Here is a 54662-nt window from a genome sequence, read left to right on the forward strand (position 1 = left end):
GGTCGGCAGGTTCGTCGCCGCGCTGGGAGCCCAGGACGCCGCCGCGCTGGCCGACCTCTTCACCGACGACGCGGTGCACGACGACCCGACCGGGGAGGGCCAGGACGTCGGGCCGGAGCGGATCCGGGAGTTCTACGCCCAGCGCTTCCACGTGCCGGTGACGGCCGCCTCCCTCGAGGGGCCGACCGCCATCCACGGTCCGCTGGCGGCGTTCCGCGTCGTCGTCGAGATCCCGGCTGGGCGTACGCCGTTCCGGCTGCTCACCTGCTACCTCGCCGACGTCGGTCCGACCGGGCAGTTCCGCTCGCTGCGTGCCGTGCCCGACCCGGTCGCCCTGAACGGCTAGGTGGGCGGGGGTCTCGTCGTCCTCGCTCGCAGAGCTCGCGTCGGGCTCGACCGCCCGGGTGGGCGGACGTCGAAACCGCTTCCCCGAGGGGAGGTGTCAGCTCGGGTGCTCGGTGGGGATCACCGGGTCGCCGGGCTGGAGCTGGCGCGCGATGATCGGCAGCTCGGCGCGCGCGCGGGCGTGCCGCTCGCGGGAGGCGTCGAGCGACTCGCGGCCGACGACCTCGCCGGCGCTGACCAGCGGGACCACCAGGTCGCGGCCGTCGGAGGGCGAGCCGTCCAGCGTCACCACCTCCGCGGTGGCGGACCCCGACGCGTCCAGGCGCCGGTGGGCCGTCTTGCGCCCGCCGACGGAGGCCTTGTCGGCGCTCTTCTTCGCCACCGGCACCATCGTGCCCGCGTCGTCGGCCCGCGCCACCAGCTTGTAGACCAGGCCGCAGGTCGGCTTGCCCGACCCGGTGACCAGGCGGGTGCCGACGCCGTAGCCGTCGACCGGTGCCGAGGCCAGTCCCGCGATCGCCCACTCGTCGAGGTCGGAGGTGACGATGATGCGCGTGTCCTTGGCGCCCAGGTCGTCGAGCTGGGCCCGCACCCGGTGCGCGAGGTCGGCGAGGTCGCCTGAGTCGATCCGTACGGCACCGAGCCCCGGGCCGGCCACCTCGACGCCGGTACGCACCGCCTCGGCGATGTCGTAGGTGTCGACCAGCAGCGTCGTCCCCGCACCGAGCGACTCCACCTGGGAGACGAACGCGTCGCGCTCGGTGTCGTGCAGCAGCGTGAAGGAGTGCGCGCTGGTGCCGCCGGTGGGGACGCCGTACCGGCGGCGCGCCTCGAGGTTGGAGGTGCTCGCGAAGCCGGCGACGTACGCCGCTCGCGCGGCCGCGACCGCCGCCTCCTCGTGGGTGCGCCGCGACCCCATCTCGATGCACGGCCGCTCACCGGCGGCCCACGTCATGCGGGAGGCCGCCGAGGCGATCGCCGCGTCGTGGTTGTAGATCGACAGCAGCACCGTCTCCAGCACCACCGCCTCGGCGAACGTGCCCTCGACGACCAGCAGCGGCGAGTGCTCGAAGTAGATCTCACCCTCGGGGTAGCCGCGGACGTCGCCGCCGAAGCGGTACGACGCCAGCCAGTCCGCCGTGCGGTCGTCGACGATCTGCTCGCTACGCAGGAAGTCCACCTGCTCGTCGGTGAAGCGGAAGGCCTCGATCGCGTCGAGCGCGCGCTGCACGCCCGCGACGACGCCGTACCTGCGCCCCGACGGCAGCCGGCGGCCGAACAGCTCGAAGACCGACGCCCGGTCACCGGTCCCGTCGGCCAGCGCGGCCTGCAGCATGGTCAGCTCGTAGTGGTCGGTCAGCAGCGCGGTGCTCCCGCTCGGGACCGGGTCTCGGCTCATGCCCGGCAGCATGGCAGGCACAATGGCGACCGTGTCCACCAGCCCGGCCCAGCTCGACGAACCCCGCCTCGACGAGACCGCTCAGGTCGCGCGGCCGTGGGTCACGGTGGTGTGGAACGACCCGATCAACCTGATGTCGTACGTCAGCTACGTCTTCCAGAGCTACTTCGGCTACTCCAAGGCGAAGTCCGAGAAGCTGATGATGCAGGTGCACGAGGAGGGGCGCTCCGCGGTCTCGACCGGCTCCCGTGAGGAGATGGAGCGCGACGTGCAGGCGATGCACGAGTACGGCCTGTGGGCGACGATGCGCAAGGACGACTAGATGACGACGGGCTTCACGCGGCACCGCCGCAGCAAGGCGATGGTGGCCTCGTTCAGCGCCTTCGAGGCGGATCTGCTCCGCTCGCTGGCCGGCCAGCTCGTCGAGCTGCTGCGCAACGAGGCCGCGATGCCGCCCGACGAGCACGAGGATCCCAGCAGCCCCGACGCGCTGGAGGCGATGCTGGCCGGGATCGACGGGAGCGGCCCCACGGCGGCGCCCGAGGACCCGGTCCTGGCGCGGTTATTCCCGACGGCGTACGACGAGCCGCAGGACGAGGAGGCCGCCGGCGACTTCCGGCGCTTCACCGAGCAGTCCCTGCGCGATGGCAAGGCGCGGGCGGCCGCCGCGGTGATCGACACCCTCGAGGAGTCGGGGCTGCCCGACAACCCTCCCGACGGGATGTTCATCGACGTCGAGCTCGACGCGCCGCAGGCCCAGACCTGGCTGCGCGCCTTCAACGACATGCGGCTGGCCATCGGCACCCGGCTCGAGGTCACGGACGGTGACGAGGACGTCTGGGAGTCGCTGCCCGAGGACGACCCCCGCGCCCCCGTGCACGAGATCTACGACTGGCTCGGGTTCGTGCAGGAGACGCTGGTCCGCGCACTGATGCGCTGAACAGCCGCGCTCAGCGCTCCGGCTTGACCGCCAGCACGGGGCACTCCGCGTCGAGGATCAGCCGCTGGGCGACGCTGCCGAGCAGCGCCTTCCCGACCGGAGAGCGACGTCGTACGCCCACGACGACCAGGCGCGCGCCGGTCTCCTCGGCCGCGTCGAGCACCGCCTCGGCGACGTCGGCGACCAGGTCGCGGCGTACGTCGATGCGCACCCCCGCCGCCTGCCAGCGCCCGACCAGCTCGGCGACCTCGTCCTCGTGGGCGTAGCGACGGTCGACCAGGCTCTCGCCCCGCGTGGCGTTGACGAGGACCAGCTGCTCGTCGTCGGCCTGCGCCAGGCGGGCGCCGTGCTCGAGCGCGGCGCGGCCGTAGACGTCGGGGGAGTACGCCACCACGATGCTCATGCGGAAAGCCTCTCGCGGTCGGTCGAGGCGTCGGACCCCGCCTCCGGGTCGCCGCCCGGACCGCTCGGCCCGTTGCCGCCGCGCAGCCGCGAGGCCACCATCCCCACCAGGATCAGCACGATCACGAGGTAGACCACGACCGCCACCGGCTCGCCCCACAGCGTGCTGACGTCGCCCTGGGAGATGGCCAGCGCCTGGGAGAGCTGCTCCTCCAGCCGCGGACCGAGGATGACGCCGATGATCAGCGGCAGCACGGGCAGCCCGAAGCGTCGCATGGCCAGCCCGAGCAGCCCGAAGACGAGCAGCAGGCCGAGGTCGAAGGCGGCGAAGTTCACGCTGTAGGCCCCGAGCGAGGCGAAGAACAGGATGCCGGCGTAGAGGTACGGCCGGGGGATCTGCAGCAGCTTGGCCCACATCGGCGCCATCGGCAGGTTGAGCACCAGCAGCAGCGTGTTGGCCACGAACAGGCTGGCCAGGAGTCCCCACACCAGCTCCGGCTCGGCCGAGAACAGCTGCGGCCCGGGCTGGATGCCGTACGACTGCAGCGCCAGGAGGATCACCGCCGCCGTCGCCGTGGTGGGCAGCCCGATCGCCAGGAGCGGCACCAGGGTGCCGGCGGCCGAGGCGTTGTTGGCCGCCTCCGGCCCGGCCACGCCCTCGATCGCGCCCTTGCCGAACTCCTCAGGCCGCTTGGAGAGCTTCCGCTCGGTGATGTAGCTGAGGAAGGTCGGCACCTCGGCGCCGCCGGCGGGCAGGGCGCCGAAGGGGAACCCGTACGCCGTCCCGCGCAGCCAGGGCTTCCAGGACCGGCCCCAGTCCTCGCGGCTCATCCACGGCTGCCCGACGGGGATGATCTCGAGCGGCTTGCGCCGCAGGTGCGCCGCGACCCACAGCGCCTCGCCGATCGCGAAGATCGCGACCGCGACGACGACGATGTCGATCCCGTCGGCCAGCTGCGGGCGGCCGAAGGTCAGCCGCGCCTGCCCGGTCGTGGTCCCGACCAGGCCGATCGCGAGACCCAGGAACAGGGAGACGAAGCCGCGCAGCTTCGAGGAGCCGAGCACCGCGGTGACGGCGAAGAGCGCGAGCAGCATGATCGCGAAGTACGACGGTGCCCCGAGCTTGACGACCACGTCGGCCACGGTCGGCGCGAGCAGCACCAGCAGTACGGTGCCGATCGTGCCGGCGACGAAGGACCCGATCGCGGCCGTGGCCAGCGCCTGCGAGGCCCGACCCACCTTGGCCATCTTGTTGCCCTCGATGGCCGTCACCACCGAGGACGACTCCCCGGGGGTGTTCAGCAGGATCGAGGTCGTGGAGCCGCCGTACATCCCGCCGTAGTAGATGCCGGCGAACATGATGACGGCGCTGCTCGGCGAGACGTTGTACGTGATCGGCAGCAGCAGCGCCACGGTCATCGCCGGACCGATGCCGGGCAGCACGCCGACCATCGTGCCCAGCAGGACGCCGATGACGGCGAAGAGCAGGTTCGTGGGGGTCAGGGCGGTCTGGAAGCCCTCGAGCAGCAGGTCCATCAGAGCACTCCGTCCAGGATGCCGGCGGGCATCGGGAGGCCCAGGCCGACGTAGAAGCCGTAGAAGGTGCCGACCGACAGCGCGGCACCGACGGCGAGGTCGCGCACCGGCGTACGGCTGCCGAGGACGTACGCCGTCCCGGCGAACAGCACGGCGCCGGTGATCGCCCAGCCCAGCCAGTCGATCAGCGCGATGTTGAGCACGAAGAGCGCCGCGAGCTTGGCCACGGTCGCCCAGTCGCTGCCGGTGGTCAGGTCGACGTCCTCGCCGTCCTCGGCCTCGGCCACGTCCCCGCGCCGGGTCGCGATCGCGAGGAGCACGCCCAGGACGACGAGCACGGCGCCGACGACGTACGGGAAGGCGTACGGCTGGACGGGCTGGTCGGAGAAGCCGTCCTCCAGCCCGGTGGCGTCGTAGACGACGTAGGCGCCGACGACGACGAGGAAGCCCGCGAGGACGTACTGCGCGGTGTCGACGACCGGTCGCCGGTGCGGCTCGCCGGCGTGCGGCTCCCGGTCCGTCTGCGTGGTGGTGCTCATGTCAGGCCCAGCTCCTTCAGCGTGGTCTCGACGCGGGTGTCCTGCTCCTGGAGGTAGTCGCCGAACTCGTCGCCGGTGAGGAAGTTGTCGGTCCACCCGTTGCGCCGCAGCTCCTCGCGCCACTCCTCGGTGTCGTGCATCGTCGTGAAGAGGTCGACGAGGTAGCGGCGCTGCTCGGCCGAGATCCCGGGCGGCGCGAGCACGCCGCGCCAGTTGCTGAAGACCAGGTCGACGCCGCCCTCGGTCAGCGTGGGGGCGTCGACCATCTCCGTGCGCTCCTTCCCGGAGACGGCGAGCACGCGCAGCGAGCCGTCGGCGATCTGGCCCTCGAACTCGCCGAGCCCGGACATCCCGACGTCGATCTTGGAGCCCAGCAGCGCCGTCGTGAGCGGGCCGCCGCCGTCGTAGGAGATGAAGGTGACGTCGCGAGGGTCGATGCCGATGGTCTTGGCCATCTGCATCGGGAACAGGAAGTCGGGTCCACCGGCCGTCGACCCGCCGCCGACGGTCACCGCGCCCGGATCCTTCTTCCACGTGGCGACGAGGTCGTCGACGGACTCGAAGGGGGAGTCCTTGGGCACGAGGATCCCCTCCTGGTCCTCGATCAGGCGGGCGACCGGCGTCATCCGCGAGACGCGCGCCTTCGACTTGTTGGTGAAGACGGCACCGACCACGCCGAGGCCCATCGTCATGACGAGGTCGTCGGCGCCGCGCTCGTTGAGCAGCCGCTGCATGGCGACCGTGCCGCTGGCGCCGAGCACGTTGCGGATCTCGAAGCGCCCGGTGAGGTCGTTGTCCTCGATGGTCTTCGCCGCCGCCCGGCCGGTCTGGTCGTAGCCGCCGCCGGGGCTGTTCGGGATCATCATCCGCAGTCGACGATTGCTGGCGTCCTGCCGGCCTCCGGTGACGCCGCAGGCCGACGCCGAGCCGGCGACGGTGAGGGCGCCGGCCAGCGCGAGAACGCCGCGCCGGGTGTACATCATGGGTGCCTCCGCGATGGTGGGTTCCTGAGAGGATGGGGCCCGGCTGTGATGCCCGTCACCGTTGCGGTCGTAGAGGAGGTTGTGGTCCTTGTGGTCACTGGGTAGGCGCCGGACGGCCCGGCACGAGCCGAGCCTGGCCGCGCAGATCCTGCTGCTGCAGCTGGCCGTGGTCGCGGTGGTGCTGGCGATCGTCGCCGCGATCTCGCTGCACCAGTCGACGACGCGCTTCGCCGCCGACCGCGGGTCGCGGATGAGCTCCGTCGCGGAGTACGTCGCCAACCTCAGCGTCGTGCGCAGCCAGCTCGCGCGGGCGCGTACCGACGACGTCGTGGCCGACGGCCTGCGCCGCACGCTGGCGCCGTCCGCCGACCGCGCGCTCAACCTCTCCGGGGCCGGCGAGGTGATGATCGCCGCGCCGGACGGCACCGTGCTGGTCTCCTCCGACCCGGGCCTCGAGGGGTCGCCGCTGCGCCTGGGGGAGAGCCGCGTGCGCGAGGGGCGCGGCTGGACCGGCACCGTGTCGACACCCGACGGACCGGTCGTCGCCGGGCACGCGCCGGTGCTCGCCGACGACGGCAGCCTGGTCGGTCTCGTCGCGGCCGAGCAGTCCTACCCCTCGGTCTGGGACCGCGTCTCCGACGCCGCCTCCGACCTGCTGCTCTTCCTCGGCCTGGGCGCACTGCTCGGCGGGGTGGGGACCTGGGTGGTGTCTCGGGTGCTGAAGCGCCGCAGCCAGGGTCTCGGACCGCGCGAGATCGCGATGCTCGCGGACCACCGCGAGGCCCTGCTGCACAGCATCCGCGAGGGCGTCGTCGCCCTCGACGGCGATCGTCGGGTGACCACCCTCAACGACGCGGCGCGGGAGACGCTCCAGATCGCCGGCGACCCCCTCGGGCGCCGGGTCGACGAGCTGGGCCTCGACCCACGCGTGGTCGACCTCCTCGTCGGTGCGGAGGAGGTGCGCGACGCCGTCGCCGTGGTGGGCGACCGTGTGGTGGTGCTGAACCGCCGGACGCCGTCGGCGGGCGGGCGCGGGGTCGGCACCGTCACCACGCTGCGCGACCGCACCGAGCTGGTCGCCCTGCAGGGTCAGCTCTCCTCGAACCTGTCGATCACCGACACCCTGCGTGCGCAGACGCACGAGTTCAGCAACCAGCTGCACACGATCTCCGGGCTGCTCCAGCTGGGGGAGTACGACGAGCTCGGCGCGTTGGTGGGTGCGCTGACCCGTCGGCGTGCGGCGATCACCGACCAGGTCACCGAGCGGGTCCGCGACCCGGGTGTCGCGGCGCTGCTGGTGGCGAAGTGGAGCGCGTCCGCGGAGCGCGGCGTACGCCTGCGGCTGCACGAGGACTCCGCGCTCCCTCGGCTCTCGCCCGGCACGGCCGCGGACCTGACGACCGTGCTCGGCAACCTCGTCGACAACGCCGTGGACGCCTCGGTGGGGCGGGCGCACGCCGAGGGCCGACCGCTCGTCGAGGTCGAGCTCGGTGCTGAGGGCGGTCGCCTGCGCTGCGTGGTGCGCGACGACGGTCCCGGGGTCCCGGAGGACCTGCGCGAGGCGATCTTCGTGCGTGGCTTCTCCACCAAGCCCGAGGTGCTCGGCGGGCGCGGCATCGGGCTGCCGCTGGTCCAGATGATCTGCACCCGCGCCGGCGGGACCGTGAGCGTCGCTCGCGGCGTGCGGGGCGGTGCGGAGTTCACGGTCCTCCTCCCGGTCGTGGCCGAGGTGCCGGTGTGACCCGCCGGGTGCTGGTCGTCGACGACGACTTCATGGTGCTTCGGATCCACGAGCGCTTCGTCGCGCAGACCCCGGGTTTCGACGTCGTCGCCCGGGCTCGTACCGGGGCGGAGGCGCTGGCCGAGGCGGAGCGCACCCAGCCCGACGTGGTGCTCCTCGACGTCCACCTGCCGGACACCAGCGGCCTGGAGGTGCTCCGCGCACTGCGCGACCTCGCTCCGCGCGCCGTCGTCGTGATGGTGACCGCCGAGCGCGACGCCGAGGCCGTCCGGGCCGCGCTGAGGGGCGGCGCGCAGCAGTACCTGGTCAAGCCGTTCGCGTACGACGACCTCGCCGCCCGCCTCGCCGCGGTCGCCGGAGCGCTGGACTCGCTCGGCGAGGGCGAGACCGACCAGGGCGCGATCGACCGGGCCTTCGGCGCCGCGCCCACGGCGCCGGCGCCGGTGGCGCCCGCCCCGCCCAAGGGGCTCAGCGTCGAGTCGCTGGCACTCGTGCGCTCCGCACTGCCGGCGGACGGCGACCTGTCCGCCTCCGAGGTGGCGGAGGAGGTGGGGCTCTCGCGCGTCAGCGCACGCCGCTACCTCGAGCACCTCGTCACGGTGGGCGAGGCCGACGTACGCCTGAGGTACGGCGCCGGCCGCCCCGAGCGCCGCTACTCCGCGAGCCCGTAGCCGGTCAGGCCGTGGTGGGTGAGGACGGGGAGGTCGCCGCGGAGGACGCCTTCCAGCACCGCCCGCTCGTACGCCGGCACCGGTGAGGGCAGCTGTGCCAGCGGCGCCCAGCGCAGTCCGGCGCACTTCTCGGGCTCCTGCACCGCGGGGACGCCGGACCACCGCTCGCAGGAGAAGTACCAGTCCACCCGCTGCTCCACCGGGGCGTCGCCGTTGCGACGTTGCATCACGGTCAGCGGACGGAGGTCCTCCTCGGCGATCGTCACCCCGATCTCCTCGAGGGCCTCGCGCACGGCGCACCCGGCCGCTGTCTCGGCCGGCTCGACGTGGCCCGCGGCGCCGGCGACCCAGTGCCCGTCCATGTAGCCGGTGTGCTGCCGCTGCTGCAGCAGCACCTCGGTACCGTCCGCGCCCGCGCGGAACAGGTAGACGTACGCAGCGGGCACGAGTGCGAAGGGGACCGGCACGGGGCGACCCTATGCGGCCTTGACCGTGACAGTTCTACTGTCACAATGAGGGTGTCACTGACGACCACCCCCGTCATCTCCAGGAGGACCCTGTGCAGCGCAGCATCTTCGAGGCCGACCACGACGCGTTCCGCGAGAGCGTGCGGACCTTCTGCGAGAAGGAGATCGAGCCGCACCACGCCCAGTGGGAGAAGGACCAGATCGTGCCGCGCGAGGTGTGGGCGAAGGCCGGCGCCCAGGGGCTGCTCGGCTTCATGCTGCCCGAGGAGTACGGCGGCGGCGGCGTCGAGGACTTCCGCTACAACGCGGTCCTCGACGAGGAGATCACCCGGATCGGGGCGTCGGGCATCGGCTTCGTGATCGCCACCGACCTGGTCGCGGGCTACCTGCTCAGCTGGGCCACCGACGAGCAGAAGGCGCGCTGGTTCCCCGGCATGGCGTCGGGAGATATCATCAGCGCGATCGCGATGACCGAGCCGGGCACTGGCTCGGACCTGCAGTCGATCAAGACCACGGCGCGACGCGAGGGTGACCACTACGTCGTCAACGGCGCCAAGACGTTCATCACCAACGGGATCAATGCCGACCTCGTGATCGTCGCCTGCAAGACCGACCCGGACGCGGGGGCCAAGGGGGTCTCGCTGATCGCCCTGGAGCGCGGCATGGAGGGCTTCGACCGCGGCCGCAACCTCGACAAGATCGGCCTCAAGGCACAGGACACCGCCGAGCTGTTCTTCGACGACGTCAAGGTGCCGGTGGAGAACCTGATCGGCGAGGAGGGCGCGGGCTTCATCTACCTGATGACCAAGCTGCCCCAGGAGCGCCTGTCGATCTCGGTCGTCGCCCAGGCCGCAACGCGCAAGATGATCGACATGACGCTGGAGTACGTCAAGGACCGCAAGGCCTTCGGGCGTCCCGTGGGCTCGTTCCAGAACTCCCGGTTCAAGATGGCGGAGATGGAGACCGAGGCCCGCATCGGCCAGGCGTTCGTCGACCGCTCGATCATGGCGCTCAACGACTCCGACCTCACCATCGACGAGGCTGCGATGGGCAAGTGGTGGACGACCGAGCTGCAGAAGCGCGTCGCCGACACCTGCCTGCAGCTGCACGGCGGATACGGCTACATGGCGGAGTACCCGATCTCCAAGGCGTACCTCGACACCCGCATCCAGACCATCTACGGCGGCACCACCGAGATCATGAAGGAGATCGTCGGCCGCGGCATGGGCCTGTGACCTGAGGGTCTCGACAGGCTCGACCTCCGTGGTTGCGGTGGTGGCGGCGACCACCGGAGGTCGAGCTTGTCGAGACCTCGTGCACGAACCCGGCCAGGAGACAGTTCACGACCGTTGTCGTCGGCATCCATCCGGTGCGAGAGTGAGGTCTCCGATCCCGTCGCCCCCGAGGACCTCCATGTCACTGCGCGCCCGCCTGTCCGCTGTCCGTCCCACCGTCGTCATCGCCCTCGCGACGTCCGCCCTCGCCGCCGGAGTGCTCGTCACCGGCTCCGCCGACGCCGGCACGGCGCCGTCGGTCCCCGCGCCCCCGGCCGTGCCGACCAGCGCCGACCAGATCCAGAACATCGACCAGGTCAAGACCGCGATCAAGGGCTACTACGGCGACACCACGACCACCACGCCCGACCCGATCAACGGCACCACGATGCTGCACGAGCCGTCCCCGACCTCGAACTGGGTCAAGGAGACCAACGGTGTCGGCCGTGAGATGCGCTCCTACCTCGCCGCCCAGAACGCCGCGCACGACGCCAAGGCGAAGAAGAAGGTGCTGCTGCTCGACGTCGACGACACCAGCCTGGTCACCTACGACTACGAGATCTACTCGAACTTCGTCTACAACCCCACCCAGAACGCCGAGTTCGTGAACAAGGCGGTCTTCCCCGACGTGCCCGCGATGCTCCGGACGACCCAGTACGCCGCCGGTCACGGCTACACGGTGATGTTCCTGACCGGTCGCCCGGAGTCCCAGCGCGCCGGCACCCTGCTCAACCTGAGCAAGGAGGGGTTCCCGGTCACGAGCGCGAACCTCTACCTCAACGACGCCTCGGCGCCGTACCTCGCCTCGTGCCAGCCGTCGTGCACCACGACGCAGCGCAAGTCGCTGACCCGGCAGTACATCGAGTCGAAGGGGTACGACATCGTCGCCAACGTCGGTGACCAGTACTCCGACCTCAACGGCGGCTTCGCGGACAAGACCTTCAAGCTCCCGAACCCGATGTACTACCTGCCCTGACCCCGAGGTCGTGCGTCCCACGACGCGGCCCGCGTCGTCGTGGGGCACACGACCCGGATAGCCTCGACGGCGTGCTGAAGCTGGACCGGGAGATCCGCGACGCGATCGTCGCGCACGCCAAGCGGGACCACCCCGACGAGGCGTGCGGCATCGTGGCCGGCCCGGAGGGCAGCGACACCGCCGCCCGTCTGGTGGAGATGGTCAACGCGGCGGGCTCGCCGACGTTCTACGAGTTCGACTCCACCGAGCTGCTGCGCCTCTACCGCGAGATGGACGACAACGACGAGGAGCCGGTCGTCGTCTACCACTCCCACACGGCCACCGAGGCCTACCCCAGCCGCACCGACACCGACCTCGCGCAGGAGCCGAACGCCCACTACGTGCTGGTCAGCACGCGGGAGCACGGGAATAGTGCGGGGCCGGTCGAGTTCAGGTCCTACAGAATCGTCGACGGCGTCGTCACCGAAGAAGACGTCACCATCCAGGAGTAGTCATGGCCATCGAGGTCCGCATCCCCACCATCCTCCGCACCTACACCGACGGGCAGAAGTCCGTCGAGGCGTCGGGCTCCACGCTGCAGCAGATCGTGGACGACCTGGAGGCCAACCACTCCGGCATCAAGGAGCGCCTCGTCGAGGACTCCGGCGAGCTGCGTCGGTTCGTCAACGTGTACGTCAACGACGAGGACGTCCGCTTCACCGGTGGCCTGGAGACCGAGCTCTCCGACGGCGACCAGGTGGTCATCCTCCCCGCCGTCGCGGGTGGTTGCTGAGCGCCTGTCGTGGTGCGCTACGACAACCTCCTCGACTCGGTGGGGAACACCCCGCTGGTCGGGCTGCCGCGGCTCTCGCCGTCTGCTGACGTCCGCCTGTGGGCGAAGCTCGAGGACCGCAACCCCACCGGCTCGATCAAGGACCGCCCGGCCCTGAAGATGATCGAGATGGCGGAGAAGGACGGCACGCTGCGTCCCGGCTGCACGATCCTCGAGCCGACGTCCGGCAACACCGGCATCTCGCTGGCGATGGCGGCCAAGCTGAAGGGGTACCGCCTGGTCTGCGTGATGCCGGAGAACACCTCCGAGGAGCGCCGCCAGCTGCTGCGGATGTGGGGCACCGAGATCTACTCCTCGCCTGCGGCCGGTGGCTCCAACGAGGCGGTGCGCGTGGCCAAGCAGATGGCCGCGGAGCACCCGGACTGGGTGATGCTCTACCAGTACGGCAACCCCGCCAACGCGCTGTCGCACGAGGAGGGCACCGGCCCCGAGATCCTCGCCGACCTGCCCGAGGTGACCCACGTGGTCGCCGGGCTCGGCACCACCGGCACGCTGATGGGCGTGAGCCGCTTCTTCCGCGCGCATAAGCCCGAGGTGAAGGTGGTGGCCGCCGAGCCCCGGTACGGCGAGCTGGTCTACGGCCTGCGCAACCTCGACGAGGGCTTCGTGCCCGAGCTGTACGACGAGACCCTCATCGACGCGCGCTTCTCGGTCGGACCGCGCGACGCCGTCCGCCGGGTGCGGGAGCTGCTGGAGTCCGAGGGCATCTTCGCCGGGATCTCCACCGGCGCGATCCTGCACGCCGCGCTGGGCCAGGCGGCCAAGTCGGTCAAGGCCGGCGAGAAGGCCGACATCGCCTTCGTCGTGTGCGACGGCGGCTGGAAGTACCTCTCCACCGGCGCCTACGAGGGCACCGTCGACGAGGCGGAGGACCGGCTCGAGGGTCAGCTGTGGGCATGAGGTCGGGCGACGTACCGGGGCGGGACGCCCCGATCGGGATCTTCGACTCCGGGTTCGGCGGGCTGACCGTCGCCCGGGCCGTCATCGACCAGCTGCCGCACGAGTCGGTGCTCTACCTCGGTGACACCGCGCGGCAGCCGTACGGGCCCAAGCCGCTCGGCGAGGTGCGCGAGTACGCCCTCGAGTGCCTCGACCATCTGGTCGACCAGGGTGTGAAGGTGCTGGTCATCGCGTGCAACTCCGCCAGCGCCGCCGTGCTCCGCGACGCCCGCGAGCGCTACAGCGTGCCGGTGGTCGAGGTGATCTTCCCGGCCACCCGCCGCGCGGTGGCGGCCACGCGCAACCACCGGATCGGCGTGATCTGCACCCGCGCGACCGCCGACTCGATGGCGTACGAGGACGCCTTCGCCGCCGCCCCGCAGGTCACGCTGACGACCCAGGCGTGCCCGCCCTTCGTGGACTTCGTCGAGCAGGGGATCACCGCGGGCCCCGAGCTGCTGGCCGCGGCGCACGAGTACCTCGACCCGCTGCTCGACCACGACATCGACACCCTCGTGCTGGGCTGCACCCACTACCCGCTCCTGACCGGGGTCATCTCCTACGTCCTGGGAGAGGACGTCACGCTGGTCTCCAGCGCCGAGGAGACCGCCAAGGACGTCTACCGGACCCTCGTCGCGCGCGGGCTGGACCGCGACGCCGCAGCGGTTCCCGAGCACCGCTTCCTCACCACCGGCACGCCCGAGGAGTTCGAGACCATCGGTCAGCGCTTCCTCGGCCCCGAGCTCCAGCGGGTCTCGCAGTTCGCCTGGGTGCGCTCGTGAGCGCGACGGGCGTCCTGTTCCTCGCGATCAGCGCGGCCAGCCTGCTGGTCGCGGTGTGGCTGGTCGTCCGCATCCTGCGTGACCGGCCCGTCCACGACGCGCTGCTGTACGCGCTCGGTGTCCTCGAGGCGGGCCTGGTGCTCCAGCTGGTCTGGGGTGTGGTGCAGGTCGTCGGAGCGCACGGCGACCTCAACGTCGCGGCGTACCTCGGCTACCTCGTCGGCGCCCTGGTGATCCTGCCGATCGGGTTCCTGTGGGCCGCCGCGGAGCAGAACCGGTCGGGCACCGCCGTCCTCCTCGTGGCGACGATCGCCGTCCCGGTGCTCGAGCTGCGGCTGCACGACCTGTGGGTGACGCGATGAGCACCCGCACGACGGGCACCGGGTTCGGCCGCGTGCTGGTCTTCGTCTACGGCATCTTCGCCGTCGCCGCGACCGCCCGGTCGCTGGTCCAGCTGACGACGCAGTACGACCGGGCGCCCGTCGCGTACTGGCTCTCGCTGCTCTCCGGTGTCGTCTACTGCCTGGCCACCTGGGCGATAGCGAAGGACCGCCGCCAGGTGGCCCTGGCGGCGGTCCTCGTCGAGCTGGTCGGGGTGCTCGCCGTCGGCACGTGGAGCGTGCTCGACGACGGCCGGGTCTTCACCGACGCCACCGTCTGGTCGGACTTCGGCGTCGGCTACGGCTTCATCCCCGTGGTGCTGCCCTTCGTCGGCCTCTGGTGGCTGCTGCGGGGCAGCAGCCACCAGAGCGACTGAGGCGGTCAGCGGCCGGTCAGGACCCCCGCTTCTCCACCTTGACCGTCATCGAGGTGCCCTTCTGGGTCACCACGGTGATCTTCGTCTTGGTGCTCGGCACCTTCACGCTCGACCCCGGCTGCGAGGCGTCCCAGTAGGAGTTGTCGTCCCGGAACACCGGGACCCCGTCCTGGCCGCGGACGTAGCTCGGGTTGCCGTTGTAGTGCAGCGTGAACGAGTCGGCCTTGCGCCGGCTGAACGTCGCGTCGTAGCCGGAGACCCGCGAGCGCCACAGCGTCCCGTCGAGTCGTACGACCGGGCGCGGGTGCGCGTCGACCGGCAGGATCAGCCCCTGACCCGGGTGGACGCTGGTGTTGTTGTCGCTCTGGGAGGTGTCCCAGTAGCTGATCAGCAGCCCGTCCTGGTAGGGGAAGTGCTCGACCTTGTCGGTGTCGGTGAAGCCGAAGTTGTACGGCCCCGACTGCAGGTACTTGTCGAACGCGGTGTACGTGCGGTTCGACGCGACGTAGTAGTTGTCGTAGTCCTGCGTGGTCGAGGAGCCGACCGCGCTGAAGCCGGACAGCGTCCAGCCGTTCGGGCTGGTCTCGGCACCGTCGTCGAGCAGCGTGGTGCCGCCCGCCGTGACCTTGATCGCGTCGAGGAACAGGCCCGGGGCGTACGCCGGGTCGTTGCCCTGCACGCCGCCGTCGGTGGAGTAGCGCACCCGCAGCTGCACCTGCTTGCCGGCGTACGGCGTCAGGTCGAAGGTGACGGGGACGTACTTCCCGGCGGTGTCACCGGTCAGCCCGTTGTTGACGGCCGGGTCGGTGCCGGTGCCGGGGACGGACTTCCAGCCGGTCCCGTCGTCGACCTCGACGTAGGCGTAGTCGTAGCCGTCCTCGATGTTGTACTGCGCCTGCGCGGTGAGGCTGGCCGAGCCGGCCGGCAGGATCACCGAGCGGGTCATCGAGGCGTCGTAGTCGTCGCCCGTCCCCGACCACCAGGACTTCTGCCCGGCGTACGGCGCGGCCAGCTGCTTGGTGATCTTCTTCTTCGGGAGGACGACGACCGCGGCCTGCGGCTTGGTGGAGTTGTACTCGTGCGGGCCGAGCTCCAGGGTGCGGTTCTGCTGCGGCAGCACGGCCTCGTAGTCCAGCCAGCCCAGCTGCAGCTTGTCCCACGCCCCCAGGTCCGAGGCCCGGGTCCCGATCGCGTTGTCGCCCGGAGCCGACTCGCGGCTCTGCGACATCAGCGACCACCAGTTGACGCTGTTCTCGCCGCCTGCGGTGTCGTACAGGTCGGGCAGGCCCAGGTCGTGGGTGTACTCGTGGGCGAAGACGCTCATCCCGCCGTTCTCGGGCTGGATGGTGTAGTCGCCGATCCAGATGCCGGAGTCGCCGATCTCGGTGCCGCCCTGCTTGCCCTCGGTCGGCCCGGTCCTGCCGGCGTCGGTGCCGTAGGCGTACCAGCGGTGCGACCAGACGGCGTCCTCTCCCTGGATCGGGTCGCCGTCGGCCTCGTCGCCCCCGGCGTGCACGATCTGGAAGTGGTCGAGGTAGCCGTCGGGCTCGTTGAAGTTGCCGTCGCCGTCGACGTCGTAGCGGTCCCAGGTGTCGAAGGACTTCAGCTCCGCGGTCACCTCGGCCTTGCTGCGACCCTGGGCGATCTGGGAGTCGTACCACTTGCTCGCGGCGTCACGGACGAGTGCCCAGGTGTTGTTGCAGACGTTGCTGGCGCAGACGTTCGGGTCGACGTCGTTGACGTCGGTCGACCGGCCGTAGCGCGCCTCGTTGTAGGGGACCTTCACCCAGTCGGTGACGGTGCCGTCGACGCTGTAGCGGCCCGAGGACTGGCGCTCGAAGTACTGCTTGACCGACTCGGGCTTGCCGCCGGAGCCGTCCGCGTCGCCCTTGCCGAAGTACAGGTCCTGGTAGTGCTGCCGGCTGTAGTCGGGCTGCCAGACCGTCGAGTTGTCCTTGGCCCGGTCGGGCTCGGGGATCTGGTTGTGCAGCGGGCCGTCGAAGGTCACCGGCCCCGGGGTCGCCGGGTTGATGTCCTTGTCGGGGAACTGCGGGTCCCGCTGGTCGCCGAACTCGGTGAGGATCACGAAGATGTGATCGGTCTTCTCGCGGCTCAGCTCGACGTACTGGTCGGTGGTGGCCGCCTTCTTGGCCACCTTGCCCTGCGCGGTCGCGGCCGCGGGAGCGCTCTGCGAGGCGACCTTGACCACGGTGCTCGCGCCGCGCTTCTCGGGCTTGGCGGAGCCGTTGATGACCTCGGTCAGCGCCTCCTGGCGCAGTGCGCGCCGCTTGTCCTCGAGCGGGTTCGGCAGCTCGTCGGTGCGAGTCTGGTCCTTCGGCTTGTCGGGCGAGGCCGCGGGTGCGGCACCGCCCGGGCTGGCGGTCGCGGACACACCCGGCAGGGCCAGGGTCGCGCTGATCGCGACTCCCAGTCCGAGTCCGAGCAGTCCGACGCGTCCGGTTCGACGCATAGGTGGGCTCCTTGTCACCCCAGAGGAAGGCCGATTGACGTCTCAGCCCCGATCGGGGGCCCGGCCTCTGACCCGCTGATCCAAGCAGCGCCGTGAGCCAGGCCACAATGGCTGACCGGCGGTTGTCACCGAACGGTGACCAAGCGCGCGGCGCCACGGGTGTCGACGAAGGCCGACCCGCCTGACCACCGCTGGCCGTGCCCGCGCCGCCGGGCTCGGCGGCCGTGACGACCGGTGGTCGAGCGTGTCGAGACCTGAGGGGTGCGGCGAGACCTCGACCGCCGGGGCCCATGCCCTAGCCTGCAGCCATGAGACTGACCGTGGTCGGGAACTCCGGGTCCTACCCCGGGCCCGACTCGGCCGCGAGCTGCTACCTGGTCGAGGAGGTGGCCGACGGTCGGGCCTGGCGGATCCTGCTCGACCTCGGCAACGGGGCCCTCGGCGCGCTGCACCGCTACGCCGACCCGCTCGCCATCGACGCGGTGCTGCTCAGCCACCTGCACGCCGACCACTGCCTGGACCTGTGCGGCTACTACGTCATGCGCTGCTTCCACCCCGACGGCCACCAGCCCCGGATCCCGGTCTGGGGCCCCGCGGGCGTGGCCGAGCGGATGGCGAAGGCGTACGACCTCGACCCGGACCCCGGGATGACCGAGGAGTTCGACTTCCGCGACTACGCCCCGGAGCCGCTCCGGCTGGGACCCTTCACGATCACGGTGCGCGAGGTCTACCACCCGGTGACCGCCTACTCGCTGCGCATCGAGAGCGGCGGCCGCACGCTGACCTACTCCGGCGACACCGCCGCCTGCACCGGCCTGACCGAGAACGCCGCCGGCTCCGACCTGTTCCTGTGCGAGGCGTCGTTCCTCGACAGCCTGGACAACCCGCCCGGCGTCCACCTGACCGGCAGCGAGGCGGGGGAGACCGCCACGGAGGCCGGGGTGGGTCGGCTGCTGCTGACCCACGTGCCGCCGTGGCACGACCGGCTCACCGTCCTGGCCGAGGCGCGGACGACGTACGCCGGGGACGTCTCGCTGGCGCTGCCGGGGGAGACGTACACGATTTAGAGGGGCCGTCGCGTGCATGGCACCGAAACGGGAGACTCTTCATCCGTGGTCAAGTGCTCGGGAGCTGGATGAGAAGACTGAGGAGTTCGTCGACAAGCTCGGGCGGAACCGCGATGCGATCCGATTGCCGATGCGCTTCGATTCCTACACACGACCGCCGCAGACGCCACGCGTTCACGTGCGGGTCGATATTCTTGGGTCTTCTACTCACGGCGGGTTGCGGCACGGCTGCTCTTGAAGCCGGGAAGAGCTACTCCTGCACGGATGACGGCTTGAAGAGAGGTGAGCTGCTCGCGCAGCACTTGCGATGGGACGATCTGGCCGCTCCTCCCATCTTTTATGACGACTGTGACGACAGCGGGTCGGCTGGTATTCAGATCGCATTGAATGGCGGTGCCACTGAGGCAGCGACCGACCTTCCGTCAGGCGTGGAGTGTGTGCCGAAACGTACTCACCTTCTTTTCGGTGAGTACGAGCGTCAATACTCCTGCACCTTCGGCAAGACTCACTTCGCCCTAGGCTTGAATGCCCAAACGCCGGCGCGAGCTCGTCGAGATGGATTCTCCGTCGACGGGTTCGCGGTTGTTTCGCGAGAATGAGTCGACGTTGGACATCGTCCGATGCAGTACGCGACGTTGGGCTCCTCGGACCTCACCCGCCGGCGTCGCGGACGCAGATCGCCACCTGGACGCGGTTGTCCACGTCGAGCTTGACGAACACGCGGCCCACGTGGGCCTTGACCGTCGGCACCGACAGGTAGAGCTCGCGGGCGATGTCGGCGTTGCTCAGCCCACGGCCCACCGCGCGGGCGACGTCGAGCTCGCGCTCGGTGAGCAGCGCGAGCCTGGCGCCGGCCGAGGCGCGCTGCTGCTCGGGGACCTCCGCCGTGCTCTCGCTGACGTGGCGCAGCAGCCCGTCGAGGGCCTGTGGCGAGAGCATCGCCTCGCCGGCCGCGACCGTGCGCACGGCCTGGACGATCTGCGCCGGAGGGGTGTCCTTGAGCAGGAAGCCGCGAGCGCCGGCACCGAGGGCGCGGACGACGTACTCGTCGGCGCCGAACGTGGTCAGCACGATCACCGCGGGGACCGGTCCGGCGGACCCCGCTGCCGCCTCCCGCCCGCCGGAGGTGAGCTCCCGGGTCGAGGCGATGCCGTCGAGCACGGGCATCCGGATGTCCATCAGCACCACGTCCGGTGCGGTCGACGCCACCAGGTCGAGTGCCTCCCGGCCGTCGCGCGCCTGACCGACGACCTCGATCTCGGGCGCACCACCGAGAATCAGCTCGAGGCCGGAGCGCACCAGGGGGTCGTCGTCGACCAGCAGCACCCGGATGGTCGCCCCGGCCCCCGAGCCCGCGGGCACGTCCGCCGCGCCCGGGTCGCTCAGCCCTCCCACGGCAGCCACCCGTGGAGGACGTGCTCACGCTCGTGGACGTCGGCCTCGATGGTGCCGCCCACCAGCGCGGTGCGCTCGCGCAGGCCGACGAGGCCCAGCCCCGCGCCCGGGACGTGCGGACCTCGTGAGACGCCGAGGGCCGTGCCGTTGCGCACCCAGACCTCCAGCCCGGCGCCGCGGCGGCCCTCGACGCGTACCGAGACCCGGCACGCGGGTGCGTGCTTGCGAGCGTTGGTCAGGCCCTCCTGGACGATCCGGTAGACCGTCCGTCCGGCTGCCTCGGGCACCAGCTCCTCCCCGTCCACCGCGACGTCGACGTCGATCGACGCCCCGCCCACCCGTGCCTCCTCGACGAGTGCCGGCAGGTCCGCGAGCCGCGGCTGTGGCCGATCGGGTCGGTCGGGCCCGTCGGTGGAGCCCTCGCGCAAGGTGCCCAGCACCTGCCGGAGATCGGTGAGTGCCTCGTGGGACGTCCGCTGGATCAGGTCCGCGGTCTCCCGGACCTGGTCGGGCGGCAGGTCGGTCCGGTACGCGAGGGCGCCGGCGTGCATGCTCACCATCGAGATCCGGTGGGCGAGCACGTCGTGCATCTCCCGCGCGATCCGCTCGCGCTCGGCGCTGCGGGCCGCCTCGACCCGCAGCTCCTGCCGGTCCTCGGCCGCACGGGCCCGCTCGCGCAGCGACCACAGCAGCTCGCGACGGGACCCGATGTACATCCCGAAGGCGAGCAGAGCCACCGTGATCGCGACGGTCAGGCCGAAGGTGACCAGCGGGGGCGCGCCGTCGGGCTGCGGCACGATCTCGGCGAAGACCATGCTGGCGACGACCGAGAGGCCGCCTGCGAGCAGCACCTGCCACAGCACCCGGCGAGTCGCCAGCGACACCGTCGCGAGCACGGACGGGCCGGCCGCCAGGCCGGACACCGCCCCGATCGCGATGATCACGGCGGCGACCGGCATCGGGTGGCGCCGGCGCAGCAGCACCAGGGCGTACGCGACGGCCCCGAGGGTCAGGTCCACCGCCAGCAGCCAGGGTCGGTCCCGCTCGACCCGCAGCGCCTGCCCGAGCGCCAGCGCGCTGATCGCGAGGCACACGAGCAGCCTCCAGCCGTGACCCCACCAGCCCAGCGCGGGGGTGTAGTCACCGGAGTCGGGTCGGTCCACGCGGGTCAGCGTACGAAGCCGTGACGCCTACGACCACGGACCGAGGTCCTGGGCTCGCGTACGACTTTGGTCGGTGGGTGGTTCATCCGCTCGACCGATGCGGCCCGGTCCGGTTTCGGTACAGGATGGTCCCCATGATCACGGTGCAATCCCTTACCAAGGTGTACGGCGCCCACCGCGCGGTCGACGACGTCTCGTTCACCGCGCAGTCCGGGCGCGTGACCGGGTTCCTCGGCCCCAACGGTGCCGGGAAGACCACGACGATGCGTGCGATGGTCGGCCTGACGCCGCCCACGAGCGGCACGGTCACGATCGGAGGGCTGCCGTACGCCGACATCCCGAACCCCGGTCGTCACGTCGGTGTCCTGCTCGACGCCTCCGCCCAGCACAACGGCCGGACCGGCCGCGAGGTCCTCACCATCGGTGCGCGCACCATGGGGCTGCCGGACTCGCGGGTCGAGGAGATGCTCGACCTGGTCTCGCTCTCCGGGGACGAGGGCAAGCGCCGGGTGCGCGACTACTCCCTGGGCATGCGGCAGCGCCTGGGGGTCGCCCACGCCCTGCTCGGCGACCCGTCGGTGCTGATCCTCGACGAGCCGGCCAACGGGCTGGACCCGGCCGGCATCCGGTGGATGCGCTCGCTGCTGAAGTCGTACGCCGACCGCGGCGGCACGGTCCTGCTCTCCAGCCACCTGCTGCACGAGGTCGAGCAGATCGCCGACGAGATGATCCTCATCGGGCGCGGGAAGATCGTCGCCCAAGGCGACCGGAAGTCGCTGCTCTCCGGCGGCGCCGCCAGCGCGCTGGTCACCTCCGAGGACAACGAGCGGCTCGCGAAGGCACTCGCCGACGCCGGGATCGCCACCAGCGCGGCCGGTGAAGGGCTGCGTGCCGACTGCGACCCCGCCGCCGTGGGCCGCGCCGCCCTCACCGCGGGCGTCGTTCTCACCGACCTGCGCACCGGCAGCGCCGGCCTGGAGGACCTGTTCCTCTCACTGACCGCCGACACCCAGCGCGAGGGGCACCCCTCGGCAGCGACCGACCAGGGAGACCGAGCATGAGCACCACCGCACCCGCACCGACCGCCCTCGACGTCTCGGCGACCCCGCCGGTGCCGTTCGGCCGCCTGGTCTCCGTCGAGCTGCGCAAGGCGCTCGACACCAGGGCCGGGCGCTGGTTCACCGGATCGATCCTCGCGCTGTGCCTGGTGGTCGTGGTGATCTACGCCCTCGCCGCGCCGACCGAGTCCCAGAGTCTGGGCCAGATCGCCGGCGTGGCCGGAGGAGTGCTCGGCTACTTCCTCCCCGTCCTGGTGATCCTCATGCTCACGAGCGAGTGGAGCCAGCGCACCGGCCTGGTCACCTTCACGCTGGAGCCCAGGCGGCCCCGGGTGATCGGCGCCAAGCTCGTCGCCGCTCTCCTGCTCGGCATCGGTCTGATCGTCGTCGCACTCGTGATCGCCGTCCTGGGCAACCTGATCGGGGGAGGAGACTGGAGCGTCGAGGCCAGGGTGCTGATCAACGGGGCCGTCGTGGCCAACCTGATCGCCATCCTCACCGGCTTCGCCATCGGGATGCTGCTGATGAACACTCCGGCGGCGATCGTCACCTACTTCATCTACACCCTGGTGCTCCCCACCGCGGTGGGCGTGCTGTCGGCGCTGCAGGACTGGTTCGACAAGCTCGCGCCGTGGATCGAGTTCAACACCGCGCAGCAACCGCTGTTCATGGGCGACTACCGGCTCGAGGGCCAGGAGTGGGCACAGTTCGTCACGGCAGGGCTGATCTGGCTCGTCCTGCCCTTCGTCCTCGGGCTGATGCGGCTGCTGCGGGCCGAGCCGAAGTAGGCGCACGCCCGTCGTTAGGGTCGGGAGCATGAGTGCTCCCACCCGCGCCGACGGGCGCGCCGACGACCAGCTCCGCGACATCCGGCTCACCCGGCACTGGCAGGACCACCCCGCCGGCTCCGTGCTGGTGGAGTTCGGGCGCACCCGCGTGCTGTGCGCTGCCTCGGCCTCGGTCGGGGTGCCGCGCTGGCGCAAGGGGTCCGGGCTGGGGTGGGTGACCGCGGAGTACGCCATGCTCCCCTCGGCCACCAACACCCGCAGCGACCGCGAGTCGGTCAAGGGCAAGATCGGCGGTCGTACGCACGAGATCTCCCGCCTGATCGGCCGGTCGCTGCGGTCGGTGGTCGACTACGCCGCGCTGGGCGAGAACACCATCGTGCTCGACTGCGACGTCCTGCAGGCCGACGGCGGGACCCGCACCGCCGCCATCACCGGGGCGTACGTCGCCCTCGCCGACGCCGTCGCACACCTGCGGTCCGAGGGGGCGCTCTCCGGTGACCCGCTCACCGGCTCGGTGGCCGCGGTCTCGGTCGGCATCATCGACGGGGTGCCGCGGCTCGACCTGCCGTACGAGGAGGACGTCCGCGCCGAGACCGACATGAACGTCGTGATGACCGGCGGCGGGTCCTTCGTCGAGGTCCAGGGAACCGCCGAGGGGGCACCCTTCGACCGCAGCGAGCTGGACGCGCTGCTCGGCCTGGCCGAGAAGGGCTGCGCCGACCTCACCCGGATCCAGCAGGAGACGCTCGGTGGCTGACGCGAGGGTCTTCCTCGCCTCCCGCAACGCCAAGAAGATCGCCGAGCTGCGCCGGATCCTCGGTGCGGCCCTCGGCGGAGAGGTGGAGGTGCTCGGCCTGGACGACGTGGCCTCGTACCCGGAGCCGGTCGAGGACGCACCCGACTTCGACGGCAACGCCCTGCTCAAGGCGCGAGCCGGTCTCGCGGCGACCGGGCTGCCGTCGCTGGCCGACGACTCCGGCCTGTGCGTGGACGCGCTGAACGGCATGCCGGGCGTGCTCTCGGCGCGCTGGTCCGGGCAGCCGAAGGACGACGACCGCAACAACCGGCTGCTGCTCGAGCAGCTCGCCGACGTGCCCGACGAGCGTCGGGCGGCGCACTTCCACGCCAGCGTCGCCTTCGTCCGCGATACCGGAACGGGCGTGCCGGCCGAGGACGTCGTCGGCGGTGACATGCCCGGCCGGGTGATCCGCGAGACCCGTGGGACGAACGGCTTCGGCTACGACGTGCTCTTCGTGCCCGACCAGCAGGACGGGACGCAGACCTCGGCTGAGATGCCGGCCGAGGCCAAGGACGCGATCTCCCACCGCGGCCGTGCGCTGCGGGCCATCGCCCCGCTGGTGGTCGAGGCGGTGTCCTGAGCCTGTCGAAGGTCGCGGCGCTGGGTGTCGGAGGGGGGACTCGAACCCCCACGCCCGGAGGCACAGGAACCTAAATCCTGCGTGTCTGCCAGTTCCACCACTCCGACGCGGCCCGCCCGATCCTAGGACCGGGCGGCGTCCAGCCCGAGGTCGCGGCGCAGCTTGGCGACGTGGCCGGTGGCCTTGACGTTGTACTGCGCCAGCTCGACCGTGCCCTCGGCGTCGACGACGATCGTGGAGCGGATGACGCCCTCGACGACCTTGCCGTAGAGCTTCTTCTCCCCGAACGCGGCGTACTCCTGCATCACCTGCTTGTCCGGGTCCGAGAGGAGCCGGATGGTCAGGCCGTCGCGCTCGCGGAACTTCGCGAGCTTCTCCGGCTCGTCCGGCGAGATCCCCAGCACCTCCAGACCGGAGGCGCGCAGCGAGTCGAGGGAGTCGCTGAAGTCGCAGGCCTGCGTGGTGCACCCAGGCGTCATCGCGGCCGGGTAGAAGTAGACGATCACCCGCTGCCCCCGGAGGTCCGAGAGAGTCACCTGCTGCCCGGTGTCGTCGGTGAGGGTGAAGTCGGGGGCGGGGTCGCCGGGGCTGAGTCTGGTCGCGGGTCGGCTCATGGGCCTGAACCTACTCGGGCCCGGACGCGATAGCGTGGGCGCTGTTCACGCGGCCGGCAGGGCCGTGAGAGTTCCCCGACGAGCTTCAGGCAGGAGTGCGCGACGTGGCTGCACAGGACCGCCAGTCCATCGAGGACGAGATGGAGGTGGCCCGCCGCGAGCTGGCGGCCTCGATCGACCAGCTGCTCCACCGCAGCTCGCCCAAGACCATCGCCAACCGTCAGGTGGCCGCGATCAAGGGCTTCTTCGTCGACCCGCAGAGCGGGCTGCGCACCGACAACGTGATCAAGGTCGTCGCCGGTGTCGGCGGCGCGATCGCGCTGATCCTCGTCGTGCGCAAGGTGTCCGGCTGAGCGTCCTGCTCACCGCGTAAGTCCCGGTGCGCGGGCCACCGGCCTCGGACCGCCGGGCCAGACATGCCTTAGTCGGCAGCGTGCTTGCCGCTCGGCGGTGCCGGCTGCTCGAACGGCTGGTCGGCACCAGTACGTCCACCCTCCTCGGGCGGCTCCACGGCCTCGGCATCGGACGTCGGTACAGAGGCCGCGTCGGTCGTCTCGGTCGTCTCCTCGGCCGGCGCGTCGTGCGTCTCAGCCGGGTCGAGCGTCAGCGACGGCACGTAGTCGCCCGCCTTGTGCCGCACCTCGGGGTCGATCCGGTCGGCCTCGCGGACCGTGTCCTCGACCCGCGACCGGGCACGCTCGAGCGCGGCCTCCTTCTGCCGAGCCTCGGCCTCGAGCTCCTCGGCGCGTCGCCGGGCCTCGTCTGCCGCGGTCCGCGCGCCCCGGGCCTCGGCCTCCTTGGCGGGGATGTCCTCGCTCTGGAACAGCGCGTGCCGGCGCAGCTCGACCGCGCGGTCGCGGTAGACGGTCCGGCGGCGGCGCAGGTAGAGCGCGGCCAGCCCGGCCACGACCAGGACGACCACCACGGCCACGATGACCCAGACGAGCGTGTTCGACATCAGACACCTTCCTCGACCGACGCGACGTGGCCGGACGGCAAGCATCCCAGGTGCCCCGGGGCGTGGTTCACAAACCCCCGCTGCCGTAGCGGTCGCAGTGCACCGCCTCCTCGAGCGGACGTCGCTGCCGCCAGCCGTGCCGCTCGAGGTCGGGCCGGTCCTGCAGGCCGGTGACCTCACCGACGCACAGCCAGGCGAGGGGGCGGACGCCTTCGGGCACGCCGAGCAGCTCGGCCAGGAACTCCTCGCGGTAGAACGACACCCAGCCGACGCCCAGGCCCTCGGCGGTGGCGGCCAGCCACAGGTTCTGGATGGCCAGGACGGAGGAGTACAGGCCCGCGTCGGCGATCGCGTGCCGACCGAGGACGTGCGGCCCGCCCCGGGAGGGGTCGTACGTCACGACGACGCCGAGCCCGGACTCGCGCACCCCCTCGACCTTGATCCGCGAGAACGTCTCGGCCCGCTCCACGCTCAACGAGCTCGCGAAGACCTCGCGCTCGGTGGCGACGTGGGCGGCGAACGCGTCGCGGAGCCCCAGGTCCCGGACGAGCACGAAGTCCCAGGGCTGGGTGTGACCGACGCTCGGCGCGGCGTGGGCCGCCGCGAGCACCCGGTGCAGCACCGCGTCGGTCGGCGGCCGGCCGGCGAACTCGGCGCGCACGTCACGGCGGCGGGCGATGACGTCGTACAGGTCGTGGATCGGGTCGGGCACGGCGAGCATCCTCTCGCTCGGTGGTTGACACCGTTCACCAGGTCCGGGATGACTGGGGTGTCCACGCCGAGACGACCCCGAGGTGGCCATGACCGCCGAGCGCACCGAGCCCGCCCGTCCCCTGCCGTCCCTCGCGCGCGGCGACCGGGGCCTCCCGGTCGTCGGGCGGATGCTCGACTACGTCAGGGACCCGGTGGCCCTGATGCGCCGGCAGTGGGAGACGTACGGGCCGGTCGCGCCGTTGCGGCTGGTCGGTGGCGAGTCGGTGATGCTGCTCGGGCCCGACGCCTGCGGCACGGCGCTGCGCAACGCGGACAAGGCGTTCGCCAACGGACCGGCGTGGTCTCGCCTGGTGGGCCCGTTCTTCGAGCGAGGGCTGATGCTCCTCGACTTCGAGGAGCACCGTGCCCACCGACGGATCATGCAGCAGGCCTTCACGCGGGATCGGCTCGAGGGCTACAGCGAGGCGATGTTCCCCGCGATCGAGGCGGGGCTGGCCGGCTGGCCAGGCCGGCACGACTCCTTCGAGTCCTACTGGGCGCTCAAGCAGCTGACGCTGGACGTGGCGGCGGAGATCTTCATGGGCGGCGCGGAGGACACCACCCCCGCGCAGATGGAGGAGGTCAACCGGGCCTTCATCGCCTGCGTCCAGGCCGCCGCCGGTGTGGTCCGCGGCAACGTCCCCTTCACCCGGTGGGGCCGTGGCTACCGCGGCCGGAAGGTGCTGGAGGACTTCCTGCGCCACTACCTGCCCGCCCGTCGAGCGGTGCGCACGCCGGACCTGTTCTCCCAGCTGTGCCACATCGAGACCGACGACGGCGACCGGTTCGAGGACCACGACGTCGTCGACCACATGATCTTCTTGATGATGGCCGCCCACGACACCTCGACGATCACGCTCTCGACGGTGCTCCAGCACCTCGGGCAGCACCCCGAGTGGCAGCGGCGCTGCCGCGAGGAGTCCGCGGCGCTGGGCGAGAGACCGTCGCTGGCCGAGCTGGAGTCGCTGGAGTCCCTCGACCTGGTGATGCGCGAGAGCCTGCGGCTGCACGCCCCCGTACCCGTCGTGGTGCGTCGTACGGTCGCCGACACCGTGGTCGAGGGGGTCCGCATCCCCGCGGACACCGACGTGGTGGTGACACCGCAGCACACCCACCTGATGCCGGAGCTGTGGACCGCGCCGACCGACTTCGACCCCGAGCGGTTCTCCGCCGCGCGTGCCGAGGACCGCTCCCACCGGTTCGCGTGGGAGCCGTTCGGCGGCGGGGTGCACAAGTGCATCGGGCTCTTCTTCGCCTCGGCGGAGATCAAGGCGGTGCTGCACCGGGTGCTGCGGGACTTCTCCTGGAGCGTCGACGCCGGCTACGTGCCCCCGATGAACAACCACTCGCTCCCGTTCCCCAAGGACGGCCAGCCGATCCGGCTGACCAGGACGCGGTGAGCGGGGCGTATCGTCGCCGCACGTGGCCGAGGAGTGGTGCGACCTGTGCGACCTGCCCCTGAACACCTGTGTCCACGGACGCCCGCCGGCCACGCCGGCGCCGGCTCGTCGGGCCGACGAGCCGAGGTCGCGGGCCACCCGCTCGACGAGCGCTCCGCGCCCGACCACCCCGAAGGGCGTCACCGTGCGGCGTGGTGCGCAGCGCCTCACACCGCCCTCGACGTACCAGCCGTTCCTCGTCGCGCTGCTGCGTGAGCACGACGGTGCCTGCGAGGCCGAGCAGCTGATGGAGGAGCTGTACGAGCGCGTGGGCCCGGTGCTGCACGAGGACGACCACACCCAGGTTCGCGGGGAGCCGCGCTGGCGGCTGGGCGCCCGCCGGGCGCGTGCGGCGCTGACCGAGGAGGGGCTGATGGAGCCGGCTCGCACCCCGGGCGTGTGGGAGCTGACCGACCAGGGGATGCGGTAGCCGGATGTCCGGGGACGCCGCGCGGCCCGCGCGGCCGGTCCTCACCGTCTGGCTGCTGGGTCTGCTGGCCACCTTCGGGCCGATCTCGCTCGACCTCTACCTCCCGGCGCTGCCCTCCCTGGCCGAGGATCTCGGCACCGACGCGTCGTCGGCGCAGCTGACGATCACGTCCTGCCTGCTCGGCCTGGCGCTCGGCCAGCTGCTGGCCGGCCCGCTGTCGGACCGGCTCGGACGCCGGGTCCCGCTGGTGACGGGGCTGGTCGTCTACCTGCTGGCGACACTGGCCTGCGCGCTGGCGCCCAGCATCGAGGTGCTCGTCGTCCTACGGCTCGTGCAGGGTCTCGCCGGTGCGGCCGGGCTCGTGATCTCACGTGCCGTCGCCCGCGACCTCTACGACGGACGGGCGCTGCTGGTGGTCTTCTCCCGCCTCACGCTGGTCTCCGGGCTCGCACCCGTCATCGCGCCGGTGCTCGGCGGGCAGCTGGCACGCGTACTGCCCTGGCGCGGGCTGTTCGTCGTGCTGGCCGGGCTCGGCGCCGTGCTGCTGGTCGCCGGCCTGCTGCTGGGGGAGTCGCTGCCGCCCGAGCGTCGTACGCCAGGTGGGCTCGGCGCGACGCTCGCCGGCTACGGGGCGCTGCTGCGCGACCGGGCGTACGTCTGCGTGGTCGCGACGTTCGCGCTCTGCGCGGCGTCGCTGTTCGCCTACATCGCCGGCGCGACCTTCGTGCTGCAGCGGGTCTACGGACTCTCCGAGGTCGCGTTCTCGGTGGTGTTCGCGGTCAACTCGGTCGGGATCGTCGTCCTCAGCCAGACCGCCGGTGCGCTCGCACGGCGCGGCCGTGCGCCGCTGGCCACGCTGTCGGCGGGCGTCGTGGGCAACCTGGTCGGTGCCGCCGCCCTCGCGCTCAGCGTCGTCGCCGGGCTGGGCCTGGTGCCGCTGCTGGCGTCGTTGTTCGTGATGATCGCCTCGCTCGGGCTGGTGCTGCCCTCGGCGACAGCGCTCGCGATGGCAGGGCACCCCGAGCGCGCCGGTGCGGCCTCCTCGCTCCTCGGGCTGGGGCAGTTCGTCCTGGGCGGGGTGGTGGCACCGCTCGTCGGGATCGCGGGGGAGCGGACCGCCGTGCCGCTGGGCGTCGTCGCGGTGTCCTGCTCGGCTGCGGGCGGGCTCGTCCTGCTCCTCGCCCGGCGGCGGGTGCGGCTCGCAGTGGCCGGGCAGGCCCAGGGCAGGTCCTAGAAACGCGGAGGGCCGGACTCCGCTCCGCCGATCTGGTTGCGCTGCACGTGCGCCTTCGCCTGCTCCTGGTGCGGGTCGGTGAAGTCGCGTCGCGCGGTCGGCCGCTGCCGTCCGCTGACCACCCAGGAGAGTGCGAAACCGAGGACCACGACGACGGCCACGACGATCCAGAACACCATGACGAGCCTCCTCGGGCTTGGTTGCGGCAAGCATACGGCGAAAGCCGGGCGTCAGACGCACACCGCCCGATTTGTCGGTTTCTGGTGTACGGAGCCGGCGTCAGCGCCTAGCCTCGGGCGGGACCGGACCGCCCCAGGACCGAGGTGCCCCATGCCCCGCCGCTCGTCGCTGCGCCGCCTTGCCGTCGCGTGCCTGCTCGCCGGACTCGTCGTCTCGTCGACGGGAGGGGCGGTGCTCGCGGCGCCGCTGCCAGCCGATGCCGCTCCCGGCGCCCAGGCGGCCGCCGACGCCGCAGCGACCGCGGCCCGCGCGCCGGCCGTGGCGCGTCGGGCGGCGGCCACCAGCTTCCGGCTCGAGAGGGCCCGCCTGCACCGGTCGCCCACCGCCAGGGTCCCGAGCCAGAACCCGCTCGCGGGCCGCACGTGGGGGGTCTACAAGGGTCCTGGCGACCAGGCGTGGCCCCCGTACGAGAAGGCGACCGGCGAGACCAAGACGCTGCTCGGCGCGATCGCGCTGGCGCCCAAGGCGAAGTGGTTCGGCACCTGGATCAGCGAGAGCCAGATCGAGTCCAAGGTCCGCGACTACGTCGCCAACGCCTCCGGCGGCGACCCGGAGACCCTCGTGCAGGCCACGGTGTTCAACCTCAAGCCCTGGGAGCACGAGGCGTGCACCCGGCTCCCCACGAGCGCCGAGCAGACGTCGTACAAGCGCTGGATCGACGGCTTCGCCCGCGGTGTCGGCGCGCAGCACACCGCGATCATCCTGCAGCCCGACGGCCCCTTCGCGATGTGCGTGCCCGGTGGGTCGGGCGTCCCCTCGGGGCTGATCTCCTACGCCGCGCAGAAGTTCTCCGCGCTGCCGCACACCGCCGTCTACATCGACGGGGGAGCCGCCGACTGGCCGTACAAGGACGTGAACGGCGCGGTCGACTTCCTCGTCCGCGACGGCATCCGGTACGCCCGCGGTGTCGCGTTGAACTCGACGCACTACTCCGCGACCGGCGACGAGGTGGAGCGCGGCACCGCCATCGTCACCGAGCTCGCCCGGCGGGGGATCGCGGACAAGCACGTCGTCGTCAACACCTCCTCGAACGGCCGGCCCTTCGTGTTCGGCGACGCGCCGGGCAAGGACCCCGACAACGCCACGGTCTGCGCCTCGCGCACCAGCACGCACTGCGTGACGCTGGGGATCAGGCCGACCACCGACGTCGCGAACGCCCGCTGGGGCCTGACGGCCGCGCAGCAGGAGCACGCCCGGGCGTACGTCGACGGCTACCTGTGGTTCGGCCGGCCGTGGCTCTACCGCCAGGCCGACCCGTTCGACATGGAGCGGGCGCTGCAGCTGGTGCGGACCACGCCGTACTCCTGAGGCCGGCCGAGGCGCCCGATTTCGACCTCGGCACGAGCGCTGGTAGCGTTCTTCCTCGCGCGCCAATAGCTCAATGGTAGAGCAGCTGACTCTTAATCAGCGGGTTCGGGGTTCGAGTCCCTGTTGGCGCACCGAGGCCTTCTCAGCGTGACTCCAGCACCGCCATCGCGGCGTTGTGGCCACCCAGGCCGGAGACCGCTCCGCCCCGTCTGGCGCCGGATCCGCACACCAGCACCCCCGGCAGCCCGGTCTCGACGCCCCAGCGTCGCGCGGGGGTGTCCAGCGGCTCCTCGTCGTCGGCCCATGGCCAGTCGAGGTCGCCGTGGAAGATGTGCCCGCCGGGCATCGCGAGGTCGTCCTCGACGTCCTGCGGCACCTTGGCCTCGATGCACAAACGGCCGTCGCGGTCGCGTCGTACGCAGTCCAGCAGCGGCTCGGCCAGGACCTCGTCGATGGTCGCGATCGCGCGTCCCAGCGCCTCCTGCTTCGCACGCTCCCGGTCGGTCTCGAAGAGCGCGGCGGACATGTGCAGACCGAAGTAGGTCAGCGTGTGCACGCCGTCGCCGGCCAGTGGGCCGAGGATCGAGGGGTCGGTCAGCGAGTGGCAGTACAGCTCGCCGGGCGGGCGGGTCGGGATCCTGCCGGCGGCCGCCTCGGAGTACGCCGTGCGGAGCTCCTCGGCCGACTCGGCGACGTGGAAGGTGCCCGCGAACGCCACGGCCGGGTCCGCCCCGGAGCGCAGTCGCGGCAGCCGGTCGAGCAGCAGGTTGATCTTCAGCTGCGACCCGGCCGGACGGCCCGTCGGCGCGAGGTCGCCCAGCAGCCCGTCCAGGACGTACGGCGCCACCCCCGAGAGCACGTGCGTGGCGCGGGCGCGCCGCTCGGTCCCGCCCTCGACCCACGTGACCTCGCCGTCGGGCGTGACGGCGGTGACGCTCGCGCCCGTACGGATCTCCGTGCCGCCGGCCCCGGCCGCCGCCGCGAGCGCGTCCGTGACGGCGCCCATGCCGCCGACGGGCACCCGCCACTCGCCGGTCCCGTTGCCGATCAGGTGGTAGAGCAGGCACCGGTTCTGGACCAGGGAGGGGTCCTCGAGGTCGGCGAACGTGCCGATCAGCGCGTCGGTCCCGACCACGCCGCGCACCAGGTCGTCGGCGAACCGCTCGCGCAGCGCGGCTCCGACGGGCCGCTCGACGAGGTCCCGCCAGATCGACGGGTCGGTCTGCGGGGAGAGCGCTCGCGCCCGGGGGAGCGGGGCGGTCAGCGTCGGCGCCACGACGCCCGCCAGCTGCTCGACGCCGTCGTACCACTCCTGCCAGGCGGTGTACTCGGTGTCGCCCCCGGTGACCTCCCGGAAGGACGCGGCGGTCGCCGCACCCTCGGGCCGCTCGGCGAGCAGCCCGAGGTCGCGGCCGCCGCGCCGGACCGGGGTGTACGACGCCGTGCCGCGCGAGCGCAGGTCGAGGTCCAGCCCGAGGTCGGCCACGACCCGGTCTGGCAGCACGCTGACCAGGTAGCTGTAGCGGGACAGCCGCACCCCCGTGCCCGAGAAGGCCTCCGCGCTGACGGCGGCGCCACCGGTGTGGTCCAGGCGCTCGAGCAGCAGCGTGCTCAGACCCTCGCGGGAGAGGTAGGCAGCGGCGGTCAGCGCGTTGTGCCCGCCACCGACGACGATCACGTCGTAGGAGCTGTCCATGTCGGGGAGCGTAGAGGGATCTCCGACGGTCCGGAATGTTGAAGGTTCAACTACCGTTGCGGCCCTCACGATGCGACGAGGAAGGTGGACGACATGCCCGCACTGACCGTGGACGACCTGACGACGCTGACCCGGGTGCGCGCCCCCGGGCTGGGGGACCGCGTACGACCGGTGAAGCAGGTGATCGACGCGCCGCAGGGGTACGTCGACCTGCGCGACCTGGACCCGTTCGTGCACATCGACGGGATCTTCGACCACGCCGACAGCCACGGCGGTGGCGGCACGATCACCAACGGCGACACCCAGTGGATGACCGCCGGGTCCGGGTTGCTGCACATCGAGGCGCCGCCGGAGTCGCTGGTCGCCTCGGGAGGGCTGTTCCACGGCGTCCAGCTGTGGGTGAACCTGCCGCGCGAGGCGAAGTGGAGCGAGCCGAAGTACCAGGACATCCGCTCCCGGGAGGTCGGCGTGGCCACCTCGACGGACGCGGGGTCGCTGGTCCGGGTGATCGCCGGCAGCCTGGGTCGAGGCGCCGAGAGGATCGAGGGCCCCGGGTCGACCCACACCCCGATGACGCTGGTGCACGCGACCGTCGAGGCCGGCTCGCGACTCGACCTGCCGTGGGACGCGGGCTACAACGCGCTGGTCTACGTCCTCTCCGGCAACGGCACGGTCGGTCTGGACGGCCGCCCGCTGCGGACCGGCCAGCTCGCGGTGCTCGGTGCGGGCGACTTCGTCAGCGTCGCCGCCGACGAGCGTGGTCAGGAGACCCGCGCGCCGCGCATGGAGGTGCTCGTCCTCGGCGGGCAGCCGATCAACGAGCCGGTGGCCTGGGCCGGGCCGTTCGTGATGAACACCCGCGCCGAGGTCGTGCAGGCCTTCGAGGACTTCGACAAAGGGCGGCTCGGCACTATCCCCGCGGTCCACGGGGCGCCGACCACCCTCCAGCAGGGCTGAACGCCGTACGACGCGACGAAGCCGCAGGCGCGGTGCCTGCGGCTTCGTGGCGTCCTGGGGTGAGTAACGGGACTTGAACCCGCGACATCCGCCACCACAAGGCGGCGCTCTACCAGCTGAGCTATACCCACCATGGGCTCCGTGGAGCCAGCGGGCAGTCTAGTCCCCGACCTGCCCCGGCGACGAATCCGATCCGGAGCCCTCGCCGCCGGCCCCGGTCAGGGCGCCGCCGTGCCGGGCCGCGACCCGCTTCGCGCCCGCGCTGTCCGGGCCCGGGGCGGGGACGAACACCGCCTCGCGGTAGTAGCGGAGCTCCTCGATGCTCTCCTGGATGTCGGCCAGGGCACGGTGGCCTCCGGCCTTGGCCGGGGCGTTGTAGTACGCCCGGGGGAACCACCGGCGGGAGAGCTCCTTGATCGAGGAGACGTCGACGATCCGGTAGTGCAGCAGCGCGTCCAGCTCGCTCATGTCCCGGGCGATGAACCCCCGGTCGGTGGCGACGGAGTTGCCCGCCAGCGGCGGGCGGGCGTCGTCGGGGCACTGGGCGCGGACGTACGCGAGCACCTGCTCCTCGGCGCCGCGCAGCGTGGTCCCCTCGGCGAGCTCGTCGAGGAGGCCGGAGGTGGTGTGCATCGTGCGGACGAAGTCGTCCATCTGCTCCAGCGCCGCCTCAGGGGGCCGGATCACGACGTCCACGCCGTCGCCGAGCACGTTCAGGTCGAAGTCCGTGACCAGCGCGGCCACCTCGACCAGCGCATCGGCCCCGAGGTCGAGGCCGGTCATCTCGCAGTCGATCCACACCAGTCGGTCGCTCACGACGCTCGACCCTACTCGGGTGCTGCTGCGGCACCGGGTTGCACCGGCTCGCCTATGGTGGGCCCATGGCGATCGGAGCGCGGTGGTTCGGCCTGCTCGCCCGCCTGGTGGTCGGCGTCGTCTGGATCGTCGCCGGTGCGATCAAGCTGCCCGACCCGGACTCGAGCGTCACCGCCGTGCGCGCCTACCAGCTGCTGCCGCTCTCGCTGACCTCGCCGGTGGGACACGCGCTGCCGATCCTGGAGGTGGTCGTCGGGCTGCTCCTGGTCCTCGGGCTGCTCACCCGCCCGGTGGGTCTGCTGTCCGCCCTGATGCAGCTCGCCTTCATCATCGGCATCGCCTCGGTGTGGGCCCGCGGCATCTCGATCAACTGCGGCTGCTTCGGCGACGGCGGCGCCGATCCCGACGCCGCGTCCAGCTACCCCTGGGAGATCGCCCGCGACGTCGGCCTGCTGCTGCTGTCCCTGTGGCTGGTGTGGCGACCTCGTACGCAGCTCTCCCTCGACACCCTGCTGTTTCCCGAGCGGCCCGCCGCCGCGATCCCCGAGTCCTCGACCTGATCGGAGCCTTCGTGTCCAAGCAGAACCGCCAGGCGCGCGCCGCTGCGGCGATCGCCCAGCAGAAGCGGGCCGAGCGCAACCGCCGGCTCGGCATCACCGGCGCCATCGTCGTGGTCGTCGCCGCGGTCGTGGCCGGACTGGTCTGGTACAGCCTGGGTGGCTCGTCCTCCGACAGTGCCGTGGCCGGTGCCGCCTCGGCGAAGGTCGATGACACCTCGCTGGTCGTCGGGCCGGACTCGGCGAAGACGAAGGTCACGATCTACGAGGACTTCCAGTGCCCGTACTGCCGTCAGTTCGAGAGCCAGAGCCGTGACTTCCTCCGCGAGGCGGCCTCCGACGGCAAGGCGCAGATCACCTACAAGCCGTTCAACTTGCTGACCCAGGACGACTACTCGGCGCGCGCGCTGAGCGCGTTCGCCACCGTCCTGGACGACGGGACGGCGAAGCAGGCGCTGGCCTTCCACGACAAGCTCTTCGACGAGCAGCCCTACGAGAACGCTTCCGACAAGCCCGACACCACGCAGCTGCGCGACTGGGCCAAGGACTCCGGGGTCACGAAGGCCTCGGTGCTGGACGCGATCGGGCCCGTCGACAAGTCCTACGTCACGAAGGTGACGCAGGCCGCCGTCGGCGCCGGAGTGCAGGGCACACCGACGATCCTGGTCGACGGCAAGCCGCTGTCGGGCTCGTCGATCTCCGACCAGGCGGATCAGCTCGAAGAGATGATCAAGAAGAGCTGAGCGCGGTGAGTGATCTCGCGGCGTTCGTCGCCGGTCTGCCGAAGGCCGAGCTGCACGTCCACCACGTCGGCTCGGCCTCGCCGGAGACGGTCGCCGAGCTGGCGGCCCGCCACCCCGAGGGGCCCGTGCCGGCCGACGTCGACGCGCTGCGGGACTACTTCGCCTTCCGCGACTTCGCGCACTTCATCGAGGTCTACCTCTCGGTGGTGGACCTGGTGCGCACGCCGGAGGACGTACGCCTGCTGACCTACGCGGTCGCGCAGGAGATGGCGACCACGCAGCAGGTCCGGTACGCCGAGCTGACCTGCACGCCGTACACCTCCGTACGACCCGACGAGCCCGGCCGCGGGATGCCGGTGGAGGCGTACACCGAGGCGCTCGAGGACGCGCGGGCGGCCGCCGAGCGCGACCACGGGATCGTGCTGCGCTGGATCTACGACATCCCCGGGGAGGCCGGTCTGCCGGCGGCCGAGGCGACGCTCGACTACGCCCTGAGGCACGCGCCGGACGCCCTGGTCGGCTTCGGTCTCGGCGGGCCGGAGATCGGCGTCCCGCGCCCGCAGTTCAAGCCCTACTTCGACCGTGCCCGCGCCGCCGGCCTGCGCAGCGTCCCGCACGCGGGCGAGACCACGGGTCCGCAGACCGTCTGGGACGCGCTGCGCGACCTCGGCGCCGAGCGGATCGGCCACGGCACCTCCGCCGCGCAGGACCCCGACCTGCTGGCCCACCTCGCGACGCACCGGGTCCCGCTGGAGGTCTGCCCGACGTCCAACCTCGCCACCGGCGCGGTCGCCGCCCTCGACGAGCACCCGATCAGGGCGTTCGTCGACGCCGGGGTCACGGTCACCGTGAACAGCGACGACCCCCCGATGTTCGGCACCACCCTCAACCACGAGTACGAGGTCGCCGCCCGGCTGCTGGACCTCGACCGCGGTGGCCTGCGCGACCTGGCGCTCGCCTCGGTCGACGCCTCGTTCGCCCCCGCCGACGTCAGGGCGCGACTGCACCGCGAGATCGCGGCGTACGACGGCTGACGCGACCCAGCTCGCGGATCAGCGCCGCCGTGGCGGGGACCGTCTCGGCCCCCGGCCGGTGCACGAGTCCCACGTGCCGTGAGCCGAGCGCGGGCGCGTCGACCAGCACCACGCCGGGGTGGCGGTACGCCGTGAGCGCCGACGCCGGGAGCGCTGTCACGCCCAGCCCTCGCGCGACGAGGTTCTGCACCACGACGTAGTCGTCGGTCTCGTGGGTGATCAGCGGTGCGAAGCCGGCGGCGGTGCAGCAGTCCACCAGGTGCTCGCGGCACCGGACGCAGCCGGCGATCCAGCGCTCGTCGGCCAGCCGGGCCAGGTCGCCGCGTCGCGCACCCGCGCTGGGGTGCTCCGGGTGGACCACCAGGTGCACGGGCTCGCGGTCGAGCTCGTGCCACCGCAGCTGACCGAGCGCGGGCGGCGGGCCGTCGTAGCCGAAGACCACGGCGAGGTCGGCGTCCCCCGCTCGTACGGCCGCCGTCGCCTCGGGCGGCTCCGCGGCGACGAGGGCCACCTCGACGGCGGGGTGGCGCTCGCCGAGCGCGGCGACGGCGTCCGACACGAGGGTGGCCGCAGCCGAGGGGAAGGCCCGCAGTCGTACCCGTCCGGTTCCCAGCGTCGTCAGCGAGGCCAGCTCCTCGCGGGCGGCGTGCAGCTCGCCGGCGACGGCGTCGGCCCGAGCCAGGAGCGTGCTCCCCGCCTGCGTGAGCCGGACCCCTCCGGGCCCGCGCAGCAGCAGCCGGGTGCCGGCGTCGCGCTCGAGGTGCGCCAGGTGCTGGCTCACGGCGGGCTGCGTCCAGCCGAGTGCGCGCGCGGCGCCGGTGATCGAGCCCTCCCGCGCGACCCGGCGGAAGATCAGCAGGCGACGTGGGTCGAGCTCCATGCCGTCACCATAAGACGTACTTATGACCTGGAGAAGGAGGTCGGGTCTTCCTTGGGGGACGTCGCGACGTCAGGCTGGGGGCATGACGACGATCGGCCTGGTGGGCGGGATGAGCTGGCACTCGACGGTGGAGTACTACCGGATCCTCAACGAGCGTGTCGCCGCCGCCCGCGGCGGTCACGCCTCGGCCGAGGTGGCGCTGCAGTCGCTGGACTTCGGCGAGATCCGTGAGTGCCAGGTGAGCGGCGACTGGGACCGCGCCGGGGCGCTGCTCGCCCGCGCGGCACGGCGCTGCGAGGCCGGTGGCGCGGACGTCGTCGCGCTGTGCACGAACCTCATGCACAAGCAGTTCGCCGCGCTCGAGGACGCGGTGAGCGTGCCGGCGCTGCACATCGCGGACGCGGTCGCCGGCGCGGCGCGCAGCGGCGGCTGGTCGACGGTGCTGGTGCTCGGCACGAGCTGGGTGATGGAGGAGTCGTGGTACGCGGAGCGCCTGGCCCGCCACGGGGTGCAGGCCGTGACGCCCGCCGCGGCGGACCGGGCGATGGTCGACCGGGTGGTCTTCGAGGAGCTGACCCAGGGCGTCATCCGTACCGAGTCCCGCCAGGCCTACGTGGACGTGATCGCGCGCGCCGCGACTGCGGGGGCCGAGGCCGTCGTGCTCGCCTGCACCGAGATCGGCCTGCTGGTCGCCCCCGAGGACTCACCGCTGCCGGTCATCGACTCCGCGCGCGCCCACGCCGAGGCGCTGGCCGACATCGCCCTGGGGTGCGCCGCCACGTCCACTACGCTCCTGGGCGACCCCCGGTAGCTCAGCTGGATAGAGCATCCGACTTCTAATCGGACGGCCGCGCGTTCGAGTCGCGCCCGGGGGACCGACCGCGGCTCGCGCGCTCACCGACGAGTCGTCGCCATCCACTCCTCGATCTCGTCGGGGTCGCGGGGGAGCGCCTCGGAGAGGTTGAGCGGCTCGCCGTCGGTGACGACGATGTCGTCCTCGATGCGGATGCCGATGCCGCGCAGCTCCTCGGGGACGAGGAGGTCGTCGGCCTGGAAGTACAGCCCCGGCTCGACGGTGAGCACCATCCCCGTCTCGAGGTCGCCCTGGGGGTAGGTGTCCGGGTCGGACTGCGCGCAGTCGTGCACGTCCATGCCGAGCATGTGGCTCACGCCGTGCAGCGTCCAGCGGGAGTAGACCTTCGAGTCCTCGTCGAGCGCCTCCTCCACCGAGCAGGGGAGCAGCCCGAGGTCGCCCAGGCCGTGGGTGATGACCTCCATCGCCTTGTGGTGCGCCGCCCGGAAGGCGTTGCCCGGCCGCACCTCGGCGATGCCTTGCCGCTGCGCGTCGAGGACCAGGTTGTAGAGGTCGCGCTGCAGCGGCGTCCAGGTGCCGGAGATCGGCAGCGTCCGCGTGACGTCGGCGGTGTAGAGCGAGGTGGCCTCGGCGCCCATGTCGAGCAGCACCAGGTCGCCCGGCGTCATCGGGCCGGTGTTGTCGATCCAGTGCAGCGTCGTCGCGTGCGCGCCTCCGCCGACGATGGAGTCGTACCCGATGTCGTTGCCCATCGCGCGCGCCCGCCGGAAGAAGGTCCCCTCGACCCAGCGCTCGCCGTGGACGAGCACGTCGTCCCACTCGCGCACGCAGTCGGTGAACCCGAGCGTCGTGGTGTCGCAGGCGGTGCGCAGCTCGCCGAGCTCCCAGTCGTCCTTGACCAGCCGCAGCTCGGAGAGCACCTTGGCCAGCTCCGCGTCGGCGGCGTCGTCCCCGCCGACCGCGGCGTCCACCCGCGGGTCGACACCGCGCAGCACCCGAGTCTTGCCCGAGGCCGCGAGCACCGTGTCTAGGTCGTCGACGTGGCGGGTCGGCACGTCCAGGGAGGTCGCGATCTCCTCCAGCGAGGGCCGCTCGCCGGCCCACAACGCGCCGTACTGCCGGTCCCGGAAGAACTCGTCGGAGTCGCGGCCGCTGCGCGGGCGGGCGAACAGGACCGCGTCGCCGTCCTCGATCACGAGGACCGCGTCGGAGGTCTGGTTGCCGGTCAGCCAGGTGTGCGCGGTGTCGGGCCGGAACCGGTAGTCGGTGTCGTTCGAGCGCACCTTGAACCCGCCCGCAGGGATCACCAGCCGTTCGCCGGGGAACTGCTCGCTGACGCGGGTACGACGCTGCGACGTCCAGGTCGCGACCGGGTGCCGGTCCACCTCGCGCCGGAGGTCGGCCCACCCGCGCCGCATGAAGGCCGCCCACGCGGCCGGCACCTTCGGGTCGTGCGACTCGGTGCCCCCTGTGCCCGCTCCGGTCTGGATCGCCGTGTCGTCCGGGTCCGCAGTGCTGTCCGCCATGCCCCTCAGCCTACGACCGGCCGACCGTAGGGTGCTGCCCATGTCGTCCGCCGTCCCGGGTGCCCTCGCGGACCCGATGTCGCGCCGGGCGCGCCTCCAGCGCGGCGGCACCTTCTCGGTCGTCGTCGCGGCAGTGACCCTGCTCGGCGCGGTGCTGATGGCCGTCGTCCTCCTCCTCTCGGCCGCACCCGGTCCGCTGGTGGTGGGCACCGTCCTCGCCGCACTCCCGGTCGGACCGCTGCTGGCGGCGTACACCTGGCTGGACCGGTACGAGCCCGAGCCGCGCGTGCTGCTCGTGCTGGGGCTCGGGTGGGGCGCCTTCGTGGCGACGAGCAGCGCGCTGGTGGTCCAGGTCGCCGGAGAGCTCGTCCTCGCCGCACCTGGCAGCCTCACCGCCGCGGTCGTGGCCCCGGTCTCCGAGGAGGCCGCCAAGGGGCTGTTCGTGGTGCTCCTGCTGTGGTTCCGCAGGCAGGAGATCGACGGCGTCCTCGACGGGATCGTCTACGCCGGCATGGTCGGCATCGGCTTCGCCTTCACCGAGAACATCCTCTACCTCTCGGCCGCCTACGTCGGCGATCCCGGGAGCACCGGCCCCGGCGGTCTGGCGGGCGCCGTCGGCCTCTTCGTGGTCCGCGGCATCTTCAGCCCCTTCGCCCACCCGCTGTTCACGGCCTTCACCGGGATCGGTGTCGGCCTCGCCGTCACCAGCCGGCGCCGCGGCGTGCGGGTGGCGGCTCCGGTGGTCGGCCTGCTCCTGGCGATGGCGGCGCACGCGGGCTGGAACGGGTCCCTCGCGATCGGTGGGGGAGCCGGCTTCGTGCTGACGTACGTCGTCGTGATGGTCCCGGCCTTCCTCCTCCTCGTCGCCTTCGGGGTCTGGGCCCGCCGGAGCGAGGGCACGCTGCTGACCGCCGCCCTCCAGGACTGCGCGCGCCGCGGCCTGCTGCACCCGGCCGAGGTTCCCTGGCTGGTACGCCTGCCTGCCCGCCGGGTCGCGCGCCGGCACGCGCACACCGCCGGAGGGCCGGCCGCGGGCCGCGCGATGCGGGAGTACCAGCTCCTCGCCGCGGAGCTCGGGTTCCTCCACCACCGGTTCCTGAGGGGCTCGGCACCGCGCGACGGGCAGGCCCGCGGCCAGACCCTGGTGGAGGCGATGGCCGCGCTGCGCCCGGCGCTCGTGTGGCCCGTCGCGGGCGCGGCCACTACAGTCACACCCGTCACGCCACCGACCCACCGAGGAGGGAGACCGTGACCGGCACCGGCGGGAGCGGGACTCCCGAGACCTCCGACCCCACGACGGCCGACGGGCTGGACGGCACCGAGAGCCCCATGCTGGCCGCCCTCGTACGCCTGCGCGACGCCCTGCGCCGCAACGCGCTGCCCCTCGACATCGCCGGCGCCGAGGACGCGCGCGTCGCGCGCGAGGAGCTCGTCCACCAGCTCGACGACTACGTCCTGCCGCGTCTGGTCCGGTTCGACGCGCCGCTGCTCGTCGTGGTCGGCGGGTCCACGGGCGCCGGCAAGTCCACGCTGGTCAACTCCCTGGTCGGCACCCGGGTGACCGTTCCCGGCGTGCTCCGGCCGACCACGCGGTCGCCGGTCCTCGTCCACCACCCCGACGACGCCCGCTGGTTCGGCGCCGAGCGGGTCCTCCCGGGACTCGAGCGCACCGAGCAGCAGACCAACGACCAGGGCGCGCTGCAGCTGGTCGCGACGACGGCCATGCCGCCGGGACTGGCGATGCTCGACGCGCCCGACGTCGACTCCGTCGAGGAGAGCAACCGTGTGCTGGCGGCCCAGCTGTTGGCCGCCGCGGACCTCTGGCTGTTCGTCACCACGGCGGCGAGGTACGCCGACCAGGTCCCGTGGGACTACCTGCGCATGGCCGCCGACCGGAGCGCGTCGGTGGCCATCGTGCTGGACCGTACCGCGCCGGACGCCGTGGCCGAGGTCCGCAGCCACCTCGCGCGGATGCTGACGGCACGTGGCCTGAGCGACTGCCCGTTGTTCGTCGTCGAGGAGGTCCCGGTCGGCGGCGACGGGCTGCTGCCCGTGCGCGCCGTCGACCAGGTCCGGGACTGGCTGGCCGACCTGGCCCAGGACCAGGACGCGCGGGCCGTCGTGGTCAAGCAGACGCTCGAGGGTGCGCTGCGCTCGATCTCCCAGCGGGCCCACCTGCTGGCCGACGCCGCGGCCGAGCAGATCGCGGTGCGCGGTCGGCTGCAGCGCGAGGTCGACCAGTCGTACGCCGACGCGGCCGCGGCCGTCGACGAGGCCACCGCCGACGGCACCCTGCTCCGCGGGGAGGTCCTCGCCCGGTGGCAGGAGTTCGTCGGCACCGGTGAGCTGCTCCAGGGGCTGGAGTCCAAGGTGTCCTGGCTGCGAGACCGGATCGGCAACGCCGTGCGCGGCAGGCCGCAGCAGGCGGGCCGGGTCAGCACCGCCGTCGAGTCGGGTCTGCAGACGCTGCTGCTCGAGCGTGCCGAGGAGGCCGCCGAGCGGGTCGCCGCCGCCTGGGAGGCGGACCCGGCGGGCCGGGTGCTCCTCGAGGACGGCGGCCGCGACCTGACCCGCGCGTCGCGGAGCTTCCGCGCCGACGCCGAGCGCGCGGTACGCGAGTGGCAGCAGGGCGTGCTGGACATGGTGCGCAGCGAGGGCGCGGACAAGCGCACGAGCGCGCGCTTCCTCGCGTACGGCGTCAACGGCCTGGGGGTCGCGCTCATGGTGGTCGTGTTCGCCTCGACCGCCGGCGTCACCGGCGCCGAGGTCGGCATCGCCGGGGCGTCGGCGGTGGTCGGGAAGAAGCTGCTGGAGGCCGTCTTCGGGGACCAGGCCGTACGCCGGCTCGCCGCGGCCGCTCGTAGCGACCTCGGCCGGCGGGTGGACCAGCTGCTCGAGGTCGAGCGCGAGCGCTACGGTCGCCGGCTCGAGACGGTGGCCGTCCCCCTCGACGGCGCGGACGAGATCCGGCAGGCCACCCGGACGATGGACGACGAGCGCTTCGCCCAGAAGACGGCGGAGCAGGCAGCCGAGCGTGCCGAGCGCGAGCGCGCGGCACAGGTGGAGGATCTGTTGTGACGTCGCTGCTCCAGGGCGCCCGCAAGCTGCTGGGGCGCACCCCCGGTCTCGGGGACCAGATCGCCGGTCTCGAGCAGGCCGTCGAGGCCTCGCGCGGGCGTCTCGACGATACGGTCCTCGACCCGGCGGCAACGATCGCCCAGCGTTCGGGGGAGCGGATGCGGCTGTCCCCCGACCACACCGTGGTGGCGCTGGCCGGGGCGACCGGCTCGGGCAAGTCGTCGACCTTCAACGCCCTCACCGGTCTCGACCTCGCCGCGATCGGGCTGCGCCGACCGACCACCTCGTGGGCCACGGCCTGCATCTGGGGTGGTCCGGCCGGAGCGGAGCCACTGCTGGACTGGATGGGCATCCCGGCCCGGCACCAGTACACCCGGGACTCGCTGCTCGAGCAGCGCGAGGAGGACCGCGACCTCAAGGGTCTGGTCCTCCTGGACCTGCCCGACCACGACTCCACCGAGGTCTCCCACCACCTCGAGGTCGACCGGCTGGTCGTCCTGGCGGACCTGATGATCTGGGTCCTCGACCCGCAGAAGTACGCCGACGCCGCCATCCACGAGACCTACCTCCAGCCGCTGGCCCCCCACCGCGACGTCATGATCGTGGTGCTCAACCACATCGACGAGGTCCCCCTGGACCGCCGTGACGCCATGGTGACCGATGTCGAGCGGCTCCTCGCGCAGGACGGCCTCGGCGGTGTACCGGTGGTGGCGACCTCCGCCCGCGACGGCGACGGGGTCGCCGACCTGCGTGCGCTGGTGTCGAGGAAGGTCGCGGACAAGAGGACGAACCGCGAGCGGTTCCGGACCGACCTGCGACAGGCGGCCGACACCCTCGACCGCGCCACCGGCTCGGCACCACCGCGTGAGCTCAGCGCGGACGCTCGGGAGGAGCTGCACGAGGCGGTGGCCGACTCCGCCGGTGTGCCGGTGGTCGTCGACGCCGTACGCCGCGCGAGCCGCACCCGCGCGTCGGTGGCGACGGGCTGGCCGCCGCTGGCCTGGCTGTCCCGGCTGCGGCCGGACCCGCTCAAGCGGCTGCACCTCGAGCCGGGGCGGTCGACCTCGGGGGTCAAGGAGTCGATGGTCGTGGCGCGGTCGTCCCTGCCGCAGGCCACCCAGTCCCAGCGGGCGCGCGTCGACGGCGCCGTGCGCCGGGTCGCCGACGAGGTGTCGGGAGGACTGTCGACCCCGTGGGTGGGTGCCGTCCGACGTGCCTCCACCGCCGGCACGGAGCGGCTCGCTGACCGGGTCGACAAGGCTGTGGCCGAGACGCCGCTGGGTGCCGGGGACGTGCCGGCGTGGTGCCGTGTGATCCAGGCGGTGCAGTGGGTGGCCCTGCTCTGCTTGATCGCGGGTGCGGGCTGGCTGGCCGTCCTCGCGGTGATGGGCGTCGCCCAGGTCGACGCGCCGGAGGCGCCGGAGGCCGGCGGCTTCGCGCTGCCCACGCTGCTGCTCGTCCTGGGTGCCGCGGTGGGGGTCCTGCTGGCGCTCCTCTCGCAGGCCGTGGTCGGTGCGGTGGCCCGTTCGCGGGCGCGACGCGCGGATCGCCGGCTGCGGTCCGCGATCGCCGAGGTCACCGACGAGCTGGTCGTCGCGCCGGTCTCCGCCGAGCTGGACGCCTACCGCCGCGCACGGGAGGGCATCGCCCGGGCGCAGGCCTGAGCCCACCGCTCTCGTCCGTTCCCCGTCCACAGGTCGTCGCGGCCCACGGGTTCTCCACAGCCCGCTCTGCTGGTCGCGCGGTGGCACGTGCTCTCGGGTTGCCTGGTCGTCACCACACGACCAGCGAGAGGACACGGACGATGAACGACACCTGGGTGACCCTGCAGGGGTGGGCCGGCAGCGACGTGGATCGCAAGGAGGCCGGCGGTGTCGCCCTCGCGACGTTCCGCATCGGCTCGACGCCCCGCCACCAGAAGGACGGCGAGTGGGTGGACGGCGCCACCGCCTGGTTCACCGTCAACGCCTGGCGCACGCTGGCCCGCAACGTCGCCGACTCCGTGCGCAAGGGCGACCCGCTGATCGTGCACGGCCGGCTGCGTGCCGACGTGTGGGAGCGGGAGGGCCAGCCCGCATCGGTGCGCTGGGTCGTGGAGGCCGCCACCGTCGGGCACGACCTCAGTCGTGGCGTGTCCGGCTTCCAGCGCTCCGTCCGGCGCGAGCGTGCCTCGACCGCCGAGCCTGCGGCCGGTCCCCACGCCACGGCCGAGAGCAGCCCGACGGCGACCGCCGTACCCGAGCAGCGGCAGAGCCCCGAGGCGGTCGCCTGAGGGGAGGAGGGGAGCGCGCAGCCGCCGCGAGCGACCCGTAGGCTCCTCGGTATGGCGGAGTACGTGTTCACCCTGCGCAACGTGCGCAAGGCCCATGGAGACAAGGTCGTCCTCGACAACGTGACGCTGTCGTTCCTGCACGGGGCGAAGATCGGCGTCGTCGGGCCCAACGGCACCGGCAAGTCCACGCTGCTGAAGATCATGGCCGGGCTCGAGCAGGCGAACAACGGCGACGCCATCATCGACCCGGAGGCGACCGTCGGGATGCTCCAGCAGGAGCCTCCGCTGACCGAGGGCGCCACGGTGCTGGAGAACGTCGAGGAGGCGGTCGCCGACCTCAAGGCCAAGATGCGACGCCTCGACGAGGCGTACATGGAGATGGGCGACCCCGACGCGGACCAGGACGCCCTGATGGCCGAGACGGGGGACCTGCAGACCGAGCTGGACAACGCCGGCGCCTGGGACCTCGACAGCCGCCTGGACCAGGCGATGGACGCGCTGCGCTGCCCGCCCGGTGACGTGCTCGTCGACAACCTGTCCGGTGGTGAGCGTCGCCGGGTCGCGCTGTGCAAGCTGCTGCTCCAGCAGCCGGACCTGCTGCTCCTCGACGAGCCCACCAACCACCTCGACGCGGAGTCGGTGCAGTGGCTGGAGGGGCACCTGGCGAACTACCCCGGTGCCGTCCTCGCCGTCACCCACGACCGGTACTTCCTCGACAACGTCGCGCAGTGGATCCTCGAGCTCGACCGGGGCAAGACCCACCCGTACGAGGGCAACTACTCCACCTACCTCGAGACCAAGAAGGAGCGGCTCAAGGTCGAGGGGCAGAAGGACGCCAAGCGCGCCCGGATGCTGGAGAAGGAGCTGGAGTGGGTGCGCTCCAACCCCAAGGCCCGTCAGGCCAAGAGCAAGTCCCGCCTGGCGCGCTACGAGGAGATGGCGGCCGAGGCGGAGCGCGCGCGCAAGATCGACACCTCCGAGATCAACATCCCCGCCGGACCCCGCCTGGGCGACGTGGTGCTCGAGGCCACGGACCTGCGCAAGGGCTTCGGTGACCGCACCCTGATGCACGACCTGCGGTTCACCCTGCCTCGCGCCGGCATCGTCGGCGTGATCGGGCCCAACGGCGTCGGCAAGACGACGCTGTTCCGGATGATCGTCGGCGACGAGAAGCCGGACGAGGGCGACCTGAACGTGGGCCAGACGGTGAAGATCTCCTACGTCGACCAGAGCAGGGGCGGCATCGACGGCGACAAGAACGTCTGGCAGGTCGTCTCCGACGGGCTGGACTTCATCAAGGTCGCGAACTTCGAGATGAACTCGCGCGCGTACGTCGCCTCCTTCGGGTTCAAGGGCCCCGACCAGCAGAAGAAGGCCGGCGTCCTCTCCGGCGGCGAGCGCAACCGGCTCAACCTCGCGCTCACGCTGAAGATGGGCGGCAACCTGCTGCTCCTCGACGAGCCCACCAACGACCTCGACGTCGAGACGCTGTCCTCGCTCGAGGACGCGCTGCTCGACTTCCCGGGCTGCGCGGTGGTCACCTCCCACGACCGATGGTTCCTCGACCGCGTCGCCACGCACATCCTCGCCTGGGAGGGCGACGACGAGGACCAGGCCCAGTGGTTCTGGTTCGAGGGGAACTTCGCCGCCTACGAGGAGAACAAGATCGAGCGACTCGGCGCCGAGGCCGCGCGCCCGCACCGGGCGTCGCACCGCCGCCTGACGCGCGACTGACCGGCGCGCCCGGCGCGCCGGACCGGGTCAGCTGCAGTCGCGCCGAGGGTCCGCCGACGCGGGCTTGCCGGCCAGCAGCCGGTCCGAGACGTCGTTCATCACCCGGCCGACGACGGGGAAGTCGGTCCCGGCGATGTCGACGAGGTGTCGACGGACCCCCTCGACGTGGGTCGGGGAGGCGCGCACCAGGAGGTCGTAGCCGGCCTGGGACATGATCGCGTCGACCCCACGGCCGTCCTGGCCCGACTTCGACCGCTCGAGCAGACCGGCGCGCTCCATCCGGGCGACGGCGTGGGTGACGCGGCTGCGGGAGTGGCACAGCGCGTCGGCCAGCAGCGCCATCCGCATCTCCCGGCCCGGGGACTCCGAGAGGCGCACGAGGATCTCGTACTCCGGGAGGGAGATGCCGTGCTCGAGCCGCAGGTCGCGGTCCAGCCGGTCCATCAGCAGCTGCGTGCCGAGGATGAAGCCACGCCACGCGACCTGCTCGTCGTGGTCGAGCCACTTCGTCCCTTCAGCCATGCTCCGGATCCTATGCAAGCCTCGGGGAATACCCGCGCGGGACGTACCGTTGCCGCCGATCGGAAGTTGAACGTTCACTTAATCGGAGGAACCCCATGACGCAGACCACGCCGCAGACCGACTGGATCGCCGGCAGCTGGACCATCGACCCGAGCCACTCCGAGGTCGCGTTCCGCGTGCGCCACCTCGTGGGCAAGGTGCGCGGCCAGTTCGACACCTTCCACGGCACGCTCACCACGGGCGCCACGCCCGCCGAGACCACCGCGAACGCCACCATCGACCTGAACTCGGTCAACACAGGGGACGAGGGCCGCGACGGCCACCTGCGCTCCGCCGACTTCTTCGACGTCGAGACGCACGGCCAGATGACCTTCACCAGCACCTCGTTCGACGGGGAGAAGGCGGTCGGCGAGCTGACCATCAAGGGCGTGACCAAGCCGGTCGAGCTGGACGTCGAGGTCAACGGCATCGGCGGCGACCCGTGGGGCGGCACCCGCATCGGCATCGACGCCACCACCACGATCACGCGTCAGGACTTCGGCGTCTCCTTCAACGGCGTCGTCGACGGCTCCAAGGTCCTCGTCGGCGACAAGATCGACATCACGCTGAGCATCGAGGCCGTCCTCGACCAGGCCTGATCCTCGGGACGTGCGATCGGCCCCGGCCCCCGCGAGGGGACCGGGGCCGACGTGCGTCCGTCTCAGGACATGCGCTCCAGGACCAGCGCCATGCCCTGGCCGCCGCCGACGCACATGGTGATCAGCCCGGTGGACTTGTCGTGGGTCTGCAGCGAGTTGATCATCGTGTTCTGCAGCCGCGCCCCGGTCATGCCGAAGGGGTGGCCCACGGCGATGGCGCCGCCGTTGACGTTGAGCCGGTCGAGGTCGATGCCGAGGTCCTGGTAGGACGGCACGACCTGGGCGGCGAACGCCTCGTTGATCTCGACGAGGTCGATGTCGTCGATGCTCATGTTCGCCCGCGCCAGCGCCTGCTTGGACGCCTCGACGGGGCCCAGGCCCATGATCTCCGGCGACAGGCCGGTGACGCCGGTCGACACGACGCGCGCCAGCGGCGTGAGGCCGAGCTCCTTCGCCTTGGTGTCGGACATGACCACGACGGCGGCCGCGCCGTCGTTGAGGGCGCAGCAGTTGCCGGCGGTCACCACGCCGTCGGGACGGAAGACCGGGTCCAGGCCGGCGATCTTCTCGTACGTCACACCGGCTCGCGGGCCGTCGTCGGCGGTGACGACGGTGCCGTCCGGCGTCGTCACCGGGGTGATCTCGCGCTCCCAGAAGCCCTCGGCGATCGCCTTCTCGGCGAGGTTCTGGCTGCGGACGCCGAACTCGTCGAGCTCCTGGCGGCTCAGGCCGCGCATGGTCGCGACGTTCTCGGCGGTCTGCCCCATCGCGATGTAGGCGTCGGGGACCTTGCCGTCCTCGCGCGGGTCGTGCCAGGTCTCGTTGCTCGCCGCGGTGGCGTCGGTGCGCTCCTTGGCCTCGCCGAACACCGGGTTCTCGGTGCCGGGCAGGTGGTCGGAGGTGCCCTTGGCGAACCGCGAGACGGTCTCGACGCCGGCGGAGATGAAGCAGTCGCCCTCCCCGGCCTTGATCGCGTGGAAGGCCATCCGGGTGGTCTGCACCGACGAGGAGCAGTAGCGCGTGATCGTGGCTCCGGGCAGGTGGTCGTATCCGAGCAGCACGGACACGATGCGGCCCATGTTGAAGCCGGACTCGCCGCCGGGCAGGCCGCAGCCGAGGTACAGGTCGTCGATCTGCTTCGGGTCCAGCTCGGGGATCTTGTCCAGCGCGGCGCGGACGATCGTCGCGGTCAGGTCGTCGGGCCGCAGGTCCTTCAGCGAGCCCTTGTTGGCACGGCCGATGGGGGAGCGGGCGGCGGAGACGATGACTGCTTCGGGCATGTGAGCTCCTCGGATCTTCAGTGGGTACGGCGGTGGTGCGGGGGCCGCTCGCAGCGGCCCGGCCTCTCGCAGCCTAGGCGGCTCCTGCGACGATGCCGCACGTGCGTCACGTCTACGAGTGCCCGATGCGGTGGGCCGACCTCGACCTGCTCGGCCACGTCAACAACGTGACGTACGTCGACTACCTCCAAGAGGCGCGGATCGACATGCTCACCCACCACGCGCCGGTGCGCGGGGGCGAGGAGCTCGGCGAGGGTGTGGTGGTCGTGCGCCACGAGGTGCAGTTCGTCCGACCGCTGCACCTGCGCAGCCGCCCGGTGCGCGTCGAGTGCTGGGTCACCGAGATCCGCGCGGCGACCTTCACGATGGCGTACGAGATCGTCGAGGACCCTGGCGACGCAGAGGACACCGAAGGGTCGGCGGCCGAGCGGGTCGTCTACGTCCGCGCGACGACGGTGCTGACGCCGTTCGTCTTCGCCGAGGAGCGGCCCCGCCGGCTCAGCGCCGCGGAGAAGGAGGTCCTGGGCCGGTTCCTCCACGACGGACCGGAGCCGACCGCGCCGCTGCAGGCGCTGGCGCCGAGCGAGGTCGGGTCCGCGCACCGGTACCCGCTCGCGGTGCGCTGGTCGGACGTCGACGCCTACGGCCACGTCAACAACGTGAAGTACGTCGAGTACTTCCAGGAGGCCCGGATCAAGCTGTTCGAGGACCTCGGCCGCGACCGCGAGGCCGGCCGCGACGAGTGGAGCGCCGTCGTCGTGGCGACCACGGACATCGACTACCTCCGCCCGGTCCTCTACGACCGCGGTGCGTACGAGGTCCGCTCCTGGGTCTCCCGCGTGGGACGGCGCTCGTACGACCTCGGCGGCGAGGTCCGCGACGCCGAGGGCAGCGTCTGCGCCCGCGCCCGGGTCGTGCTGGTCAGCTTCGACCTGGACACCGAGCGCTCGGCGCCGATGCCGGCGCCGATGCGCACGGTGCTCGAACGCGCGGTGCCCTAGGGTGCGTCGCCCAACCCATGGCCTGCTGCGCGCCGCCCCTCACGCACGCTGGCTGCGTTTCGCTCGCTCGACGGGCCACCGGCCCGCCTGCGCTCCCGCGCCAAGCCACCACCCCACGAGACCGCTCGCTGCGCTCGCGCTCCCGCGGGGACCCCGGAGCTGCCATCGCACGCGCTGGACGCCGCGCAGCGAACGGCCAGCGGTTGAGCAACGCACCCTGAGCGGTCCTCGCGCTCAGTCCTCCTCGAGCGTGTTCACCATGAACTGGGCCGCGTGGGTGACGTACTCCCAGAACTTGGCGTCCTGCTCCGGCGTCAGCTCGGCCTCGTCGAGTGCGGCCCGGAAGTGCGTCAGCCAGTGCCGCGCCGCGAGCGGCGTCACCCGGAACGGCGCGTGCCGCATCCGCAGCCGAGGGTGCCCGCGCCGCTCGGAGTACGTCGTCGGGCCGCCCCAGTACTGCTGGAGGAACAGGGTGAACCGCTCCTGGGCGGGCGCGAGGTCCGCCTCGGGGTACATCGGGCGCAGCACCTCGTCGGTCGCGACGCCGGCGTAGAAGCGGGCCACGATGCCGGCGATGGTGGCGCCACCGATCTCGTCGTAGAAGGTCTGCTCCTGGGTCACGCCGACCATTGTCCCCGCCAGGGATCAGCGCAGGGCGAGCACCCAGCCCGAGGCCGCCCGGACCCGGGCCAGCGCCCGCTCCCACAGGATCCCGGCGACCAGCAGGGCGACGCCGACGACACCGAAGGTGGCCCACGGACCGATCGCGGTTTCGAAGGCGCTGGCCGCCACCGGCCCGAGGAAGCGCAGCGCGATGACCACGAGCACGGCCGCGCCGCAGAGGTACGGCGCCTGCCAGCGGCGTACCCCACCGAGCGCGAGCGCCGCGAGAGCCGCGGCGCCGACCAGCATGGTGCGCACCTGCACCGGGTCCCCGAGGGTCAGCAGCAGGCTGGGCACCAGGGCGAGCAGCAGCCCCGCGCCGAGCATCGTCCAGGTGTCGGAGTCGTCCTCGGCGCTCGCTCGCCGGTAGCCGGCGACCACCAGCACCGCCGCGCCGGGCAGGGCCACCAGCTCCGGCGCGCCGGGAAGCGACCCGGTCGCTCGCACCGACTCGGCGAGCGCGAGGAGCAGCGCCGCGCCCATGCCGACCAGGTGCCGGTCGCGGTGCCGCAGCACGAGCACGGTCGCCGCCGTCCCGAGCGCCGCCAGCACCAGCGAGGACTGGGCGGAGCCATCGGCCGAGGCGAAGCCCGCCGCGCCCACCAGCACCGCGGTCACCTCGGCCGCGACCCGGACGGCCGGGCGGCGGGCCACGTCGTACGACCCGAGCAGGGCGGCGACCGCCACGACGCACAGCGCGACGGGGCGGGTGAGCGGCGCGGCGTCAAGGACGAAGGTCCAGGCGACGACGGCGTACGCCGTGCCCAGCACCGCCGCCACCACCGCGACGACCGCCGGATCGGGGCCGGCAGCGGTCGGCTCGACCGGTCGCCGCTGCTGCTCGACCAGGTGGCGTACCGACGCCGCAGCCAGCGCGGTGGCGACGACCGCCTGCACCACCCAGCGGTCGTGGGAGCCGGGGAGCGCGCTCACCGTCACGACCGCGACGAGCACGGCGGTCGCCTCGAGGCAGACGCGTGCGGTGAGCGCACGGGCCAGCCGCGAGGAGAGGAGCAGGTACGCCGCGGACACCGCCGCGAGCAGCAGGGCGGTCAGCGTGCCGCCCGCGCCTGCGGTGCCGGCCCACCCGGCGGCGGCGGCGCCGGTCGCGGCGACGAGCACGGCCGCCGAGACCGGTGCGCCGACCGGGTGCGGCGTGACCCGGTCCCAGCGCACCAGGTGGCGGGCCGAGGAGATCGTCAGCGAGGTGCCGAGCACCGCGAGGACGAGCCACAGGTCGGACGCGCGGGTGAGGAGGAGGTACCCGGTCGCGCCCGAGAGGGTCGCCCCGACCTGTGCGGCGAGGCGGGTGGCCGTGTGCCGGCAGACGAGGTCCGCTCCCAGGAGCATCGCCGAGCCGACCAGGGCGACGGTGAGAGAGGCGACGAGAGGCGACGCGCCGGCGAGGTACGTCCACGCGTGCGCCGCCCCGGAGGCGAGCGCCGTGGTCGCCACGGCGGCGGGCAGCGCGAGCGCCGGCCTCCATGCGCGTCGGTCCTGGTCGACGACGTGGCGGCCGGCGACCACGGTGCCGGCGGTGCACAGCAGCCCGAGGGCCCAGGCCCGCTCCGTCCCGGTCGACGCGGCCGAGGCGGTGACCAGCAGCACCAGGGCGGAGGCGCCCTCGTACGCCAGCCGGGTGTCGGTACGGCGACTCGACGGCGCCGCGCAGACGAGCACCAGCGCGCCGACGCAGGCGAGGGTCACGACGACGGGCAGGCGCCCTGCGCCGGCCACCTGCGTCCAGCCGAAGCCGGCGTAGGTCGCGAGCACCGTGGCGAGGACGGCGCCGACGGGGATGGCGAGCGACTGCCCGACGGCCGTGCTGCTGGTGCGGTCGCGGTGTCCGACGACGACGCCCGCGGCCACGGTCAGCGCGGTGGCGAGCACGGCGCTCAGCACGGCGGAGGGGACGGCCAGGGCGAGCGCGAGCAGGGTCAGCCAGGCGGCCAGGACCAGCAGCCAGGGACGCCGGGCCGGACCGCTCCGCAGGGCCAGGACCGTGGTCGAGACCGCGGCCCCGACGAGGAGCAGGACCCCGAGCCACAGCGGCTCGCCCGAGTGACCCAGCCGGACGAGGACGGTCAGGCAGGCGACGGCAGGCAGCCCCGGCAGCATCGGCCGCCAGGGGGCACCGAGCACGTGCAGCAGGCCCGCGGCGACGGCCAGGCCCGACCCGACGACGAGGACCAGCAGCCACAGACCGACCCCGCCGTGCGCGGGCAGCGGGCCGCCCAGCCCCCGTGCCCACCAGACCGTGTCGCTGCCGAGGACCGTGGCGCCTACCCGGACCGGGGGCGCCACAGCGACCACGAGGCCGAGCGCCGCGACGTTGACGAGGCCGGGCAGGACCGACCCCAGCGCCCACGTCCGCGGCGCGAGGAACGCGATCGCGGCCAGCACCACTCCGGTCGCCGCGAGGACGACCAGGCTGGTGGTGGTGTCGGTCAGCGGGCCCTGGGCGAACCCGGCGGCCACGGAGAGCGCGACGGCCGCGCAGAGGACCCGCAGCGTCCGCGGCGAGCGGGGCAGGAAGGCTGCGGCCGCGGCGATGAGGGCTGCGGCGAGGAGTGGCCAGCCCACCAGGCCGGTCCAGTACGTCGTCCGGTCGGTGGCACCGGCCAGGGCGCGGGTCCCGACGGCGAGGAGCACCAGCCAGCTGGCCAGGACCAGGCCGGTGGCGGCCCACGAGGCGACGGCGAGTCCGAGACGGCGGCCGAGCACGGCGGCGCACGCGGCCAGGACCACGGCGAGGACCGGGCCGACCCCGTCGGGGAGGCTGCCGGTCCACAGACCGACGGCAGAGACCACGAGCAGGCCGACACCCGCGGCCAGCTCGCTCAGCACGAGGCGCCGCACCGTCGTCCGCTGGGCCAGCGCGCCGAGCAGCAGACCGCCGACCGCCAGCAGGGCGCCGATGACGACGAGGGTGGTCCGGGTCGACATCGCGTCCAGCCCGGCCAGACCAGAGCGGCGGCCGGCGTCGACGTCGAGGGCGAGCAGCGCCAGGGCGAGGACGGTCAGGGTCTCGGCCCCGCCCCGCTGTCCGCGTCGGGCGAGTACGCCGCCGCTGGCCAGCACCCCGAGGGTGACGACGCCGGCGACGGCGGCCTTCGCCCCCAGCGGGAGGCTGGTCCAGCTGACGGTGAGGAACAGCACCGCGGCCACCACGACCAGCAGCCCGCCGGTGCCGAGCAGGATCAGTGGGGCGGTGAGCCCGGAGAGCCGGGAAGGGGAGCGCGGTACGCGCGGCCCGGCCGGGTACGACGCGAGCCCGTCGGTGGCCGACACTGGCTGCGCCGGAGCGGGTGCCGGAGCGGGTGTCGGAGCGGACGCTGTGGGTGCCGGGGCCGGGTCGAGGACGGGCTCAGCAGCGGGCGGCGCCGGGGCCGTACGGACGGCGGTCGCCTGGCCGGCGCGGATCTCCTCGATGATCCGGTCGGCGCTGGTCAGCACCGACCAGAGCTCGACACCCAGCGGGCCCGAGAGGTCCAGGCGGCAGGCGGCGCAGCGTCCGTCGGGACGCACGGTGGCGCGGCAGTCGGGGCACAGGCGCGGGTCGAGCAGTCGGC

56 protein-coding genes and 4 tRNA genes (2 of these 60 only partly in view) are annotated in these 54662 nt (G+C 72.5%); 37 read left to right on the forward strand and 23 right to left on the reverse strand.

Features of this window, described 5'->3' with window-relative positions; genetic code table 11:
- On the forward strand, nt 1-346 hold the 3' portion of the coding sequence (locus IEX42_RS17115; protein ID WP_188781301.1) for a nuclear transport factor 2 family protein. It extends 29 nt beyond the left edge of the window; the window shows 346 of its 375 coding nt (coding positions 30-375); its start codon lies off the left edge, out of view; the stop codon is at nt 344-346.
- Between the two features lie 96 nt (nt 347-442).
- Here the strand turns inward: IEX42_RS17115 and IEX42_RS17120 are convergent, their stop codons facing one another.
- A complete protein-coding gene (locus IEX42_RS17120; protein WP_229661015.1) occupies nt 443-1744 on the reverse strand; it encodes a nicotinate phosphoribosyltransferase in 1302 nt (433 codons plus the stop codon).
- 22 nt (nt 1745-1766) lie between these two features.
- Here IEX42_RS17120 and clpS point away from each other — a divergent pair, with 22 nt between their 5' ends.
- Both clpS and IEX42_RS17130 read left to right on the forward strand, forming a co-directional pair.
- Nucleotides 1767-2066, forward strand: a complete 300-nt coding sequence (gene clpS, locus IEX42_RS17125) for an ATP-dependent Clp protease adapter ClpS (protein WP_188781302.1) — start codon at nt 1767-1769, stop codon at nt 2064-2066.
- Nucleotides 2067-2684: a DUF2017 domain-containing protein gene (locus tag IEX42_RS17130; protein WP_188781303.1), complete on the forward strand. Its 618-nt coding sequence runs from the start codon at nt 2067-2069 to the stop codon at nt 2682-2684. It abuts the gene before it with no gap.
- A 10-nt stretch (nt 2685-2694) separates the two neighbouring features.
- On the opposite strand, the gene IEX42_RS17135 is transcribed toward IEX42_RS17130, so the two are convergent.
- Genes IEX42_RS17135 through IEX42_RS17150 form a run of 4 tightly spaced genes read right to left on the reverse strand, consistent with a single transcriptional unit; the run spans nt 2695 to nt 6144 of the window.
- A complete protein-coding gene (locus IEX42_RS17135) occupies nt 2695-3087 on the reverse strand; it encodes a universal stress protein (protein WP_188781304.1) in 393 nt (130 codons plus the stop codon).
- A complete protein-coding gene (locus IEX42_RS17140; protein WP_188781305.1) occupies nt 3084-4622 on the reverse strand; it encodes a tripartite tricarboxylate transporter permease in 1539 nt (512 codons plus the stop codon). Before IEX42_RS17140 ends, IEX42_RS17135 begins: the two co-directional genes overlap by 4 nt.
- On the reverse strand, nt 4622-5161 hold the full coding sequence (locus IEX42_RS17145; RefSeq protein ID WP_188781306.1) for a tripartite tricarboxylate transporter TctB family protein: 540 nt from the start codon (nt 5159-5161) through the stop codon (nt 4622-4624). The genes IEX42_RS17140 and IEX42_RS17145 overlap by 1 nt, the downstream gene beginning before the upstream one ends.
- A complete protein-coding gene (locus tag IEX42_RS17150; protein WP_188781307.1) occupies nt 5158-6144 on the reverse strand; it encodes a Bug family tripartite tricarboxylate transporter substrate binding protein in 987 nt (328 codons plus the stop codon). The genes IEX42_RS17145 and IEX42_RS17150 overlap by 4 nt, the downstream gene beginning before the upstream one ends.
- An 88-nt stretch (nt 6145-6232) precedes the next feature.
- Here IEX42_RS17150 and IEX42_RS17155 point away from each other — a divergent pair, with 88 nt between their 5' ends.
- Nucleotides 6233-7885: a sensor histidine kinase gene (locus IEX42_RS17155; protein WP_188781308.1), complete on the forward strand. Its 1653-nt coding sequence runs from the start codon at nt 6233-6235 to the stop codon at nt 7883-7885.
- Nucleotides 7882-8556: a response regulator transcription factor gene (locus IEX42_RS17160; protein ID WP_229661016.1), complete on the forward strand. Its 675-nt coding sequence runs from the start codon at nt 7882-7884 to the stop codon at nt 8554-8556. The genes IEX42_RS17155 and IEX42_RS17160 overlap by 4 nt, the downstream gene beginning before the upstream one ends.
- On the opposite strand, the gene IEX42_RS17165 is transcribed toward IEX42_RS17160, so the two are convergent.
- The gene (locus tag IEX42_RS17165) at nt 8538-9023 is read right to left on the reverse strand and encodes an NUDIX hydrolase (RefSeq protein WP_188781309.1); all 486 of its coding nucleotides are present in this window, start codon (nt 9021-9023) and stop codon (nt 8538-8540) included. The two genes, IEX42_RS17160 and IEX42_RS17165, sit on opposite strands and share 19 nt — an antisense overlap.
- 92 nt (nt 9024-9115) lie before the next feature.
- Here IEX42_RS17165 and IEX42_RS17170 point away from each other — a divergent pair, with 92 nt between their 5' ends.
- The 8 genes from IEX42_RS17170 (at nt 9116) to IEX42_RS17205 (ending at nt 14583) form a co-directional block, all read left to right on the forward strand.
- Nucleotides 9116-10258 (forward strand): acyl-CoA dehydrogenase family protein, encoded by a 1143-nt coding sequence (locus IEX42_RS17170; protein WP_188781310.1) that lies wholly within the window; start codon nt 9116-9118, stop codon nt 10256-10258.
- Between the two features lie 178 nt (nt 10259-10436).
- Nucleotides 10437-11273: an HAD family acid phosphatase gene (locus IEX42_RS17175; protein ID WP_188781311.1), complete on the forward strand. Its 837-nt coding sequence runs from the start codon at nt 10437-10439 to the stop codon at nt 11271-11273.
- Between the two features lie 71 nt (nt 11274-11344).
- Entirely contained in the window at nt 11345-11764 is a 420-nt protein-coding gene (locus IEX42_RS17180; RefSeq protein WP_188781312.1) for a M67 family metallopeptidase, read from the forward strand.
- Between the two features lie 2 nt (nt 11765-11766).
- Nucleotides 11767-12045 (forward strand): ubiquitin-like small modifier protein 1, encoded by a 279-nt coding sequence (locus IEX42_RS17185; protein ID WP_188781313.1) that lies wholly within the window; start codon nt 11767-11769, stop codon nt 12043-12045.
- Between the two features lie 12 nt (nt 12046-12057).
- Nucleotides 12058-13005 carry a PLP-dependent cysteine synthase family protein gene (locus IEX42_RS17190; protein WP_444543253.1) on the forward strand — a complete coding sequence of 316 codons (948 nt, stop codon included), beginning with the start codon at nt 12058-12060 and terminating at the stop codon, nt 13003-13005.
- Complete coding sequence (gene murI / locus IEX42_RS17195; RefSeq protein ID WP_188781315.1) at nt 13002-13826, forward strand: glutamate racemase; 825 nt, start codon at nt 13002-13004, stop codon at nt 13824-13826. Before IEX42_RS17190 ends, murI begins: the two co-directional genes overlap by 4 nt.
- Entirely contained in the window at nt 13823-14188 is a 366-nt protein-coding gene (locus IEX42_RS17200; RefSeq protein WP_188781316.1) for a hypothetical protein, read from the forward strand. Before murI ends, IEX42_RS17200 begins: the two co-directional genes overlap by 4 nt.
- Entirely contained in the window at nt 14185-14583 is a 399-nt protein-coding gene (locus IEX42_RS17205; RefSeq protein WP_188781317.1) for a hypothetical protein, read from the forward strand. Before IEX42_RS17200 ends, IEX42_RS17205 begins: the two co-directional genes overlap by 4 nt.
- A 16-nt stretch (nt 14584-14599) precedes the next feature.
- Here the strand turns inward: IEX42_RS17205 and IEX42_RS17210 are convergent, their stop codons facing one another.
- A complete protein-coding gene (locus tag IEX42_RS17210) occupies nt 14600-17053 on the reverse strand; it encodes an immune inhibitor A domain-containing protein (protein ID WP_188781318.1) in 2454 nt (817 codons plus the stop codon).
- A gap of 308 nt (nt 17054-17361) precedes the next feature.
- Between IEX42_RS17210 and IEX42_RS17215 the strand changes: the two genes are divergently transcribed.
- Nucleotides 17362-18120: an MBL fold metallo-hydrolase gene (locus tag IEX42_RS17215; RefSeq protein WP_188781319.1), complete on the forward strand. Its 759-nt coding sequence runs from the start codon at nt 17362-17364 to the stop codon at nt 18118-18120.
- 651 nt (nt 18121-18771) lie between these two features.
- Here the strand turns inward: IEX42_RS17215 and IEX42_RS17220 are convergent.
- Entirely contained in the window at nt 18772-19524 is a 753-nt protein-coding gene (locus IEX42_RS17220; protein ID WP_308422251.1) for a response regulator, read from the reverse strand.
- Nucleotides 19503-20678 (reverse strand): sensor histidine kinase, encoded by a 1176-nt coding sequence (locus IEX42_RS17225; RefSeq protein ID WP_188781320.1) that lies wholly within the window; start codon nt 20676-20678, stop codon nt 19503-19505. The genes IEX42_RS17220 and IEX42_RS17225 overlap by 22 nt, the downstream gene beginning before the upstream one ends.
- 134 nt (nt 20679-20812) lie before the next feature.
- On the opposite strand from IEX42_RS17225, the gene IEX42_RS17230 reads away from it, so the two are divergent.
- Genes IEX42_RS17230 through IEX42_RS17245 form a run of 4 tightly spaced genes read left to right on the forward strand, consistent with a single transcriptional unit; the run spans nt 20813 to nt 23903 of the window.
- The gene (locus IEX42_RS17230) at nt 20813-21739 is read left to right on the forward strand and encodes an ATP-binding cassette domain-containing protein (RefSeq protein ID WP_188781321.1); all 927 of its coding nucleotides are present in this window, start codon (nt 20813-20815) and stop codon (nt 21737-21739) included.
- A complete protein-coding gene (locus IEX42_RS17235) occupies nt 21736-22524 on the forward strand; it encodes an ABC-2 transporter permease (protein WP_188781322.1) in 789 nt (262 codons plus the stop codon). Before IEX42_RS17230 ends, IEX42_RS17235 begins: the two co-directional genes overlap by 4 nt.
- 28 nt (nt 22525-22552) lie before the next feature.
- Entirely contained in the window at nt 22553-23281 is a 729-nt protein-coding gene (gene rph / locus IEX42_RS17240) for a ribonuclease PH (protein ID WP_188781323.1), read from the forward strand.
- Nucleotides 23274-23903, forward strand: coding sequence for a non-canonical purine NTP pyrophosphatase (locus IEX42_RS17245; RefSeq protein ID WP_188781324.1), 630 nt, complete (start codon nt 23274-23276; stop codon nt 23901-23903). Before rph ends, IEX42_RS17245 begins: the two co-directional genes overlap by 8 nt.
- 25 nt (nt 23904-23928) lie before the next feature.
- On the opposite strand, the gene IEX42_RS17250 is transcribed toward IEX42_RS17245, so the two are convergent.
- Together IEX42_RS17250 and bcp are read right to left on the reverse strand one after the other, a co-directional pair.
- Nucleotides 23929-24010: transfer RNA gene (locus tag IEX42_RS17250), tRNA-Leu, on the reverse strand.
- A 15-nt stretch (nt 24011-24025) separates the two neighbouring features.
- Complete coding sequence (gene bcp / locus IEX42_RS17255) at nt 24026-24517, reverse strand: thioredoxin-dependent thiol peroxidase (RefSeq protein ID WP_188781325.1); 492 nt, start codon at nt 24515-24517, stop codon at nt 24026-24028.
- Nucleotides 24518-24621: 104 nt separating this feature from the next.
- Between bcp and IEX42_RS17260 the strand changes: the two genes are divergently transcribed.
- The gene (locus IEX42_RS17260; protein ID WP_229661017.1) at nt 24622-24870 is read left to right on the forward strand and encodes a DUF3618 domain-containing protein; all 249 of its coding nucleotides are present in this window, start codon (nt 24622-24624) and stop codon (nt 24868-24870) included.
- Nucleotides 24871-24938: 68 nt separating this feature from the next.
- Here IEX42_RS17260 and IEX42_RS17265 read toward each other — a convergent pair whose 3' ends face one another.
- Nucleotides 24939-25475, reverse strand: coding sequence for a hypothetical protein (locus tag IEX42_RS17265; RefSeq protein WP_188781326.1), 537 nt, complete (start codon nt 25473-25475; stop codon nt 24939-24941).
- A gap of 67 nt (nt 25476-25542) precedes the next feature.
- Nucleotides 25543-26187 (reverse strand): 5,6-dimethylbenzimidazole synthase, encoded by a 645-nt coding sequence (gene bluB, locus IEX42_RS17270; RefSeq protein WP_229661018.1) that lies wholly within the window; start codon nt 26185-26187, stop codon nt 25543-25545.
- Between the two features lie 88 nt (nt 26188-26275).
- Here bluB and IEX42_RS17275 point away from each other — a divergent pair, with 88 nt between their 5' ends.
- The 3 genes from IEX42_RS17275 to IEX42_RS17285 are packed head-to-tail and all read left to right on the forward strand — an operon-like array spanning nt 26276 to nt 29331.
- A complete protein-coding gene (locus IEX42_RS17275; protein WP_188781328.1) occupies nt 26276-27628 on the forward strand; it encodes a cytochrome P450 in 1353 nt (450 codons plus the stop codon).
- A gap of 22 nt (nt 27629-27650) precedes the next feature.
- The gene (locus IEX42_RS17280; RefSeq protein ID WP_188781329.1) at nt 27651-28097 is read left to right on the forward strand and encodes a hypothetical protein; all 447 of its coding nucleotides are present in this window, start codon (nt 27651-27653) and stop codon (nt 28095-28097) included.
- Nucleotides 28098-28101: 4 nt separating this feature from the next.
- Nucleotides 28102-29331, forward strand: a complete 1230-nt coding sequence (locus IEX42_RS17285; RefSeq protein WP_188781330.1) for a multidrug effflux MFS transporter — start codon at nt 28102-28104, stop codon at nt 29329-29331.
- Here IEX42_RS17285 and IEX42_RS17290 read toward each other — a convergent pair.
- Nucleotides 29328-29510: a hypothetical protein gene (locus IEX42_RS17290; protein ID WP_188781331.1), complete on the reverse strand. Its 183-nt coding sequence runs from the start codon at nt 29508-29510 to the stop codon at nt 29328-29330. The genes IEX42_RS17285 and IEX42_RS17290 overlap by 4 nt on opposite strands.
- 151 nt (nt 29511-29661) lie before the next feature.
- On the opposite strand from IEX42_RS17290, the gene IEX42_RS17295 reads away from it, so the two are divergent.
- On the forward strand, nt 29662-30879 hold the full coding sequence (locus tag IEX42_RS17295) for a glycoside hydrolase family 6 protein (protein WP_188781332.1): 1218 nt from the start codon (nt 29662-29664) through the stop codon (nt 30877-30879).
- Between the two features lie 59 nt (nt 30880-30938).
- A tRNA-Lys gene (locus IEX42_RS17300) sits at nt 30939-31010 on the forward strand.
- A gap of 11 nt (nt 31011-31021) precedes the next feature.
- Here IEX42_RS17300 and IEX42_RS17305 read toward each other — a convergent pair.
- The gene (locus IEX42_RS17305; RefSeq protein WP_188781333.1) at nt 31022-32575 is read right to left on the reverse strand and encodes a phytoene desaturase family protein; all 1554 of its coding nucleotides are present in this window, start codon (nt 32573-32575) and stop codon (nt 31022-31024) included.
- 93 nt (nt 32576-32668) lie between these two features.
- Between IEX42_RS17305 and IEX42_RS17310 the strand changes: the two genes are divergently transcribed.
- Entirely contained in the window at nt 32669-33532 is an 864-nt protein-coding gene (locus tag IEX42_RS17310) for a pirin family protein (RefSeq protein ID WP_188781334.1), read from the forward strand.
- Nucleotides 33533-33587: 55 nt separating this feature from the next.
- On the opposite strand, the gene IEX42_RS17315 is transcribed toward IEX42_RS17310, so the two are convergent.
- Nucleotides 33588-33663: transfer RNA gene (locus tag IEX42_RS17315), tRNA-His, on the reverse strand.
- Between the two features lie 28 nt (nt 33664-33691).
- Nucleotides 33692-34348 (reverse strand): oligoribonuclease, encoded by a 657-nt coding sequence (orn, locus tag IEX42_RS17320; RefSeq protein ID WP_188781335.1) that lies wholly within the window; start codon nt 34346-34348, stop codon nt 33692-33694.
- A 65-nt stretch (nt 34349-34413) separates the two neighbouring features.
- On the opposite strand from orn, the gene IEX42_RS17325 reads away from it, so the two are divergent.
- The 3 genes from IEX42_RS17325 to IEX42_RS17335 are packed head-to-tail and all read left to right on the forward strand — an operon-like array spanning nt 34414 to nt 36682.
- Nucleotides 34414-34908, forward strand: coding sequence for a MauE/DoxX family redox-associated membrane protein (locus IEX42_RS17325; protein ID WP_188781336.1), 495 nt, complete (start codon nt 34414-34416; stop codon nt 34906-34908).
- Nucleotides 34909-34919: 11 nt separating this feature from the next.
- Nucleotides 34920-35648 carry a DsbA family protein gene (locus IEX42_RS17330; RefSeq protein ID WP_188781337.1) on the forward strand — a complete coding sequence of 243 codons (729 nt, stop codon included), beginning with the start codon at nt 34920-34922 and terminating at the stop codon, nt 35646-35648.
- Between the two features lie 5 nt (nt 35649-35653).
- Nucleotides 35654-36682: an adenosine deaminase gene (locus tag IEX42_RS17335; RefSeq protein ID WP_229661019.1), complete on the forward strand. Its 1029-nt coding sequence runs from the start codon at nt 35654-35656 to the stop codon at nt 36680-36682.
- Here the strand turns inward: IEX42_RS17335 and IEX42_RS17340 are convergent.
- Nucleotides 36639-37562 carry a LysR family transcriptional regulator gene (locus tag IEX42_RS17340; protein ID WP_188781338.1) on the reverse strand — a complete coding sequence of 308 codons (924 nt, stop codon included), beginning with the start codon at nt 37560-37562 and terminating at the stop codon, nt 36639-36641. The two genes, IEX42_RS17335 and IEX42_RS17340, sit on opposite strands and share 44 nt — an antisense overlap.
- Nucleotides 37563-37644: 82 nt before the next feature.
- Between IEX42_RS17340 and IEX42_RS17345 the strand changes: the two genes are divergently transcribed.
- Nucleotides 37645-38373: an aspartate/glutamate racemase family protein gene (locus IEX42_RS17345; RefSeq protein ID WP_188781339.1), complete on the forward strand. Its 729-nt coding sequence runs from the start codon at nt 37645-37647 to the stop codon at nt 38371-38373.
- Nucleotides 38364-38437 (forward strand) — tRNA-Arg (locus IEX42_RS17350). The genes IEX42_RS17345 and IEX42_RS17350 overlap by 10 nt, the downstream gene beginning before the upstream one ends.
- Nucleotides 38438-38456: 19 nt before the next feature.
- Here IEX42_RS17350 and IEX42_RS17355 read toward each other — a convergent pair.
- Nucleotides 38457-39902, reverse strand: a complete 1446-nt coding sequence (locus IEX42_RS17355) for an aminopeptidase P family protein (RefSeq protein ID WP_188781340.1) — start codon at nt 39900-39902, stop codon at nt 38457-38459.
- Between the two features lie 40 nt (nt 39903-39942).
- Here IEX42_RS17355 and IEX42_RS17360 point away from each other — a divergent pair, with 40 nt between their 5' ends.
- From IEX42_RS17360 to ettA, 5 genes are all read left to right on the forward strand, one after another.
- On the forward strand, nt 39943-41154 hold the full coding sequence (locus IEX42_RS17360; protein ID WP_229661020.1) for a PrsW family intramembrane metalloprotease: 1212 nt from the start codon (nt 39943-39945) through the stop codon (nt 41152-41154).
- Nucleotides 41151-42980, forward strand: a complete 1830-nt coding sequence (locus IEX42_RS17365; RefSeq protein ID WP_229661021.1) for a GTPase domain-containing protein — start codon at nt 41151-41153, stop codon at nt 42978-42980. Before IEX42_RS17360 ends, IEX42_RS17365 begins: the two co-directional genes overlap by 4 nt.
- On the forward strand, nt 42977-44644 hold the full coding sequence (locus IEX42_RS17370) for a GTPase (protein ID WP_188781341.1): 1668 nt from the start codon (nt 42977-42979) through the stop codon (nt 44642-44644). The genes IEX42_RS17365 and IEX42_RS17370 overlap by 4 nt, the downstream gene beginning before the upstream one ends.
- Before the next feature lie 140 nt (nt 44645-44784).
- The gene (locus tag IEX42_RS17375; RefSeq protein WP_188781342.1) at nt 44785-45252 is read left to right on the forward strand and encodes a single-stranded DNA-binding protein; all 468 of its coding nucleotides are present in this window, start codon (nt 44785-44787) and stop codon (nt 45250-45252) included.
- A gap of 51 nt (nt 45253-45303) precedes the next feature.
- Nucleotides 45304-46986 carry an energy-dependent translational throttle protein EttA gene (ettA, locus tag IEX42_RS17380; protein WP_188781343.1) on the forward strand — a complete coding sequence of 561 codons (1683 nt, stop codon included), beginning with the start codon at nt 45304-45306 and terminating at the stop codon, nt 46984-46986.
- 27 nt (nt 46987-47013) lie between these two features.
- Here ettA and IEX42_RS17385 read toward each other — a convergent pair whose 3' ends face one another.
- Entirely contained in the window at nt 47014-47508 is a 495-nt protein-coding gene (locus IEX42_RS17385) for a MarR family winged helix-turn-helix transcriptional regulator (RefSeq protein ID WP_188781344.1), read from the reverse strand.
- A 95-nt stretch (nt 47509-47603) separates the two neighbouring features.
- Between IEX42_RS17385 and IEX42_RS17390 the strand changes: the two genes are divergently transcribed.
- Nucleotides 47604-48146, forward strand: a complete 543-nt coding sequence (locus IEX42_RS17390) for a YceI family protein (protein ID WP_188781345.1) — start codon at nt 47604-47606, stop codon at nt 48144-48146.
- A gap of 62 nt (nt 48147-48208) precedes the next feature.
- Here the strand turns inward: IEX42_RS17390 and IEX42_RS17395 are convergent, their stop codons facing one another.
- The gene (locus IEX42_RS17395) at nt 48209-49426 is read right to left on the reverse strand and encodes an acetyl-CoA C-acetyltransferase (RefSeq protein WP_188781346.1); all 1218 of its coding nucleotides are present in this window, start codon (nt 49424-49426) and stop codon (nt 48209-48211) included.
- Nucleotides 49427-49527: 101 nt separating this feature from the next.
- On the opposite strand from IEX42_RS17395, the gene IEX42_RS17400 reads away from it, so the two are divergent.
- Nucleotides 49528-50427, forward strand: coding sequence for an acyl-CoA thioesterase (locus IEX42_RS17400; protein WP_229661022.1), 900 nt, complete (start codon nt 49528-49530; stop codon nt 50425-50427).
- A gap of 234 nt (nt 50428-50661) precedes the next feature.
- Here the strand turns inward: IEX42_RS17400 and IEX42_RS17405 are convergent, their stop codons facing one another.
- Nucleotides 50662-51048 (reverse strand): globin, encoded by a 387-nt coding sequence (locus tag IEX42_RS17405; RefSeq protein ID WP_229661023.1) that lies wholly within the window; start codon nt 51046-51048, stop codon nt 50662-50664.
- A gap of 24 nt (nt 51049-51072) precedes the next feature.
- Nucleotides 51073-54662 carry the 3' portion of an SCO7613 C-terminal domain-containing membrane protein gene (locus tag IEX42_RS17410; RefSeq protein WP_188781349.1) on the reverse strand. It continues 4 nt past the right edge of the window, so the window shows 3590 of its 3594 coding nt (coding positions 5-3594); the start codon falls outside the window, past its right edge; its stop codon occupies nt 51073-51075.

Origin of the sequence: Marmoricola endophyticus, from assembly GCF_014644415.1 — a bacterium.
Lineage (GTDB): Bacteria > Actinomycetota > Actinomycetes > Propionibacteriales > Nocardioidaceae > Marmoricola > Marmoricola endophyticus.

Coding starts and splice junctions, on each gene's coding strand:
- IEX42_RS17120 (WP_229661015.1), bottom strand. CDS start 1,744: ATGAGCCGAGACCCGGTCCCGAGCGGGAGCACCGCGCTGCTGACCGAC.
- IEX42_RS17310 (WP_188781334.1), top strand. CDS start 32,669: ATGCCCGCACTGACCGTGGACGACCTGACGACGCTGACCCGGGTGCGC.
- IEX42_RS17290 (WP_188781331.1), bottom strand. CDS start 29,510: ATGGTGTTCTGGATCGTCGTGGCCGTCGTCGTGGTCCTCGGTTTCGCA.
- IEX42_RS17185 (WP_188781313.1), top strand. CDS start 11,767: ATGGCCATCGAGGTCCGCATCCCCACCATCCTCCGCACCTACACCGAC.
- rph (WP_188781323.1), top strand. CDS start 22,553: ATGAGTGCTCCCACCCGCGCCGACGGGCGCGCCGACGACCAGCTCCGC.
- murI (WP_188781315.1), top strand. CDS start 13,002: ATGAGGTCGGGCGACGTACCGGGGCGGGACGCCCCGATCGGGATCTTC.
- IEX42_RS17150 (WP_188781307.1), bottom strand. CDS start 6,144: ATGATGTACACCCGGCGCGGCGTTCTCGCGCTGGCCGGCGCCCTCACC.
- ettA (WP_188781343.1), top strand. CDS start 45,304: ATGGCGGAGTACGTGTTCACCCTGCGCAACGTGCGCAAGGCCCATGGA.
- IEX42_RS17295 (WP_188781332.1), top strand. CDS start 29,662: ATGCCCCGCCGCTCGTCGCTGCGCCGCCTTGCCGTCGCGTGCCTGCTC.
- bcp (WP_188781325.1), bottom strand. CDS start 24,517: ATGAGCCGACCCGCGACCAGACTCAGCCCCGGCGACCCCGCCCCCGAC.
- IEX42_RS17175 (WP_188781311.1), top strand. CDS start 10,437: ATGTCACTGCGCGCCCGCCTGTCCGCTGTCCGTCCCACCGTCGTCATC.
- IEX42_RS17230 (WP_188781321.1), top strand. CDS start 20,813: ATGATCACGGTGCAATCCCTTACCAAGGTGTACGGCGCCCACCGCGCG.
- IEX42_RS17210 (WP_188781318.1), bottom strand. CDS start 17,053: ATGCGTCGAACCGGACGCGTCGGACTGCTCGGACTCGGACTGGGAGTC.
- IEX42_RS17135 (WP_188781304.1), bottom strand. CDS start 3,087: ATGAGCATCGTGGTGGCGTACTCCCCCGACGTCTACGGCCGCGCCGCG.
- IEX42_RS17360 (WP_229661020.1), top strand. CDS start 39,943: ATGTCGTCCGCCGTCCCGGGTGCCCTCGCGGACCCGATGTCGCGCCGG.
- IEX42_RS17390 (WP_188781345.1), top strand. CDS start 47,604: ATGACGCAGACCACGCCGCAGACCGACTGGATCGCCGGCAGCTGGACC.
- IEX42_RS17395 (WP_188781346.1), bottom strand. CDS start 49,426: ATGCCCGAAGCAGTCATCGTCTCCGCCGCCCGCTCCCCCATCGGCCGT.
- clpS (WP_188781302.1), top strand. CDS start 1,767: ATGGCGACCGTGTCCACCAGCCCGGCCCAGCTCGACGAACCCCGCCTC.
- IEX42_RS17215 (WP_188781319.1), top strand. CDS start 17,362: ATGAGACTGACCGTGGTCGGGAACTCCGGGTCCTACCCCGGGCCCGAC.
- IEX42_RS17375 (WP_188781342.1), top strand. CDS start 44,785: ATGAACGACACCTGGGTGACCCTGCAGGGGTGGGCCGGCAGCGACGTG.
- IEX42_RS17345 (WP_188781339.1), top strand. CDS start 37,645: ATGACGACGATCGGCCTGGTGGGCGGGATGAGCTGGCACTCGACGGTG.
- IEX42_RS17235 (WP_188781322.1), top strand. CDS start 21,736: ATGAGCACCACCGCACCCGCACCGACCGCCCTCGACGTCTCGGCGACC.
- IEX42_RS17340 (WP_188781338.1), bottom strand. CDS start 37,562: ATGGAGCTCGACCCACGTCGCCTGCTGATCTTCCGCCGGGTCGCGCGG.
- IEX42_RS17355 (WP_188781340.1), bottom strand. CDS start 39,902: ATGGCGGACAGCACTGCGGACCCGGACGACACGGCGATCCAGACCGGA.
- IEX42_RS17325 (WP_188781336.1), top strand. CDS start 34,414: ATGGCGATCGGAGCGCGGTGGTTCGGCCTGCTCGCCCGCCTGGTGGTC.
- IEX42_RS17140 (WP_188781305.1), bottom strand. CDS start 4,622: ATGGACCTGCTGCTCGAGGGCTTCCAGACCGCCCTGACCCCCACGAAC.
- IEX42_RS17145 (WP_188781306.1), bottom strand. CDS start 5,161: ATGAGCACCACCACGCAGACGGACCGGGAGCCGCACGCCGGCGAGCCG.
- IEX42_RS17130 (WP_188781303.1), top strand. CDS start 2,067: ATGACGACGGGCTTCACGCGGCACCGCCGCAGCAAGGCGATGGTGGCC.
- IEX42_RS17305 (WP_188781333.1), bottom strand. CDS start 32,575: ATGGACAGCTCCTACGACGTGATCGTCGTCGGTGGCGGGCACAACGCG.
- IEX42_RS17385 (WP_188781344.1), bottom strand. CDS start 47,508: ATGGCTGAAGGGACGAAGTGGCTCGACCACGACGAGCAGGTCGCGTGG.
- IEX42_RS17285 (WP_188781330.1), top strand. CDS start 28,102: ATGTCCGGGGACGCCGCGCGGCCCGCGCGGCCGGTCCTCACCGTCTGG.
- IEX42_RS17275 (WP_188781328.1), top strand. CDS start 26,276: ATGACCGCCGAGCGCACCGAGCCCGCCCGTCCCCTGCCGTCCCTCGCG.
- IEX42_RS17265 (WP_188781326.1), bottom strand. CDS start 25,475: ATGTCGAACACGCTCGTCTGGGTCATCGTGGCCGTGGTGGTCGTCCTG.
- IEX42_RS17205 (WP_188781317.1), top strand. CDS start 14,185: ATGAGCACCCGCACGACGGGCACCGGGTTCGGCCGCGTGCTGGTCTTC.